Below are 56306 nucleotides of genomic sequence, written 5' to 3'. Positions count from 1 at the left end.
CTGTCCGGGCGTGGTGCCCCAGGTGACGACCGGCTCGAGTTCGTTCGCGTCGATCGTGACCACGTCGTCGTACTCGGCGTCCGCGTCGGAGCGGATCGACTCCCAGTACGGTTTGAGTTCGTCGAACTTCTCGGGATTGTCCCGGAAGTAGTCCGTCTCCTTCATCCACTCGTAGGTGGTCTCGTCCGGGTTGACGTAGCCCGCGCGAGCGCCGCCTTCGATGGACATGTTACAGATCGACATCCGGCCTTCCATGCCGAGGTTCTCGATGGCCTCGCCGGCGTACTCGTAGACGTAGCCGACGCCGCCTTCGGTGCCGAGTCGGCGAATGATCTCGAGGATGACGTCCTTCGCCTCGACGCCCTCGCCGAGTTCGCCGTCGACCTGGATCTTGCGAACCTTCTGTTTCTCGAACGCGAGCGTGCCCGTCGCGAGTACGTCTCGGATCTGGCTGGTGCCGATCCCGAACGCGAGCGCGCCGAACGCGCCGTGAGTCGAGGTGTGAGAGTCGCCACAGACGATCGTCTTCCCGGGCTGGGTGATCCCCTGCTCCGGACCGATGACGTGGACGATCCCCTGGTCGCCGGAGTTCGGATCCGAAAACTCGATGCCTGCCTCCCGGACGTTGTCCTCGAGTTCCGTCATCATCTCTTCGGCGGCGTCTTCCGCGTACGGTCGGGACTGGTCGGCGGTCGGCACGATGTGGTCGACCGTCGCGTGGGTCAGTTCCGGAAAGGCGACCTCGAGGTCGCGCTCGCGGAGCATCCCGAACGCCTGTGGACTCGTCACCTCGTGGATGAGGTGGAGGCCGACGAACAGCTGATCCTGTCCGGTGGGCAGCGTCGTGACCTTGTGTCGGTCCCAGACCTTGTCGTACAGTGTGCCCTCGCTCATTCCTCGTCCTCGGGCGTCACCGTGGCCTGTTCGTGTTCGCTGCCGCGCTCGAAGACGGCGTTTGCGTCCTCGGCCTGGTTCGGCGGCGTATGATCGACGGATTTCATCGATCCGTCCTCGCCGGGTCGGTCGGTCGAATCCGTCGTCGGCTCTTCGGACTCGGTATCGACATCGACATCGGCATCCCCGTCCGTCGTGGCTCGGGTCGTGCTATTCGGGTCGCCGCCGTCGGTCACGACGATCGGGCCGCGGCTGAACAGCTGTCCAGCCGTCTCCCCCGTGTAGGGGTTCGTGTGATCGATTTCGCCGATCGTTCGTCGGTCAGTGGTGCGGTTGGTGCGGTCGGTACGGTCGTTCGTCTCTTGTGTCATTGTTGGTCACCTCTCAGTCCGCTTGAACGCGGGTTTGTTCTTCGTCCTCGTCCTCCTGTTCCGTCTGGCCTTCCTCCCACGCGAACAGGTCGCGCAGGCGTTCGCCGACGTCCTCGATCTCGTGGTTCTTTTCGGCCTGGTTGAGCTGCGTGTAGACGGGTCGGTTCGCCTGGTTCTCGGCGATCCACTCGGTCGCGAACTCGCCGTTTTGGACCTGCTCGAGAACCTCTTCCATGTTCTCCCGGACCCGGTCGTCGACCACGTCGTCCCCGCGAGTGAGACCACCGTACTCGGCGGTATCCGAGACGGAATCCCACATCGCGCCCAGCCCGCCCTCGTACATGAGGTCGACGATGAGCTTCATCTCGTTCATACACTCGAAGTAGGCCATCTCGGGGCTGTAGCCCGCATCGACCAGCGTCTCGTAGCCGACTTTGATCAGTTCGGCGATGCCGCCACAGAGGACGGCCTGTTCGCCGAAGAGGTCCGTTTCGGTCTCCTCGCGGAACGTCGTTTCGACGACGCCGGCGCGCGTACAGCCGATGCCCTTCCCGTAGGCCAGCGCGCGTCCCTTCGCGTCGCCGGTGTAGTCCTGATAGATCGCCAGCAGTCCCGGCGTCCCCTGGTCGTTCTCGTAGTTCCGGCGGACCAGGTGGCCCGGGGACTTCGGTGCGATCATCGTCACGTCCACGTTCTCAGGGGGCTGGATCTGGTTGAAGTGGATGTTGAATCCATGGGCGAACTGCAGCGTGTCACCCTCCTCGAGTTCCGGTTTGATCTGCTCGAAGACGTCCGGCTGGACCGTATCCGGGACCAGCACGGAGATAACCTCGGCCCGGGCCGCCGCTTCGACCGGGGTCGCAACCTCGAGTCCGTCCTCTTTCGCCGCCGCGCGCGAAGATGAACTCTCCCGCAGACCGACGACCACGTCGACCCCGCTGTCGTGGAGATTGAGCGCGTGGGCGTGGCCCTGGCTGCCGTAGCCCAGGACGGCTACCGTCGTGTTCGCGAGGTACGATTCGTCTGCGTCGTCGTCGTAGTAGATTTCGGTGTTGAATTCGTCAGTCATCGTCTGTTGAGTGAGTGTATGTCTGCTGGTGGTTCGCCGTGTCGGCGGGCGGTTCCTCCGCGGCGGCCGGTGATCCGACCGAGTGAGACGCGGCCGTCTCATCCGTGCCGCGGGCGAGGGCCGTCGTCCCGGTCCGGGAAATCTCCCGAATGCCGAACTGGCTGAAAGTCTCGATCGCGGCCTCGATCTTCTGGCGAGCACCCGTCACCTCGATCGTCGCCGTCTCCGGGCACGAGTCGACGGTGTTCCCGTCGTACATCTCCGCGACGGCGGCGACCTGATCGGGTCGCTCGGCCTCGACTTTCACGAGCGCCAGCTCTCGGCGCATCGCGTCGGGCTCGAGTTCCCGAACCGAGATGACCGGCACCAGCTTCCGGAGCTGTTTCTTGATCTGGTCGATACCGGGGTCGGGCTCCTCGACGACGACGGTGATCCGGGCGCGGTCGTCGTCGTTCGTCGGTCCGACCGTCAGGCTCTCGATGTTGAACTGCCGTCTCGAGAACAGTCCCGAGACGTCCGAGAGCACGCCGGGTTCGTGTTCGACCAGCGCCGAGATGACGGTCCGTCGGGGTTCGTGGGTCGCTTCGACCTCGGGGTCGATGCGAATGCCCTGCTTGTTGCGCCGGCCCTGCGGGGTCGGTCGCTCCTCGGGGGCGGGACCGTCCAGCCCTCGTTTCATAGCTGGTCCTCCGCCAGCGCGAACTGGCCGTTGTCGCCGCCGCTTGGCACCATCGGATAGACGTTCGCCTCCGGATCGATGTGGACGTCGATCACGGACGGGCCGTCGTAGGCGATGGCGTCTTCGATCGTGTCGGCGACCTCGTCGTAGCCGTCGATGCGAAAGCCCCTCGCCCCGAAGGCCTCAGCGAGTTTGTCGAACTCGGGCATCCAGTTGTAGTTCGACGCGGAGTGACGCCCCTCGAAGAACGCGTCCTGCCACTGTCGAACCATCCCGATGTACTCGTTGTTGAGCACGGCGACGGTGATGTCTAAGTTCTCGCGGACGGCCACGGACAGCCCCTGTAGCGTCATCAGGAACGAGCCGTCGCCGTCGATACAGACGACGTCCTGGTCGTCGTCGGCCGCGAGTCGCGCGCCGATCGCCGCCGGGAGTCCGTACCCCATCGTCCCGAGACCGTGACTCGAGACCCACGTGCGGGGCTCGGTGTAGGTCCAGTACTGGCAGGCCCACATCTGGTGTTGGCCGACGCCGGTCGTGACGATGGTGTCGTCGGCGGTGGCCTCGTCTAACGCCTCGACGACGAACTCCGGCTGGACCGGCTCGTCCTCGGGCGCGTCGTAGGCCATCGAATAGTCGGACTTCCACTGCTGGCACTGTGCGCGCCACTTCTTGGCTTCCGGCGAGGCGTCGACCGCCTCGCGCAGTTGCTCGACGACCGTCTCGGCGTCGCCGACGAGCGGATAGTCCGCGTGGATGTTCTTGCTGATTTCCGCGGGGTCGATGTCGACGTGAATGACCTCCGCATCTGGCGCGAAGGTCTCGATCCCGCCGGTCAGGCGGTCGTCGAATCGGGTCCCGATCGCCAGCATGGTGTCGCAGTGGGTGATCGCCATGTTAGCGTAGCCGGTGCCGTGCATGCCGGCCATCTCCATCGAGAGCTCGTGATTCTCCGGGAACGACCCGATGCCCGGCATGGTCGTCACGACCGGAATCTCGTGTTCGATCGCGAACTCGCGACAAGCCTCGCTGGCCTCGCCCTTGATGACGCCGCCACCGAGCAGCATGACCGGTCGGTCGGCGTTCTCGATCCGCTCGGCCGCGGCGTCGACGATCGCCGGATCGGCCCGCTCCTGGACGGTGTAGGTGTCGGGCACGTTCGGCTCGTCGGGTTCGCGGTCCGTCTCGGATTTCGTGATGTCTTTCGGCAGGTCGACCAGGGTCGGTCCGGGTCGTCCCTCGCGGGCGAGCGCGAACGCCTCGCTGACGTCGCTGCCGACGCGGTCCGGATCGCTCGAGAAGGTATTATCCTTCGTGACCGGCGTCGTGACGCCGGTCGTGTCGGTCTCCTGGAACGCGTCGTTGCCGACGAACTCCGTCGGCACCTGGCCCGTCAGGGCGACGAGCGGATCCGAGTCCATGTCGGCGTCCGCGATGCCGGTGACGAGGTTGGTCGCGCCCGGTCCGGACGTGGCCAGGCAGATACCTGGCTCGCCCGAGACGATGCCGTAGGCGTCGGCCGCGTGGGCCGCGCCCTGCTCGTGGGCCATCGTCACGTGGTAGATATCGGAGTCGTACAGCGCGTCGTAGACGGGCATGATCGCGCCGCCTTGCACGCCGAAGGCGTACTCGACGCCGGCGTTCTCGAGGGCGCGAACGACGGCTTCGGCACCGTTCGTGACGGGCTCGGGCGTCGGTTCCGCCGTCGTATCGGCGTCGGTCTCAGCTTCGGTGGCCGCGTCCGGGACCGCGCTGTCCGCGATCTGGTCGTCGTCCTGTTCGTCCGATTCGGCCGGTGTAACCTTTGCTGCACGTTCGCTCATCGATTACCTCCCGCCGGAGTACGGCGTTCTGTTGGTGTACGGGGTGTTTGGTGTGGTGTCATCTGGTGGATTGCGTGTCGCTGTGGAAGCGATGCGACGAATTCGGGTCGATAATGAGAAGGTGCTGTGTGAGGGGCTAGTTGGCCCCTACAATACGAATCGGAGCGAACGCGCTGCTGTTGTCCGCGGCCGGCCGGGCCAACAGCGAAGCGCGGGTCGTCATTATTGATGACGTAGGCGCCTCGAGGGTCATAACCTTTGCGAGTCTTGCAAGTGATGCAATTCTTGCGAGTCGTGAGACTCGAGCGCCACAGCAGGGGCTCGCGGACGGAAGCAAACAGGGAGGACATCGCTTAGACGTGCACCTCCTCCTCTTCCTCGCGTTCGCGCTGGCGTTCGACGCCGGCCGCTTCGGCGAAGCGCTCTAGGACGTCGACCGTGACCCGGCGCTTCTCCGCGCCGTAGTCTTTGACGCGTCGGGTGACCGCCGACACCTGTTCGTCGGTCGGATCGTACCCGCGCTCGCGCAGGCGTTCCCGAACGGAGTGCGTGCCGGTGTGTTTCCCCATGACAAGTTGGCGCTCGGCGCCGACCATCTCCGGAGTCATGACGCCAGGTTCGAAGGTGTCGGAGTTTTCGATCACGCCGGCGGCGTGGATGCCGCTCTCGTGGGAGAAGGCGTTCGCACCGACGATGGGCTTGTTGCCCGGCGTCTCCATGGCGCTTTTCTCTTCGACGATTTCGGACAGTTCCGCGATCCGGGTCGTGTCGATCCCCGTGTCGGTCTGGTAGAGCGACTCGACGGCCATCACGTACTCCTCGTAGGCGGCGTTGCCGGCCCGCTCGCCGATGGAGTTGACCGAAACCTGGGCCTGATCGGCACCCGCTTCGATGCCGGCCAGCGCGTTCGCGGTGGCCAGTCCGAAGTCGTCGTGCGTGTGGACGTCGATCCGCGCGTCGGTGTGGGCACGAACCTTCTCGATCAGTGCCTTGAACCGGGTCGGTGTGGCGACGCCACAGGTGTCCGGAACGTTGATCCAGTCGACGCCTGCCTCGGTGACCGCTTCGATCACGTCGATCAGGAACTGCTCGTCGGTTCGCGTCGCGTCCATCGGCGAGAACATGCAGGTCGTTCCCGTCTCTTTGACGCGTTCGACCGAGTCGACTGCGCGCTGTACGACTTCGTCCCGCGTTGCATGCATGGAGTCCTCGATCTGGACGTCGCTGGTGCTGACGAAGGTGTGCACCATCTCGACACCGGAGTCCAGTGCGGCCTCGATGTCCGCATCGACGACGCGGGCTAACCCGCAGGTCGTCGTCTGAGTTGCCGATGCAATATCGCGAACGGCCTCGAACTCCGCGTCGGAGTTGACGGGGAACCCCGCCTCGATGACGTGAGTTCCCATCTCGTCCAGAATGGACGCGATCTGCCGTTTATCGTCGTAGGAGAACGAAGTCCCGGGCGACTGTTCGCCGTCCCGGAGGGTCGTATCGAAAACACGTGCTGACTCTATTTCGTCAGTGGAATCTAACGTGCCCTGGAAGAACTCGACCCCCCTGACTGTTGTCAGAGGACGGGTTGTCTGGTGAAGACATTGTATCTGCATCCGAGGCGCGACGTCGTATATAAACCTGACGCAGTCGTGACTAACTCCTGATATGTCACGAAGTCTCATACATTTGAGGCGGTCGGAAAACCGCACGACATCAACGTCCTAATATGCGTTCATAGTTCCTATTATCATACCGTTCTCGTTCCGAGACACGTGCGGGGTAGCGCTCGAGTTACCCCGATTCAGTGCTTGAGCGACCGGGTGGAGCGCTGGCGCGCGGTCCGAATGGACGTTTGGGCAGAATTTGACTTCGGATAGGACGGCATATTCCGGAACGTGTTCCAATCCCTCGATACGATGCCTATTTGTTTATCTTCGGTCGATGGGGTGCCGGCGCGCGGTCAGTCTACGGCGTCGGGCGTGGTGGGAAAGAAAGACGAGGCGGGCCAGTGCCCCGGAGGCAGAGGCAGAATTACGCAGTTACGCTTCGATCGGCATCGCGATCGCATCCCCGCTACTCGAGCGCCTCCCGATGCGACTCGTACTCGCTGATATACCGATCTTCACAGGACGGACAGCAGAACGTCTTCACCTCGCCGTCGACCGTCGCCGTAACGCCGTCGCCGGTAACCCGTTTCCCGCAGACGACACACTCGAGCGAGAATCCCTGGGCGGAGAGTCCGGCGGTGCGGTCGGACCGCGCGAGCAGCGTCACGTCGTACCTGGACAGCAATGCGAGGTCAAGTTCGGACTCCAGCCACGAGCGCGCACTCGCGTCGGGAAGCGTCGCGCGAACGATAACGCGGCCGTCCATCCCCTCGGCAACGGTGTCGACGCCCGGCAGGTCGGCGACGGTGGCGTACACCTCGTCGACCGCGTCCGGTCTCGGGTCGAGTTCGACCAGTACGGACACGTCACCCCGGAGTTTCTCCCGGTCGATGTCGACCGTAAACCCCTGAATGATCCCCTGTTCTTCGAGCCGGGAGATCCGATCCGAGACGGCGGGCGGCGTCAGGCCGACGTTGTCGGCGATCTCCTTGTACGGCCGTCGAGCGTCCTCGGTGAGCAACTCGAGGATCTCGAGGTCGGTGTCGTCGAGTTCGCGCATGGGTGGTGTTCGGCCGGGACCGACAAGAGTGTACGGCGTCGGTGCGTCGGACGCGCGTTCGCTCGCGCTGATAGCGCGGCCACCGGACGGGACGATGCGAGTACCGCCGGATCATGCACCCGCCTGTAACAGCGTTTTGCCACTCGAGGTAGTATCTCCCGGCATGACGACCGACGAGATCACCGACCTCCTCACCGAGGCCTACATCGACGAACTCGAGACCGTGATGAACTACCAGACCAACGCGATCGTCCTCGACGGCGTCCACGCCGAAGAGGTGAAAACGAGCCTCGAGGAAGACGTCCAGGAGGAACTCGAGCACGCGCGCATGCTCGGCGAGCGCCTGAAGCAACTCGACGAATCGCCACCGGGATCGGAGGCGTTCGAGGCCACGCAGTCGAGTCTCCAGCCGCCCGAGGACACGACGGACGTCCAGTCGGTCATCGAGGGCGTCCTCGAGGCCGAGGACGACGCGATCGAGACCTACCGGGCGCTCCACGAGGCCGCTTCGGAAGCGAACGATCCCGTCACCGAAGACGTCGCGGTGACGATCCTCGCGGACGAGGAGGCCCACCACACCGAGTTCCGCGGCTTTCAGAAGGAGTTCCCGCAGGACTAGTCGTTGCGCGGGTGGGATTCAGATGTAACGCCGCGAGCGAACGAAGTGAGCGAGCGGGCCGAGGAACCCTCGAGGCCGCGCCAACGGCGCGGCTGAGGGGGTGACGCAGGCTTTTCATCGAAGCTAAGCGGGAGCGTAGCTCCCGCGAGGTCCGAGAGAGCTTTGCTCTCTCGAGATTTTGCCGAGGGCCAGCTCTGCTGGCCCGCAGCGCAAAAGTTCGGAGCCGAACGTTTTTCTCGCCCCGGTTCGACCCACCCGGTATGAGCGATTTCGACCTCGACCTTCGAACCGTCGAGGAGCACATCGACGAAGAACTCGACATCGAGGGGAGCATCGTCCTCGGTGTTCTCGACGGAACGACGCCGGCCGACGAGTGGCTCGAATCGATCTCGAACGGAAACGTACTCGTCCTCAACGTCGACGGCGACGTCAACGAACTGGCCGCCGGCTTCGCCCGCGATATCAGAGAGTCCGGCGGGAATCTCGTCCACTTCCGCGGCTTCCTGCTCGTGACGCCGCCGGGCGTGGACGTGAGCACGGATCGTTTGTAGGTGATAGGTAGTCAGTAGTCGGTGACCGGTGGTCGCTTGGTGATCGGTTATAGCTGGCGACCACGTTGGAGACGGATCGCGTCACTCCGACGACCCGAACTCGAGTCGCCCCACAACTACTCGAGTTCGATGCGACTCGAGTGGCTACAGAATACCGATCGCCGCGCAGCTGCGAGGTGTGAACCCGTCAAATAACGCGGAGGCGGCGGACACTGCCTCGGTGTCGTGCTACCCCGAGGCTTCCAACTTGCCGTAGTCGAACGCTTCGCCCATCTCCGAGAGCGTGTCGAGTTCGTCCTGCTCTTCCCGAAGCGTCTCCTCTAACGTGTCGGCGGCGTCGTCCATCCCGAGCTGGTCGGCCATCGGAATGAGATTGCCGTAGGTGGCGATCTCGTAGTGTTCGGACTTCTGGCCGGCGGCGATGTTGAATCGGTCGCAGGCCTCGTCGCCGGGGTCTTTGCCCATGAACTCCTCGTGGGCCTCGATCATCCCCTCGACGACGGGGTTTTCCTCGGCTTCGGCGTCCGCGTCGAGATGCTCGAACACCTGCTCGATGCGGTCGATATGCACCTCGGTCTCCTCGCGGTGTTCGGCGAACCCCGACCGCAGTTCCTCGTTCGAGGAGGTTTGCTCGAGCTCCTCGAGCGCGTCGACGAGTCGCTGTTCGGTGTAGTAGGCGTGCTTGAGTCCGGATACAAAGAGGTCTTCAGTTGAGTCGATGCTCGTAGGTGACCGTCAGTGAGAACAGCGCAGGAGTGCATAAATAGCAAGCTTGCAGGTGAGCGGAACTGAGGTTCCCAACGGCGAGTTTACGCGGTGAAAATCAGGAGTTCACGCGGTAAACGTCAGGAAGTGACCATCCGGATCCCGGACGACCACTCGCTCGTCCGTTTCCTCCTCCACCGACCGAACGCGATCAGCTACCGCCTCGAGCGCCCGCCTTGGCTCCTCGACTTCGAATCCGATATCGACGTGAACACCACCGCGGGCGTCGGCGATGCCCAGGTGGGGCTCCCAAAGTTCGAGCGCCATCGGCCCGTTCATGCGGACGCGCTTGCGATCCTCGCCCGTATCGACCGTCTCGAACCCGAGGTCGGCGTAGAACGATTCGGCCGGCTCGAGGGCCTCGACCTCGAGGACGATCTCGAATATTCCGTCGATCCCCGGGCCCTCGACGTCCTGTTGACCGAGTTCGACGCAGTTGCCGTCGGGATCGTACAGGTAGAGCGATTTCACGGGGCCGAACTGTGCTTCCTCGAGGTCGTGGTCCTCGCTCAAGCGATCCCACCAGTCGTCGTACTCCTGGCTCGGAATCGAGAACGCGTAGTGGGTGTGAAGCCCGCCCCGGGGGAGGCTGTCCGGCCGACGCAGAACGAGATCGGTCTCGCCCGCTTCGAACACCAGTTCGCCGTCCCGCTGCTCGCTGACGGTCATCCCCAGTACCTCCTCGTAAAACGTCCGCGCGGAATCGAGATACTTGGCTTCGAGTGCGAGTCGGGACAGCCCAGTGAGCATGGCCGAACGTACTTGCGGAAGGGACATAGAAGCGTCGCCGACGCGAATCACAGTCGGCACTTCGTCGAACGGCGTGCACGCACGTTTATGGATGAAACGGCCGTAGTGTCCCGGTATGACCTTCCGCGTTGACGAGACCGCAACCGATTTTCTCGAGATCGACCGCTTCGACGGCGGCGTCGGCTGGATCGCTCACCCGGACGAACGGATGCAACGGGCGAGCCACGCCCTCGAAATCGACGGCGAGGTCTGGGTCTTCGACCCCGTCGACGCCGAGGGGCTCGACGAGCTACTCGCCGAATTCGGCGACGTCGCCGGCGTCGCCGTCCTGCTCGATCGGCACAAGCGCGACGCCGCCGCCGTTGCGAACCGACACAACGTTCCGGTCTACTTGCCGCGAATCTTCGAGGGCGTCACCGAAGAGATCGACGCCCCGGTCGCCCGCTTTACCGACGAACTCTCGGAAACCGGGCTACAGGCCTGGACCGTCGTCGACAACCGCTTCTGGAAGGAGGTCGCGCTATACAACCCCGCAGACGCCACCCTCATCGTGCCCGAATCGTTCGGGACGGCGCCGTACTTTCTCGCCGGAAACGAACGCCTCGGCGTCCATCCGATGCGGCGACCCGTGCCCCCGCGGGCGGTGTTCGGCGACTTCGCCCCCGAACGGATCCTCGTCGGCCACGGCCCCGGCGTCACGACCGACGCTGCGGCGGTCCTCGAGGAGACTCTCGCGAAATCGCGTCGACGCGCGCCGCGGCTGTACGCGGGGATGGTTCGGGAGCTACTTCCGGTCTAACGCCCGACGAGATGCAGACGGTGACAGCGTGGCATACAACTAACTACGTTCCGGCCGTAATCCACCGATAGTGGTCTACATCACGCGCGCGCTCGTCGATGTCCTGATCGATCTGGCCAGCGACGCCGACCCCGATCGCGTGACCACGGGCGTCTCGGTCACTCCCGCGGGCGAACTCGAGGGGGCCGCGGACGAACTTCCGTTCCAGACGCCGGTCTTTACGGACTTTTTCCTTCCCGACCCCGGCAACGCAGTCAACGCCGTCTTCGGCGTCGATCTCTCGACGCCCGCCCGGCAGGCCCAGGGGCAGTTCGTTTCTCACCCCGTCCGGGAACTCGAGGTGACGAAACGAGACGACCTCGCGGAAGTGATCTTCGTCGCCGTCCCGCCCTGGGAACTCGACGAGGAGTCGTTCGCCGCCTTCGACCGGCGGGGCGAGCGCCAGCCCCTCGAGGTTATCGACGCCAAACCGCCGGACCAGTCGTTGTCCGGGTGACCGGAGGATGAGCAGCGGGGAGACTGGAAGTCGGCAGACGTTCGGGTGAACGCCGTCGAACATCGGGAGTCGACACGACCGCTCGCGCGACCGAACCGGGAACCGGGATACCGGGCTCCGCGACTCGAGACCGGGAACCGGTCACCATGGTCGATACCCTCGAGGAGCGCCTGTGACTCCGGCCTCGTGCCCGCCGCCTCAGACGGCCCCCCGTAGTCTGCACCGGCGCACCCACAGCCGTCCGTGGTTGTACCGGTAACTCGGTACGGCGGTCCGTAGCAGGCTCTACTCGAGGTAGCCCAGTCCGCGAAGCTGTTCGGTGATCTCCTCGAACTCGGCTTCGGTGAGTTCGCCTCGCTTCTGGTGCTGGATGACGATGCTCCGAAGGAGGAACCGAGTGAGGTCGCTCGTGCTCTGGAAGCTGGTTCCTTCGATCGTGTCCTCGACGCGGTCGGCGAGATCCTTCGGTATCGAAACCGTCGTGTATTCGGTCATACGCGATACTCCGTCGCCGGCGTCAAAGGAGTGTCGACGGCGTGGGTTTGTCAGGGGATGACGGCGTGGCTTCGCCACGGGATGACGGCACGGTTCAAGAAAATGATGGATTTCCACTATCGCATCTCACCAGTACGAATCCCGGCCCGTCTTCGTAGCGGTTTTGCTATCGGACATCGTACTGATCGGTATGGGAGTCCGGCCACCCTCGAGCGGAGACGACGACGAACCCGAGAGTGTCGAATTCGGCATCGCCGCCGTCGACGCCCGTCTCAAGCACGCTGATCTCTCGTTTCCAGCGTCGAAAGACGACGTCGCGGCCGAACTCGGTCACGAACAGATACCCTACGACGTCCACGGGAACAACGTCGCACTCGGTGAGATGCTCGCAGAAATCGACGCGACGGAGTTTCGATCCCGCCAGGAACTGCTCAACGCACTGCACGAACCGTTCGAAGAGTACCGACGGAACAACTCCGGCGGCGTCTTCCAGCAAGTGCGATCGATGCTCCCGTTCTGATCCCCGATCCACTACGGGTCGTCGTCTCGGTCCTGCGTCTCGCGTGTGATCTGCTCGAGACGGCGTCGTTGCTCGCGGTGAAGCGTGACGAGCATATCCGAGAGGACGCCGAACATGAGCAACTGAACGCCCAACAGGATGGCGGCCGCGGAGGCCATCGCCATGATTTCGTGGCCCACACCGTGTTGGAACCACTGCCAGAGGACGTACGTCGCGATGACGCCTCCCGAGAGAATGCCGCCGATACCGAGGCTCCCGAAGTAAAACAGTGGGTTGTTGGTTTTGGCAAGTGAGTACAGCGCAAGGACGATCGTGCCGCCGTCTTTGAGCGGATGCAGGTTCGTCTCCGACTCGTCGGGTCGGGCGCGATAGCTGATCGGGACGACCGTGGTGTCGATCCCGTGTTTGACACACTCGACGGCGAGTTCGGTTTCGATCGTAAAGCCGTCCGAGTCGAGCGAAAACCGTTCGAACGAGTCGACGGTAAACGCTCGGTACCCCGAGAGAATATCGTCGTAGTCGGCACCGTGAATGAACCGGAACGACTTGTTGATCATTCGGTTACCGAAGCCGTTCAACGCCTTCATCGCGTCGTCGTCCATGTTCGCAAACCGGTTGCCGATCACGTGCTCGTACCCTCGTGAAAGGGGCTCGAGCATCCGGTCCGCGTCGGCCGGGTCGTAGGTGCCGTCGCCGTCGACCATCAACACGTAGGGGACGTTGATGTACTCGAGCGCTTCGCGGACGGCCTGTCCCTTTCCGCTGCCCGACTGGACGAGGACGTGTGCACCGCGCTCCCGGGCAACCTCGCACGTATCGTCGTCCGAGTCGCCGTCGACGACGAAAACGTTCGTATAGCCCGCTTCGTAAAAGCCGTCGATGACACTACCGATCGTCGCCCCCTCGTTGAGCGTCGGAATGAGGACACAGACCTCGTCGGCAGCAATCTCGCGCGTCTCACGGCTCATGGCGATAACCTCGCCGTCACCGACCGCAATATTCGAATCCGCGAGAACCGCGTCATCTTCCATCGGCAGGCATTCCCCGCCGTGAGCGCAAAAGACTACTGATTGACCAGTGGCCGATTTATGAGCCGATTTGCAGCCCGCGTGAACCGTCACGCGAACTTACCAGGTGAGCCCCTCGTAGACCTCCAGGTCGGCTTCGTCGACACTGATTCGGCGGCCGTCGACGACGATCCGTCGAGCCATCCCGTCGAACGCGAGATCGTCGAACTCGGGCCAGCCGGTTGCGACGACCGCACCGTCAGCTTCCTCGAGCGCCTCGGCCGCCGATTCGGCGTACTCAACCTCGAGGTCCGGGCGGCTCTCGCGGACGTTTTCGATCGCGACCGGATCGTAGGCGACGGGGTGTGCGCCGCGGGCCTCGAGGTGTTCGAGAACGTCGAGCGCACGCGACTTGCGGATGTCGTCGGTACCGGGCTTGAACGAAAGGCCGAGCACCGCAATGCGAGCCCCCTCGAGCGAGACGTGAGTTTCGAGCAGGTCGACCAGCCGGCGAGGCTGGGCGTCGTTGACCGCGACGACGGCGTCGAGTAGGGCGGGATCGTACCCCTGCTCTCGAGCCCCGGCGCGCAGCGCGTCGACGTCTTTCGGGAAACAGGAGCCGCCCCAGCCGAGGCCGGAGCGCATGAAGCGTTCGGAGATGCGGCCGTCGAGGCCGACGGCCTCGAGCACCTCGTAGGCGTCCGCGCCGTACTCCTTGGCGATGTTGCCCAGTTCGTTGACCAGCGAGACCTTCGACGCGAGGAAGGCGTTGTTGGCGTACTTGATGAGTTCGGCCTCGCGGATATCCGTCTCGACGAGGTCGGTGTCGTCCCGGTCGAGGATCGGGGCGTAGAGCTCGCGCAGGGTGCTCGCGGCACTCTCGTTCGTCGCGCCGACGACGACCTTGTCCGGCTCGAGGAAGTCCTCGACGGCGGTGCCCATCCGGAGGAACTCGGGGTTCATCGCGAGCGAGAGGTCCTCGCCGATCCGTTTGCCGGATTCGTCCTCGAGGATCGGCCCGACGACGTCTTCGGTGGTGCCGGGAAGGACCGTGCTCTTGACGACGACGAGGTGATCGCCGTCTTTGTCGGCGAGCGCCCGGCCGAGCGACTCGGCGCCCGCCTGCATGATCGCCAGATCGAGACTGCCGTCCTCGGACTGGGGGGTCGGGAGACAGAGAAGGGTGACGTCGGTGTCCCGAACCGCGGCGTAGTCGGTTGTCGCCCTGAGGGTCGTTCCGGCGTGTTCGGCGATGCGTTCCGCGAGCCCTGATTCGTGGATCGGGGCCTCTCCGGCGTTGATCGTCTCGACGATCCCCTCGTCGATTTCGACGTTGATCACGTCGTGGCCGAGATCCGCGAGGCAGGCGGCGATCGTGGTGCCGACGTAGCCGCTGCCGATGATAGAGACGTTCATACCCACTTTGACGCCCGGCGGTCGTTAGATAGTTTTGGGTTCGAGTCGGGACGTCGAGGGCCCCACGTGGCGACTGACTGCCAGCGACGGACAAACGACTGCAGACGCAGCGCCCGAGCGGCCGTAGAAGATTGAAGGCTGAAGACTGAAGACTTATTCCCCCGATGACAGTAGAACCAGTATGCGCCGCCGGGATCTCCTCGCGACGGCCGGGCTCGCGTCGCTCGCCGGCTGTACCGCCTCCCTTCCGACGCTGTGCTCTCGGCCCGCGTTTCGCACGGATCGGCTCGAGTTCGAGACGCGACGGTACTCGTCGGTAGGGCGGTGGTGGAGCTACCCAGGAACGATACTGGCGACGGAACCGGCCCACACCGAACGGTTCGACCCACCCGAGGAGTTTACGGCCCAGCGAGACGTCGAACTCGAGTCGGCCGAACGAGCGTTTATCGACGACACCGACTTCGACGAATCGGTCCTCGTCGGACTCGTCGTCGGCACCTCGAGCCAGTCCACGGCCGCCAGGGTCACCCACGTCGTCCGCGAGGACCATCGCGTCCACTGTTACGTCTGTATTCGACGACGTGGCAGAACCGACGATCTGGCGCCGCAGGGACGGTTGATCCGGACGGCCGAATCGTGGAATCCGGACGAAGTGCGCGTGACGGTTACCGACGGGAACGACGCGACCGAGACGTTCGACTCCGACGGGACAGGGAGGGATATCCTCGAGCGGTGACCGGATCGGTTGATCCGATCTCATCGCTCAACGCTCATCGCTCGAGCGCTCGCTGCAGATCCCCGACGGCGTCCTCGTGGGCCGCGTGAGCGCGATCGAGGTTCACCGGATCCGAGATCATCCCGAAGAAGCCGTGGATCATGTCGTCGTAGTTGCGGTACGTAACCGGAACGCCGTCGTCTTCGAGTCGCCTGGCGTAGGCGTAGCCGTCGTCCCGAAGCGGATCGAAACCGGCCGTCATGACCGTCGCCGGCGGCAGCCCTGAGAGGTCGTCCGCCAGTCGCGGCAGTGCGTAGATGTTTCCCCGATCGATCTCACGAGCGAAGTAGTGGTCCCGACACCAGGCCATGTCGGCGGTGGTCAGCAAGTAGTCTTCGTCGTTTTCGGCGTACGAGTCCGTCGCGGTCGCATCGCCCGTTTCAGGATAGATCAACAGCTGATAGGCGATTTCAGGACCGTTCCGATCGCGAGCGAGCAGCGCCGCCGCCGCCGCCAGATTTCCGCCGGCGCTGTCGCCCGCGACGACGAGTCGGTCGGAGTCTGCGTTCAGGGCGGGAGCCGCGTCCGCGGCCCACTCGATGGCGGCATAGCAGTCCTCTAGACCCGCCGGAAACGGGTGTTCGGGTGCGAGCCGGTAGTCGACGCTGACGACGGGATAGCCCGATCCGACGGCGAGTTTCCGGCAGGTATCGTCGTGCGTGTCGATGCTGCCGATGACCCAGCCGCCGCCGTGGAAGTAACAGAGCAGCGGCCGGTCGTCGCCGGCAGCGTCGGAACCGGGACCGGTGCCCGGCTCGTAGATCCGAATCGGAACGGCACCGTTCGGGCCGTCGATGGTCCGGTCCTGAACCGACTCGAGGTCGATCACGGGTTCGCCACCGGCATGCATCTGATCGAACAGTCGGCGGGCTTCCTCGGCCGAAACCTCGTCGAACGACGGGGTATCGAGCGAAGCGTATCGCTCGAGAAATCGCTTGACGCCGGGATGCGGCTCGGGTGCGCGAGATGGTGTCATATCTCACTACATTCATTGCAGAGAACAAAAGTGTACGTCCACCGATAGACACAAGAGAACGGCGTCCACCACCCATTTCCGGTGCCGTTATTCCGTTAGCGCTGGTTCGGGGACGCTGCCAACGTACTCGGTGTCGTCTCGTCACGTTTCACACCGCTTATTTCGGTCCGGGACGGCTCTTCGAGCATGACAACCGACGCGCTCATCGGCGCCCTTCGCGACGCGGAGGCCGTCGAGTTCGGCGAGTTCGAACTTTCCCACGGCGGCACCAGCGAGTACTACGTCGACAAGTACCTCTTCGAGACCGACCCGGACTGTCTCGAGACCATCGCCGGCGCCTTCGCCGAACGCGTCTCCCCGGGGGATAAACTCGGCGGCGTCGCCCTCGGCGGCGTCCCGCTGGCGGCCGCAACGAGCGTCGCGGCCGGCGTCCCCTACGTCATCGCGCGCAAACAGCGCAAGGACTACGGCACTTCGAACCTGGTCGAAGGACGACTCGAAGACGGCGAAGAAGTGGTCGTCCTCGAGGACATCGTCACCACGGGGACGAGCCTGGTCGACGCCATCGAGGCGCTCCGAGACGCCGGCGCGACCGTCGACCGTGCGCTGGTCGTCGTCGACCGCGAGGAGGGCGGCCGCGAGAACGTCGAAGACGCCGACGTGGAGATGGAGTCACTGGTGACGGCGAGCGAGTTGTTGGCAGATCGAGACTGACGACAGGCTCGACGGTCTACTGGTTCCGGCGTGCGATTCGCATCAGATTTACGTTTACGTTCAGTTTCACTTTCGCTGCGGTTGGCCGACGTAATTAAGAGGGTACTGTCTACTGATTATATGAACGATCGCATCAGGCGACACGCCGAAATTCTCGTCGACTACTGCACCGAGATCGGCCCCGAGGACAACGTGCTGATCCGAGCGCCGACCCCGGCCGAAGACCTCGTCGTCGCGCTGTACGAACGGATCGGCGAACGAGGGGCGCGGCCGACGACCGAGTGGGTACACCGGCGAGCCAACCGTGCGTACGCTCGTGAGATGGAGCATACGGACTATCGAACGAAAGACGACAGGCTCGCGGCGATGAAAGAGACGGACGTCGTTATCCTCATCAAGGCGGCCCGCAACCGGGCCGAAAGCAGCGACGTCGATCCGGCCAAAGGGCGCGCTGCGAGCCGTGCAAAGCAACCGATTCTCGAGGAGCGCCTCGAGACGCGCTGGGTCATCACCCAGCATCCCACGCCCGCCGGCGCCCAGCAAGCGGAGATGAGTACCGACGCGTGGGCCGAGTACGTCTACGATGCGATCGATCGCGACTGGAGCGCTCAACGCGAGTTCCAGCGGCAACTGGCGGACGTTCTCGACGCCGCCGATACCGTTCGGATCGTTTCGGGAGAGACCACCGACCTTCGGCTCTCCGTGACGGGCATGGGAGTGATTAACGACGCCGGAAAGAAGAACATGCCCGCCGGAGAGGTCGCCACGTCACCGGTCCCGGACTCGGTCGAGGGCGAGATCGCGTTCGACCAGCCGCTGTACCGAAACAGTCGGGAGATACGTGACGTTCGACTCGAGTTCGAGGACGGCGAGGTCGTCGATTACGCCGCCGGCCGAAACGAAGCCGTATTGGCGAGTTTGCTCGAAACCGACGCGGGCGCGCGCCGTGTCGGTGAGTTCGGTGTCGGAATGAACCGCGGTATCGACCGGGTTACCGACAATATCCTGTTCGACGAAAAGATGGGCGAGACCGTCCACATCGCGCTGGGGAACGCGATGGCGGAGTGCGTTCCCGACGACCGCCCGTTCAACGAGAGCGCAGTCCACGCGGACATGCTCGTGGATATGAGCGAGGCGTCGCGAATCGAGGTCGATGGCGAGATAATCCAGCGAAACGGGGTCTTCCGATTCGAGGACGAGTTCGACGAACCGTAATCTCGAGAGTCGGTTTCCGGCGTCTACTGTCCGTACGATTCGAACTGCTCGAGCACCGTCTCTAACTGCTCGTCCGACAGCGTTTCTGGCTCGAGTCCGGCCGCGGTGGTCTGCAGGTACAATCGCGCGAGGCTCTCGACGTGGTGGGTGTTCTCGAGGGCGGTCTCCAGATCGGGTGCGGTGACGACCAGTCCGTGGTTCTCGACGAACGTGGCGGTGGCGTCAGCCTCGTCCATCGAAGACACGATGTTCGCGGCCAGTTCGTCGGTGCCGTAGGGGGCGTACTCGGCGACCGGGACCGACTTCCCGACGGCGACGATCATGTAGTGGATCGGCGGCAAGGGCTGGTGAGCGACTGCCATGGCCGTCGACCACGGCGAGTGGGTGTGGACGATGGCGCCGACGTCCTCCCGCCGGTAGATCGCGGCGTGCATCGGGACCTCGCTGCTCGGGGCCATCTTCCCGTTGCGGCGCTCGCCGTCGACGCCGACGACCGGGACGTCCTCCGCGTCGAAACTGTCGTAGGGAACGCCGGTCGGCGTCACCGCAAACGCGTCGCCGGTAGTGCCCTCGCGGACGCTCAGATTGCCCGTCCGACCGGGCGTCAGCGCGGCGAGGTCCGGCGCGTGCTCGACCACCTGTCGTCGCTGGCTCTCGAGGATCACAGTACGATCCCCGTTAGATCGCCGAATGCATCTATTCTGTGGTCGGGCTTCCGCCGCCCCTCCAGCGGGGTATCGGGGTCGGCGTTCCAGAGCACCGTCTCGAGGCCCACCGCGTTCGCGCCGACGATGTCCGCCTCGACGTTGTCGCCGACCATCACCGCCTCCGACGGTCGCGACTCGAGCCGCGACAGCGCCAGCGTGAACATGACCGAGCCCGGCTTCTCCCGGCCCGTCTCCTCGGACGTGAGCAGCAGATCGATGTGGTCCTCGAGGCCGAGTTGGTCCACCTTCCGGAGCTGGATCCGCGTCGTGAGGTTCGTGACGATGCCGACCGCGACGTCGTTCTCTCGCAGCGTCTCGAGGGTCTCCGCGACGCCATCGAAAAGCTCCATCTCGTCGAGGTAGGCCTCCCAGAACGCCTCGCCGAGCGCCAGCACGTCCCCGACTCTGGGTTCGCCGATCCGCTCCTCGAGTGCGCGCTTGAAGTACAGAAAGCGCTCGTGGGTCGCGGCCGTTCCGGCGAGTTCGCGCTTGACTTCCCGGCGGCCCGACTGGTAGAACGCCTCGAACGCATCCCGATCGAGATCGTAGCCCAGATCGAGGGCGGTCGCTCGAGCCGCGTCGATCCCCGCCGCCTTGCACGGCGGGTACGGATAGAGCGTGTCGTCGAGATCGAACAGCACGACCCTCTCGGTCATACGGTATCGTGTTCGGTGTAACGCAAAACGAGTATCGGTAGCGACGGGCGCAACAACGGTTCGGGGCGCCGACGCGTTACCTCAACGGATCTCGCTTGGGACGATCCGCAGGGTCGAGAGCGATCGCCGTCGCACACCATCAGAAGGCTTTTATCCCGCTCGAGACAATTCGGAGCCACGATGGTAGGTGTCCGCTTTACAGGGGCTTTCGCCCGCTTCTAATCCACACCTACCGCTCGCTGTGCCGGCGCCGAACCACAGCCGAGCGGCCGAGGCGGACGCCCGACCGAACTTCTGTGTGAAGTTCACCGAACAGATGCAGCCACAGCTACACTCGCATCAATACCGATACCCACACCCACACCCATACCCATGTCAGAATCAGATCCCCAGTCACAGGAACAGCTAGTCGTCGTACTGCCGGACGGATCCGAACTCGAGGTCGCTCCCGACGCGACGGTCGAAGACTGCGCCTACGAGATCGGCCCCGGTCTCGGCCGCGACACGGTCGCTGGCAAACTCGACGGCGAACTCGTCGCCAAGGAACAGCCCGTCTACGACGGCGTCGGCCTCGAAATCGTCACCGACGGCAGCGACGAGTACCTCGAGGTCATGCGTCACTCGGCTTCCCACTGTCTCGCCCAGGCCGTCGAACGACTGTACGACGAGGACGAGGTCAAACTCGCCATCGGCCCGCCGACGGACGAGGGCTTCTACTACGACTTCGACAACCTCGATATCGACGAAGAGGATCTCGCCGACCTCGAGGAGGAGATCGAGGCCATCGTCGCCGAGGACTACGATATCGAGCGCGAGGACGTCTCCATCGAGGAGGCCGAGGAGCGGCTGTCCGACGAGCCGTACAAGCTCGAACTCCTCGAGGAGTTCGCGGACGAAACCGACACCGTGAGCTTCTACAAACAGGGTGAGTGGGAGGACCTCTGTGCCGGCCCACACGTCGATTCGACGGGTGAGATCGGTGCCGTCGAACTCCTGGAGATCGCCGGCGCCTACTGGCGCGGCGACGAAGAAAACACGATGCAGACGCGGATCTACGGCACCGCGTTCGAGGACGAGAGCGACCTCGAGGCGTTCTTAGAGCGCAAGCAGGAAGCCGAGAAGCGCGACCACCGCCGAATCGGGAACGAGATGAACCTGTTCTCGATTCAGGACGTCACCGGCCCCGGACTGCCGCTGTATCACCCGCCGGGGAAGACCGTCCTGAAGGAACTCGAGGACTTCGTCGAGGACCTCAATCAGGACGCGGGCTATGACTACGTCGAGACGCCCCACGTCTTCAAGACTGATCTCTGGCACCGCTCGGGTCACTACCAGAACTACGCCGACGACATGTTCATCTTCGACGTCGGCGACGACGAGTTCGGCCTGAAGCCGATGAACTGCCCCGGCCACGCAGCCATCTTTCAGGACCAGTCCTGGTCGTATCGTGATCTGCCGATTCGGTACGCCGAGAACGGCAAGGTGTACCGGAAAGAACAGCGCGGCGAACTCTCCGGCCTCTCGCGCGTCTGGGCCTTTACGATCGACGACGGCCACCTGTTCATCCGGCCCGACCAGATCGAACAGGAGGTCGAGGAGATCATGGACATGATCACGGACGTCTTGGAGACGTTCGACCTCGAGTACGAGATGGCCCTGGCCACGCGTCCCGAGAAATCGGTCGGGAGCGACGAGATCTGGGAGCACGCGGAGGAGCAACTCGAGAACGTCCTCGAGAAACGCAACCTCGAGTACGAGGTAGAGGAGGGCGACGGCGCCTTCTACGGGCCGAAGATCGACTTCGCGTTCGAGGACGCCATCGGTCGCTCGTGGGACGGCCCGACGGTCCAACTGGACTTCAACATGCCCGACCGCTTCGACCTGAGCTACGTGGGCGAAGACAACGAAGAGCACGAGCCGGTGATGATCCACCGTGCGCTCTACGGCAGCTACGAGCGGTTCTTCATGATGCTCATCGAGCACTACGAGGGTCGCTTCCCGCTGTGGCTCGCGCCCGAGCAGGTCCGCGTACTCCCGATTTCGGACAACAACCTCGGCTACGCCTACCAGGTTGCAAACGAGTTCGACGACTTCCGCGTCGAGGTCGACGACCGCGACTCCACGTTAGAGCGCAAGATCCGCGCGGCCCACGACGATCGGGTCCCCTACCAGATCATCGTCGGCGACAACGAGGAAGACGACGGGAATATCTCCGTGCGCGACCGCTTCGAGGACCAGGAGTACGACGTCGAGATCGAGGCGTTCCGTAACCACCTCGAGAACGAAGTCGAAGAGCAGCGCACCGAGCCGGACTTCCTCCAGGACTGATCGACGGCGGGCGACCGCCGACGGTCCGTTTTCTCTATCGACGACGCGCGCCGCTGGGCGGCGACCGCACTGATCGGCACCCCGAGGCCGGCGCGGCCGCGGCGGCGGCCGGCTACTTCAAAATCCCCTCGACCGGCCGATGTCCATACCGTCGCCAAGTTGGCCTACGCCTCGAGTACGATCGCGACGCTGCTCCAGAAGGCGCAGGCGCGAATCATGCGACGGTTGGTCGAGTGCTACGGACGTGAAAAGCGAACGGACAGATGGTAGGTTTCGTGTCGCGAGTCCGGGCTCTGATCGTGGCGAGCGAATCTGCCATGTTCGTGCAGATTCAGTGTAGATTTTCGATCGAAATACCCATGGTTACGGAATCGTGCATATCTGTATGAACCGAGCCGAGAAGGCGGCCCTCCAGTTGCGGGCCGTCGACGTGTTGCGAATGTTAAAAGAGACGCGAACCTACGACGAACTCGCCGAAACGACGGGCCTGCCGGCGGGCGACCTCAACCGCTACGTCAATGGGCACGTCCTTCCGGGAACCGACCGGGCGCGCGAAGTCGTCGAGGACCTCGGCCGAGAGGCGCTGGGAACGGAACTCGAGGCCCGCATTCGAGTCGACGACGAGGGGTACGTCGACAACAGTTCGGCCGTCTTCGATCAGCCGTTTCTCGACCTGGTCGCGCCGGTCGTGGCGAACGGGTTCGAGTTCGATCGGCCCGACGTGGTCCTTACCGCTGCCACGGACGGGATCACGCTCGCCGCGTCGCTCGCGAGTTACTACGGGACTCGGTGTGCCTACGCGAAAAAGCGCAAGGAGACCGCCGTCGAGGAGTTCATCGAAGCCCGAGAACGACTCCAGTCGGGGATCGAACTCACGTACTATCTGCCCGAGTCGGCCATCGACGAGGGTGAGTCCGTGCTCGTCGTCGACGACCTTATCCGGTCGGGCGAGACGCAGGAACTCCTGCTCGATATCGTGGAGACGGCCGACGCCGAGGTCGCGGGAGTCTTCGCGCTCATCGCCGCGGGCGAGGACGGCATCCAGCGCGCACGAGGGCGAACCGACGCGCCGATTGGCGCGCTTACGACAGTCTGACTGATCCGATTGCCCGATACACGGCCGTCTTGGGCGCGCATCGGCGTTTCTGTGGTTACGCGAGAGCTGCTGGCCGACGCGCTCACACTCACCGATAACGATCGGTTGACAACACTGACTGTCTCCAGGTCCCGAACGATCAGTAGCAGACCGCTCTTTGCGAATCTCCGAAAGTACGTCGTGAGCCGTTGATCTACCGGCGAACAGCCACTCAGTCCGCGATCGGCGACGAAGAGCCGAAACGAGCCCCGTGTGAACGGCTACCAAATGATTAATCATTAGGTTTATTGTGCTTCCCGCAGTTGGTGGTGGTACGACCATGACGAAGTCAGTCATCCTCGGCGTGATCGGGTCCGACGCCCATGTCGTCGGGATCACCATTCTGGAACAGGCGCTGGAGGAAGCCGGCTTCGACGTCGTCAATCTCGGAGTGCAGAGCTCCCAGGACGAGTTCGTCGACGCCGCAACCGCTCACGACGCCGAGGCCGTACTCGTTTCCTCGCTCTACGGTCACGCCAAACAGGACTGTCAGGGATTCCACCAGGCGGTTGCAGACGCCGACCTCGAGGACGTCACGACCTACATCGGCGGCAACCTCGCCGTCGGACAGGACGACTTCGAGGAAACCCGAAGGCACTTCCGCGAAATGGGCTTCGACCGCGTTTTCGACTCCGAAACGGACCCCGAGGACGCGATCGAAGCGCTCCGAGCCGATCTGGACGTTCGCTCGTCCGAATCCGAGCGAGACGGACAGACCGTGTCGGCCTAAGTCCCGGTTTTCGCCCACTTTTTGCCGGTACTGTCCCCAACGGACAGCGATATCTCGCGCCCTCGAGCTAACTCAGTCGGTCCGCTCCGCCTCGATTTCGTCGAACAGTGCCTCGACGCGCGCTTTTACGTCTTCCCGGATCTCGTGGACCGTCTCGAGGGCTTCCCCGTGCGGATCCGGAAGGTCCCAGTCTCGAACGTCGGTTTCAGCCTCGAGCTCCAGCGTCGAACACCCCATCGTCGCGACGTAGTCACTGGATTCGAGGGTTTCCGTGGCGATCGCTCGAGGCTCGCAATCGGAAAGATCGATCCCGACTTCGGCCATCGCCTCGCGGACGACGTCGTGGACGGCATCGGCGGGGTGAGTTCCGCCGGAGTGGATCACGACCACATCGGAGAGGTCGCGCGCCTCGCGTTCGCGCTCGGCGTAGGCGGTCGCCATCTGGCTTCGACCGGCGTTCTGGACACAGACGAGTGCGATACGGGTCTCGGAATCGCTCATAGCTGTCACGAGTGAGTGCCCCGACCTAACCGTTGGTATGTGTTCTCGTGTGTGCACTATAGACATCGCTACGGGTTTCGAGAAGCGAACCGTTTGTCGGAGTATCGGTACGAGAGCAGCGTCGTCGACCGTAGCCGATAGTTATCGAACGATCGTCACCGGAACGGGGGAGCGTCGGGCCACCGTTTCGGCGACGCTCCCGAGCAGAATGCGGCTTGCGCCCGTGCGGCCGTGGCTACCGATCGCGATGTGGTCGACGCCGTGCTCCTCTGCGTAGTTGACGATCGATCGCGAGATGCCGCCGACGACGTGTTCCGTCTCGATTTCGACCCCGTGCTCGGCGGCCCGTTCGCGCGCTTGTTTCAGGAGTTCTTCGGCTCGGTTTTCGTGGTGTTCCTGAATCTGATCGTAGTTCGCCATCGCCCCGCCTTCGATACCCGTTGCGGCGTAGAAATCGCCGGGATCAAGGACGTTCAACGCCGTAATACGAGCGTTCGGGTACTCCTTGCAAGCGAAGTCGAGTGCTTGCGTTGATCGATCCGAGTCGTCGACGGGAACGAGAACGTGTTCCGGCATAGTCGTGCCTACGACGGACGCTCAAATAAGCGTCCGGCCTCGTTCCCGCCGACATCGTACACGCTTGCTGACACTACCGCGGTCGAATCCGACGACTGCGTCCGTCTACCGGCTGCAGATACGTGCCGAATCCGGCCGAACCCGTTCCCGTCGCTGACGAGTGCTCGGTCTCGGGTTCAAAAAATCGAGTGTGAAATCGACCGCGAAGCGCGATTGCGCGACTGCGCGACCGTTACTTGGCTCGGCCTTGACCGCCGTTGTTCGACGGTCGGACCTTCTCCGCACCCTTGCCGCGGTTGTTGAGACCGCGGTTGGCCTTGCCAGCGTTGGTGAGGCCACGGAACGCGCGGTTCTGGTGTGCGCTGTCGCAGATCCAGTTGAGATCGTCGTCGTTCTGGATCGCCGGGTGGTTCGGATCTACCAGAATCACTTCGAACCACTTCTGCGAGCCGTCTTCACCGACCCAGTAACTGTTGAGCACCCGCAGGTTTGGGTACTTTCGGGAGACGCGCTCCTCGCCGATGCGCTGGATGTTCTTGCGCCGTCCGATGCGGTTGACACCCTGGCGCTTCGTTCGGCGGCCGGCCTTGTGTCGCTGCTTCCGGGCGGTCCCTTTACGGACCGAGACCCGGGTCACGATGATTCCCTGTTTGGCCTTGTAGCCGAGTTCGCGTGCCTTGTCGAGGCGGGTGGGGCGCTCGATGCGTTCGATTGCGCCCTGTTTTCGCCATTCCTGTTTTCGCTGCCACTGCAGCTCCCCGAGCTTACCGTCGTCGGGGTCTTTCCATGCGTCCTTGATGTGGGAATAGAAGCTTTTTGCCATTGTATTCACCCGCGGGCGTTTCCTGGTTCAATCCCGACCGGGGCTACGCCCCGCGGATCACATCCCGACCTGTGGTGGCAACGTGCCGAACAGGTGCCCGCTGTCGCCCGCGACGCAGCGAGTCTACCTGATCTATCCAACTCTCGAGTATAAGGGCTTCGAACTCCGGGTAAGCGTGGCCGCGCGAAAAGCGACGTTCGTGACGCAGACGACGTTCGCTCGATCACCGCTCGAACAGCCGTAGCGGGTCGTCGACTCGACGTAGTCGTCTTGCTGCTTTTCCCCTACACGGCAACTGTTATTAAAACTCAAAGTAGAAATAACAACTTTGATTATCTCTGGTTGTTTGGATAGCAATAGCTGTGACGACGAAGCTAACCCAACGCAGGGGCCATGAAAACGAGCGCGAGTCTGTGACGCGTCGTATCGCATTCGCCGGCGATCCGAACGTCGGCAAGACGACGGTCGCCGCGCTCGTCGCGGCTCGACTAGCAGAGCGAACACGTGTAGAGGTTACCGGAGAGGCGACGGAGCTGGTACCAAGCCGCGAGGCGAGTACCGACGACGCACTCGGGATCGAATGGGCGGTCGAAGACTGTCCGCCGGGTGTGGAAGCAATCGGGGCACGAGCCGAACGGCTGGATACGGTGTTCGTCGTCACAACGCCCGAAACCCTCGAGAGCGCCTTAAGATACGAGCGGTGCGCTAGTCAGCACGATGTCGAGTGTTTCCTCGTTGTAAACCGGTTCGACGAATTGGCGAGAGATCGCCTTCGAACGTTCGACGGACCGACCCTCGCGGAGTATTTCTACGAGAAGGAGCGTATCTCGACGGCGATTGGCAACGGATGCGTCCCCGAGCTTTCAGCGCGGGCCGTCGAAGCGATACTCATCGAAGCGCTCCAGTCGGAGCGACAGGAGCCGAAGCGAGCACTCGAGGCCCTCGAGCGCGGCAACCAGTCGATCGTCAACACCGAACTCGAGGACCGAGAGAAGGCGGATTCGCTCATCGATTCGTTCGGAGCGGCTGGCTACACGGCAGCCTATTTCGAGTGTAATTGCCACAATCACGACGGACACGTGCTGGCACGCCGGCAACTGCCCTGAATGGAAGATGACAGTCGTCTCCTCTCGAGGCGGATGCAGTTCCATCGCCGACGGATCCGCAGATGGTGATGACGGGGACGGATACTGACCCCCTGGTTACGATCGTCGGCGGCGGCGTCCACGGCGTTCATCTGGCCGTTCGCCTGCTTGAAAGTGGGCTGATCGATCTAGGTGAGTTGCGCATTGTCGATCCGGCTGGACTCCTCGAGTCGTTTCGCCGAACGTGTCGTCAGTGTGGGATGACCGAGTTCAGATCGCCGCTTGTCCACCACGTCGCTACCGACCCGTTCTCGCTCAGGGATTTCGCTCGAGAACGCGGGCGCGAGGACGAACTCCGTTCGACGACGGTCGGTGCAGCGCGACCGACGGTGTCGCTGTTCTTCGACCACGCGAAGTGGGTCTGCGATCGATACAGTCTCGAATCAGCCCACGTGGATGCTCGAGCCACCGAAATCAAAGAGTGTCGACACACCGTCGAGATCGAAACCACGCAAGATCGTCTCTCTACCCGGTGGTGTCTCCTCGCCGTCGGTCACGGCCGCTCTTTTACGTATCCGACGTGGGCGATCGAACTGGTCTCGACGGAGCCGGTAACTCACGTCTGGGAACCGGGGTTCGACCCCGACGCAATCGGCGAGACATCGTCCGTTGGCATCGTTGGCGGAGCCATCACCGCCGCCCAACTGGCCACGACCCTCGGCCAACTACCGGGGCGGGACGTGATGCTGTTTGCCAGAAGTCCGTTTCGCGTGGAGACACTCGAGGCGAGTACCGATTGGATGCATTTCGGAGGGGCCATCGAAACGCTCCACGCACACCCGCCGGCGTCGCGTGCTCGTGAGGAACTGGTGGCCGAAGCCCGATACGATGGCACCATGCCACCGTACGTGTTTCGCCGATTACAGCGGGCGCTCGAGAACGGCCACGTTGACCTCGAACGATCGGAGATCACGGTCGCGACCGAAGCTGGCGGCACGGTCGTCGTCACCTGTCGCGACGGGAGCGCGTTCTGTCTCGACAAACTCGTCTGTGCGACCGGCTTCGGGTCACCCTACGGCGGAGCCCTGTTTCGCCAACTCCACCAGCACTCGACCCTGCAGACCGGCTATCGTGGGGCACCGGTTCTGGACGACGATACCCTCCGGTGGCTGCGTCGGGATGGAACGCTCTCGCGCATCGCGGTTTCTGGCGTCGCCGCACAGCAGGTCCTCGGGCCGTTCGCCCGAAACGTAATCGGAGCCAGGAGAGCGGGAACGCTCATCGTCAGGTCCCTCGAGGCCGAACTCGGAGCCGCAACATCTGAACCGAAACCGTGACCGGGACCGCCACGTTCGTCGTCAGGTCACTGACGCGAGTCAATCGGACGCACCCGTTCCGGACACGGATTCCTCCGTCCCGTCGGCCTTGATACGACGACGGCGTTGCGTGATGGCGGCCGTAATCCGGTCACCGGCTCGTCTGGCACCCGGAATGTTGGGCGCGTACGGGCCGACCGTCTCGAGGGCGAGAGCCCCGGACACATACAGCGGAACGAACCGGCCGTCGTCGCGCTGCCAAGCGAGCGTGTCGTCATCGAGAACGGGCATCCCTCGATAGCCGCGGGTCAGTTCGAGTTCCTCCACGATTCGATCGACAAACGGATGGTCGAACACCGGTTCGAATCCCGTCGCGAGGACGACCCGGTCGCCGAGTAATTGTAACCCGTGCTCCAGAGAGAGTTGGACCGATCCGTCTTCGTTCGTCGCCGACTCGACCGCTCCCTGTGCGAGCGTGACTGTGCCTTCGTCGATCCGATCCTCGAGTTCGGGATAGAGGTACGGCGGAATTGTCGCGGTGTTTCTGGCCTCCGAAATCGTCTCGAATCGCTCGCTCGACCCCGATGGATAGCTGTGGAGGGTGTCTTCGACGTGCGACCAGTTGATCCACGGCGGATCCGCCTCGGACACCTCCCACTCGAACGGATGCCGTGAGAGCAGGCCCACCGACTGCGTTTCGCTCAACTCACACGCGAGTTGTGCGGCCGTAATGCCGCCGCCGACAACGATGGTTCGATCGACCGACGCGTCGGGATCGAAGCCGCCCCAGACGTGCTCGACGCCGTCGAGATCGCGTGCCCAGTCCGGCCGTCGGTAGCGACCGCCGTGACCGATCGCCAGAACGCAGTGGTCGGTATCGACGGGTCCAGCTGTCGTCTCGAGCCGAAACCCTGTCTCGTTGGGGAGTTCGTGAATGGCGTCGACAGCGGCCCGGCGATGCAGGGATTCGAGATCCTTCCGGTCGATTACGTACGCCGAATGGTCCAGAAAGAGATCGAGAGAGGGCCGATCGGGATAATCCACCGTCGGAACGAGTTCGTCCTCGCGACCGTTCGCTTCGGCGAAACTCTCGAGTCCGAACGGTTCGGTTCCAACATGGTGAACGAACGTGGATCGGAGCGCCTCCATACCGCAGGCCCTGGCCTTCTCACGAAACGATGCCAGCAATCGGTCGTGCGGATCGAGGATACAAACGTCAGATTTATCGAACGAAGCATCTTCGAACAGACGCTGAGCCAGGTACGTGCCGTGGATTCCGCCGCCAATGATAGTACAGCCGAATTGTTGGGTTGAATCGTGTGTCGTCATCGGAAACCATCCTGCCAGTGTTCGAAGACGACGCCGAGAGTTAATAAAAACTTTGGGGTAGATAATAACCTATATTACCTAGGGAGGCCAGGTTGGTAACACATGGAAGAGAAGACGATCCCCGTGACGGTACTTTCCGGGACGCTCGGTGCCGGGAAGACAACCACACTCAACCATCTGCTGCGCGAAAGCGGCGATCGAGATCTCGCCGTGCTCGTCAACGATATGGGCGAGGTGAACGTCGACGCGGACCTCGTCGCCGAATCGTCCGACATTTCTGCGGACGAGGAGGAGCTGGTCGAACTCTCGAACGGCTGTATCTGCTGTGAACTGCGCGGTGATCTGCTCGATGCAATTGGCGGACTCACCCAAGATCGGAAGTTCGACGCAATTGTCGTCGAGTCGACGGGCGTCGCCGAACCGCTCCCCGTCGCACAGACGCTCACGCTCGGGTTCGACCAATCGGATCTCGATCCCACCGAGTTCTACGAGGAGACGGGCATCGAGCCACTCGAGGGCTGTCATCTCGATACGACCGTGACGGTCGTCGACGCTCACCAGTTCAACGAGGCGATGCAGTCGGACGAGATTCTCGACGACGACGGGACGAAGAAACACCTCGGTGATCTACTCGTCGACCAGGTGGAGTTCTGCGACGTTCTCCTGTTGAACAAGTGTGACCTCGTCGACGAGGCGACGCTCGCCGAGATCGAAGCGACGCTCGAGACGCTACAACCGCGAGCCGAGATCGTTCGGACGACGCACGGCCGGATCGATCCTGACGACATCATCGACACCGGTCGGTTCGATTTCGAGGACGCGAGCCGATCGGCCGGCTGGATGCAAGAACTTCAGGAGCCCCACGAATCGGCCGAAGAAGAACACGGTGTCACATCGTTCGTGTTCAAGGCAAAACGTCCGTTCCACCCGGAGCGCTTTGCCGAACTGCTCGACGAGTTCCCGGAGAACGTCGTCCGATCGAAAGGCCACTTCTGGCTCGCTGGTCGGGAAGAGATGGCCCTCATGCTGAACGTTGCCGGGCGGTCGATCCGTGTCGCACCCGCCGGGAACTGGATCGCAGCCCTCCCGCCCGAGGAACGCAAGGAGCAGTTCGAGGCCTATCCGGAACTCGAGGAGGCCTGGGACGACGAGTGGGGTGATCGCGGAACGCGACTGGTCGTCATCGGAACCGAGATGGACCACGAGTCGATCCGAAATCACCTCGAACTCTGTCTGCTCACCGACGAGGAGATGGACGCCGACTGGGGGGCCTTCGACGACCGCTTCCCGACGTTCGAAGAGTTAGACGAGGTCGAAGAGGATGAGCCAGGAGAAACCGAACACGACGGTCAAGAAGAGATCGGAATCGCAGATTGACTCGCCAGGACTCGAACGACGACGTGACCGAGGCGGGATCACCGCCGGCCGTCAAGCAGCCGGCCCCGGAGTGTCTCGCGATCGTCGAACCGACCGATTCGGAGCCGGATCTCTGTACGATCTACTCGATCGCATCGGAGGATTCGCTGGTAACGGCGTGGATCTCGGCTCGAGAAGGTTCGTATTGTACGCTCGAAGACGCACGATAACCCATTAAACAATGTCAACAAAATTCCAAACAGCGGTCAAGAAGAACGTTTCACCAGCTCAACGCTACGAAGCGATCGATGCACTCGCCCGAGCGGGCGAGGCCACGAACCTCGGAGTTCTCGTCCAAATGGGCGGCCTCCGCGGCGAGTTCCGTCGGCACGCACTCAACGGGTTAGCCGACTGCAACGCCACCACCGTTCTCGAGGAACTCTCAGAGGACACGACGATCGAACCGTCACTGAGACGGCGGGCAAGAGAGTTGGCATGACCGGTGGCCCATCGACGGACTCCGCGGACGAAACAACCGACACGGCCATTCCGAACGACGGACGAACCGGAAACGAACGCGTCTGCAGAGACACTGGCCGAGAACAGGGGTTGATCGGGAAGTACGACATCTGGCTCTGTCGACAGTCGTTTCGGGAGATGGCCCGCGATATGGGTTTTCGGAAGTACGACTGACCGATTACTGACGGTTCGAACGCCGGGACGAGAGTAGGACGACCCTTGGTAGACTCTCACGCGCCGTTGAAAGAACGAATCTGCGGTACGACTCCTGGCACCAGTATTATTAAAGATTGGTCACTGCCAGTAGCAAGGTCCTAGTAACTGCTTTAATAGCAGAGTCCCTCAGTTGTTATTGCTATGGCATACTCCTGTTCCGACTGCGACGCGGAGTTCCAGTCAGCCGCCGGCGTTACGCAACACGTCGCACTGCACCACAACACTTGTGCGGAGTGTAACGACCAATTCGATGAAGTAGACGAACTTCGAGACCACATCCATCAAAACCACTGACGTGAAGCACCTCGGGGTCAAGCCCCGAGGCACTCGCCCTTCTCAACCTATAGATTTCGAAGAGTGACGCAATTCGATATATTCGCCCAAAGATGGTAACACAGCCGCGTGAATTGTGGATGAAACGAAATTTGACGCTGTTGTGCTGTGGATCGACTTGGTCATAAGGGTGCATCAAAACGTCGCTCGACATTGCCTCGAAATTTCCTCGAGGAACAGGGCTAACTCGGCGACAAGATAGTTCTGTACTGCGCTGCCATTTTATATTGTGATAATTCATTTATCACCACAACCAGCCAACGGTAGTTACGGATCCAAACCCAGCAGGCAGACCATCTCGCCGGTGTGATCGTCAGCAACATAGACACATGTAGCCGGTGCTACAGATATCTACTCGGAGCGCGTACTACCCCTATGGTCTTTCACATCATCGACGCAATGACTGACGGATTCGACCGCACTCGCGAGCGAAACGGGCTGCTCTTCGTCGCCGCGTTTGCCGTCCTCGCACTCCTGGGTGCCTTCGTTACACCCACCAACCTCGGCCCCACTACGGGGACGGCACCGACGCTCGGATTGATCGACGTCGTCACCGGACTCCTCTCGATCGCGATTTCGATTGCAACGCTCGTCGCCGCGATCGTCGCGCTCCGAACGTTCGCCTCCGACGAGCGAGAGACCATTCCCCGTGAGTTCCTGCGACACAACATCGGACTGGCCACCCTCAACGCCTTCGTGGGGAGCGTCGTCTTCGTCCTCCTCGTCGTCGCCGGAAGCGCTCTCTTGCTCGTTCCGGGTCTGTTCGTCCTCGTCACCCTCTACTACTGGAGCGTGTTCGTCGCGGTCGAAGACCAGAACTTCGTCGCGGCGTTCCGAAGTAGCTGGGAACTGACGAAGGGCAGTCGAATCCGACTGTTCGGACTCGGCGTCGCCGTCATCGCCATCGGCCTGGCCGTCACCGCCGTCGTCGGACTGCCGGCGCTCCTGATCGGCGGCGCTATCGGCGTCGCACTTACCCAGATCGGAACTGCGATCGTCACGGTCTACACCATCGCGACGACCGCCCGCGCGTACGATCAACTGACCGCGCTCGAGCACCCACCCGAAACGGAGCCACAACCGGGAGTTGCCGGAACGCCGGCGTGAGACGGCCGCTGTTGGCTGTCCCTCGAAACACTCGGAAGACTGTACCGTACCACCGACCACAAATTTTGACTGCCGACCCGTTTCTATACGGTATCGGTCACGGTCTCGAAGGAATTCGCGGCGATCGACTCCGCAACGTCGTCGCTCTCGATGTCGTCCGGGATGTGCTGGGGGTACTTGCGACGGAAGTAGCCGATGATGTTCGTCAGATCACGTCGGAGGAACTCGCTCGCGTTCTCGTGATCCGTCGGAACGGCCTGGGGCCAGTCGAAAATCTTGATTCCGTCTTCGCTGACGAAGACGTTGTACTCGCTCATGTCCGCGTGGACGTACCCGTGTTCGTACGCGCGTGCGATCTCGGAAACGAGCAGGTCGAGGACGCCCAGTATCTGTTCGTCCTCGAGTCTCGTCTGGGACAGTTCGACGCCGTCCATCTTTTCCATGACGATAGCGTGGCGGTTCTGTCCGATCGGGCGCGGTACCGAAACGTCCGGGTAGAGCTCCTCGAGGATCCCGTGTTCCCGTTCGGCGGCTTTCCGTGCGGTGTACATCCAGGAGACGTGGTCGTTGTCCGAGGTGTAATCGCGTTCCTTGTGGACCTCCCGGAAGTTCGTGTAGCCTTCGCGGTGGTACTTCAGCGCGAGCGGTTTGTAGGAACGAACCTCGTAGACGTCGCTCTCCTTGCCGACGCCAAGCGGCGAGCCGAACTCGCTGATCGTGTCCTGCTCGACGAGGGCTCGCAGGGCGAGGATATCGTACCCCTCGAACTGGAGGGTGTACCCCTCGTACTGGATCGTCTTCTTCTCGACCAACCCGCGCTTGAGACAGCGCTCGAGTCGGTAGTCGACCTCCTCTTCGGTGAGACTGGAGAACTTCGGGAGTTTCTCCCGCTGGACCCACTCCGAGAACCGCATCCCCTGTTCGACACCCGAGAGGAGATAGAAGTCTTCTTCCTCGAGTTCCGGCAGAAGACCGGCAACGTTCCGAACCATAGGCGGGATAGCCGGTGTGTACGTAAAAACGTCGTGACGTGCGAGTGCAGCCAGTGCAGTCCGAAACCGGAAACCGACGGTTTCTATCGTTTCAACTGCCGTAGCCAGTGATGCTCCGGAGACTACAAGCGCCAATCGCGTCACGAGTAAATCATATGTTGCGATAGTGAATCCCGATTCTGTCACTCGAGATACCCTACAATCAGACCGATACCGCCTTCGGATCGATTCGATTGGGTCCGGGATCGCTGTAAGTGGCGCCCACTCGACGCTGCTTTCGGCGAGTTTCGGTTTCTCGGACGCGGGGATCGAAGGTGTTCCCCGCTCGCGTTCGTAATACGTTGGTGCCCGCTCCCCCACCTCAGTCGATAGTCGACTGCTTCCCGACGCTCATCGTCGATCGAACCGATCCGATCCTCGCGACTCTCGGTCCACGGATGATCTGGGACCGATGTGCCGATGCATCTCAGGGCCCGTTGCGGCCCCACCCGAACAAACGGCAGCAGTCCCAACAACGGCCACCCGAAATCGCGGTCACCACGTATAGCCCGCCGTCGCAATCCCTAACACAGTGGCCGGCGATCGAACGGGTATGAGCGACCTCGCCGACCGCGAATGGCGGCTGATTCGGGACGACCCCCGCGACGGGGCGACACAGATGGCCATCGAAGAAATAGCCGCACGGACGGCTCTCGAGGACGACCTGCGAACCGTCCGCGTCTACTCGTGGGAGCCGAGCACGCTCTCGCTGGGGTATCGACAGGACGCCGAGACGGTCGACTGGGACTACTGCGACCGAGAGGGGATCGACGTCACGAGACGACAGACCGGCGGCGGCGGGATCTATCACGATCGGTACGCCGACATTTCGTATTCGATCGTCGCGCCGGCCGAGGAAGTCCCCGGCAATCTGATGGACTGCTACGAACTGTTCTGTCAGCCGATCCTCGAGGGACTCCGCCGGATGGGCGTCGACGCTGACTTCGCGAGCGTCGAACAGTCCTCGATCTACCAGCCCTCCTGCTACCTGCGCGATATCAATCCGGCCCACGACGTCGTCGCACCCGCGAGCGCCGGCGAGGACGCGAAGAAGATCAGCGGCAACGCCCAGTATCGCCAGCGCGACGTCGTCATCCAGCACGGCTCGATAAGCTACGATCTCGAGCCGGCCCACCACGTCGGCGTGTTCGACGCGAACCTCGAACGAGAGACGTTCACCGACCGGGTGACGAGCATCCGCGAGGAAGTCGGAATCGACCGTACAGAGGCCGTCGACGCGCTCGCAACGGCGTTAGGTGAGTGGTGTGACGCCGAGGAAGCGGCGTGGCGAGACGGGGAACTCGAGGCCGCCAGCGACCTCGCGGACCGGAAGTTCGGTACCGATGCGTGGGTCCGGGACCGAGAAGTGCTCGAGGCGAGCGGACAGTAGTCCCGAAGACGGCAGGGGAGGCGAATACAGGCGTGTTACGAGCGCTGTTACCGATCGGTACGTTCGATGAAAACGGTGAAAGCGAGATCGGTTTCTCGAGTCGCCCACGATCCGAAGCGATCGATGGTTGGTTGTCGGTCGTCCGTCGTCCGTCGTCTGAACGCTCCGACGCCGTCGGTCAGCCTACCGGTCGCTGTCCGCAATCGCCTTCCAGCTCCAGCCGGCGAGGATAATCAGGGCGACCGCGAGGGCGAAGAAGACGCCCCACTGCTGAGTTTCGGTCTCCGCGATCGGTGCGAAGACGTCCATGACGCCGGTGAACTGCATCATCGCGACGACGAGCAACAGGAGCGACAGTATCGAGACGACGGCGATCCCGATCCAGTTGCGGGCCATCCACTGCCCCTCCTCCTCGGCCTCCTGCTTCGAGGTTGTGGGCTTCTCCGTTGGCTCTCGATCCGGTTCGGACATATATCCCCTTTGAAGGGACGTGCGGGAAACGGTTCCACCTGCAGACTCCGGGTGTGGGCGTGGGACCGCGATCGTCAGTCTCGGCTCGAGAGGACGGACCGGGGAGAAGCGGACTCGAGATCAGCGGTATCCGTGCGATACGGGTTATTCGAGTTAGTCGCGTTATTCAAGCATTCCGTCTCGACGCCGCCGCAACGTGCCGCGAACGAACGGCGTCGCCGGGAAGATTCCGAAGTCGAGTCGGTCGATTTCGTCGACCGCCAGCGCCTCGTGGCCGACGAACCGCGGAACCGTCTCCCGCGTGAGCTGACACCCGCCCGCCGTACGCTTCCAGAGGGGGTTGAGCAGATCCTGTCCGGTCCCGCGCCACCCGTCCGCGTGAACGTGCTCGAGAAACCGAAACTCGCCGTCCGGCTTCAACACTCGGACGACTTCCTCGAGCGCGGCGTCGGGATCCTGAACGGTACAGAAGACGATTCCGGCGACGACGACGTCGAAGCTGTCGTCGGGATAGGGCAACGACTCGGCGCGAGCGTCTCGGATATCGACCTCGAGACCAGTCTCTCGAGCGGTTCGTGCGGCCCGTTTGCGCATGTTCGGATCCGGCTCGATAGCGTGATACTCGAGGTCCTCGCCGGCCCCGTCGACGACAAATGGGAACATGTCGCCGGTACCACAGCCGAGTTCGAGAACGCGTCCCGAGAGCGCGCGTGTGAGATACTCGCGATGGGGTGCGAACAGGAACGATTGCGGGAGTAGATCGTAAAGCGCGGCGAAGATAGGATGGTCGACGTCGTGCTCGTGGCCGTGCCGATTTCGGGCGGAGTCGCCGGTCGAGGCGGGCATGTGCTAGGCAGTGACGGGAACGCGATTGATACCGGTTTCCCCGGCGATATCGACTCGGCGTCGCCCTCGTGTCACGGTTGACGAACGGCGCTGCGACGGCGACTGCTACCGGATCGTATTCGGGATGCAGTCGATCACGTCGGTCGCGAGAACGCCCGGGCCGTACTCGGCCGTCGCCAGTTCGCCGCTCTTGCCGAGGATCCACGCACCCAGTTCGGCCGCTTCGTAGCGCTCCATCCCCTGACCGAGCAGCGACGCGATGATTCCGGCCATCGTATCGCCCGTTCCGGCGACCGTCAGCGCCGACGTTCCCGTCTCGTTCAGTTCCCGCTCGCCGTCGGCGACGATTTCGTCGACGTCACCGGTCAACGTAATGACCGCATCCGTTTCCGTCGTGAAGGTTTCGAGGGAGCCGTATTTCTCCTGAATCGCATCGTCCTCCTTGCTGCTCGGCGTGAGCACCGCGTTCGAGAGGTCGGCCTCGAGCGCCGGTTCGATTGCGAGCGCGTCGACGACGGTGGGGATCTCGACGGTATCGATCGCCTCGCGCACGGCGTCTTCATCGGCGTCGACGAGTCCGGGACCGATCACGAGGGCGTCGGCCCACTCGCTCATCTCGCGGGTGCGTTCGACGGCGCTCTCCTCGAACTGTTCGCCCGCGTAGCGGTCTACGAGCAAGTTCGGTTCGTGGCTCGCGACGATTTCGTAGATCGGATCGGCCACGAACGCCCGAACGTGATCCGAGCCGGTCCGGAGCGACGACCGGCCGACGAGTGCGGGCTGGTTCGGATACTCGATCGCGCCGGCGACGATGCCGACGCGGCCGTTGTCGGTGCCGGTTTCCTCCGAAATATTCGAGAGCGTCCGCTGAAGGCGTCCCATATCCCCTATCCCGAACGGCGACAAGTAGGCGTTCGGCAGGCGTGTCCCGGGAGGTTTTCGACGTCCGTACCGACCGGCATCCCACACCCATCGTCTGCCACGACAAGACATAGGGCCTGGCCGTCGTAGTTCGTTCGAGACCCATGTTCGACGACAGAACCGACGCCGGCGAACGGCTCGCTGCCGAACTCGAGCGACGGGATTTCGAGGCCGACCTCGTCCTCGGGATTCCTCGCGGTGCCTTACCCGTCGCACGCCCGGTCGCCGACGCGCTGGACGCCGACCTCGACGTCGTCGTCGCCCGGAAGATGGGCGCGCCGGAGAACCCCGAACTGGCCCTCGGCGCGGTCGCCAGCGACGGCAGTGCCTGGTACAACGAGGCATTGATCGATCGGCTCGACGTCGAGGATGACTACCTCGAGGCGGTCCGGGAGGACGAAGCCGAAAACGCCAGCGAGAAGGCCGATAGATACCGAGAGACGCCGGGCCTGCCGGATCTCGACGGCAAGCGCGTGGTGGTCGTCGACGACGGCGTCGCGACTGGCGCAACCGCGAGAGCCTGTCTCCGGCAGGTCCAGGCGGGCGGCGGGACGTTCGTCGCGCTCGCCGTTCCGGTCGGCTCGCCACGCGGTATCGACGACCTCGAGTCGGAAGCGGACGAGGTCATCGCCCTTCGAACGCCACAGTCGTTCCGTGCGGTCGGCCAGTTCTACCGGGCGTTCGGGCAGGTAACCGACGACGAGGCGATCGAGTACTTAGAGCGGTGACCGACAGGCGGTCGAGTGCTACCCGGAGACGGGGCCGAGGAGGGTTCCGATTCAGTCGATCGAACGGCCTTCGTGGACCTCGTCAGTCGATCGGAATGCGAGTGACGCTCCGGGACGACGATCGGATCGGCACGTCGACGGTTTCGTCGGCGGGACGGGACTCGAGGTCGTCGAGCGTCCGCTGAATACCGAGGTGGTGGCCCGCGCCGATGACCGCGACGACGTCGTGGCCCGCAGCGCGGAGCGCGTGGAGTCGCGCGGCCATGGCTCGGTCGCGGCGATCGATCATCACGTCGGTGAGTTCCGGAAGGAGCGACCGCATCTGTTCGATGACCGGCTGGACGTCCTCGCCGCTGGTGACGTCTTCGAACGGGAGCGTCATGAGCTCGAATTGGGCGGCCTGCTGCTCGGGCCCCATCCGCTGGGCGCGGGCGAACAGTTTCGGGATCAGTTCGGGGCCGACGCGGGATGCGAGCGCGTTGACGGTCTCCGCGATCGGATCGTCGATGAGCGCGATGTCGACGTTCAGTTCGGCCGCAGTCTCGACGGCCACCTCCATGTCGGTTTGGCTGGGGTCGAGCCCGTACAACCGGACGACCGTCCGCTGAATCGTCCGCAGGACGGTGTAGGCGGCTGCCGTCGCTGGCGGCAGCTCCCGAAGCAGTTCTGCGGGACTCTGTCTGCCGTGTTTCTCGATACGGTCGTACCGGCGCTCGTCCAATTCGACGGCGACGATATCCGGCTCCTCCTCGCGAATCGTCCGCCGGACGCGACGGCGGTGTGTCGGCGAGAAGTGCACGCTCGGAACGAAGGTGATGGATCCCTGGGCGGACATTCTCCCCGAGATTCGGGCTCGACGGTCTTCAAACGGTGGCCTGCGCTAGCTTCGGAAGCGGAAAAACGGAACCGAACGACGGCCGATCAGGGCCACAGGCCGCGAGCCTCGTGGGCCTCGCCGACTCGCGACAGCGCGACGATGTAGGCCGCGTCGCGCCAGCTTACGTTCCGTTCTTCGACCTCGTCTCGCAGGGCCGACCAGGCCTCGGTCATCTCGGTCTCGAGTTCCCCGTGGACGCGCTCGAGGCTCCACTTTCGGCGGTTGATATCCTGGAGCCACTCGAAGTAGCTCACGGTCACGCCGCCGGCGTTAGCGAGAATATCCGGAATGACGTGGATGCCGCGTTCATCGAGGATCGCATCGCCGGCGAACGTCGTCGGGCCGTTCGCCCCCTCGACCACGATGTCAGCCGCAATGGCGTCCGCGTTGTCTTCGGTGATGACGTTGCCGACCGCGGCCGGCACGAGGACGTCGACATCGAGTTCGAGCAACTCTGCGTTCGAGAGCTGCGTCCCGCCGGCGTTCTGGGTCACCGCTTCGGGTTCGGTGTCGTGGGAGGGGACCGAAGCGACGTCGATCCCGTCGGGATCGTAGACCGCGCCGTTGACGTCGCTGATCGCGACGACGGTGGCACCCCACTCCTCGAGCAGGCGGGCCGCGTTAGCGCCGACGCTGCCGAATCCCTGCACGGCGACGGTCGTCTCGGAAAGCGGGTAATCGTAGTAATCGCAGGTCTCGCGCGTGATGATGGCAACGCTTCGGCCAGGGGCTTCCTCGCGGCCGTAGCTGCCGCCGACGACGGGCGGTTTGCCGGTGACGACGCCGGGGATGGTCTCGCCTTCCTGCATGCTGTAGGCGTCCATGATCCAGGCCATCGTCGCCGGATCGGTACCCATGTCGGGCGCGGGGATGTCTTTGGTCGGACCGATCGCGTCGCGGATCTCCTGGGTAAACCGGCGGGTGAGTCGCTCTTTCTCGTCGTCAGTCAGTGACTTCGGATCGACGACGATACCCCCTTTCGCGCCGCCGAAGGGGAGGTCCATCACGGCGCACTTCCAGGTCATCCACATCGACAGGCCGACGCACTCGTCGCGCGTGACCTCGGGATGATAGCGGAGTCCGCCCTTGTAGGGTCCGCGGACGCTGTCGTGTTGGGCTCTGTATCCCGTAAAAACCTCGACCGTGCCGTCATCGCGTTCGAGCGGGACGGAGACCTCGTGGACTTTCGCCGGATGTTTGAGTCGCTCGAGCGCAGCGTCGTCGATATCGATATGGGTCGCAGCGCGGCTGAGTTGTCGTCGCGCGGTCTCGAGTGCGCTTTCGGGCTCCGAGTCCGCCGATTCCCGTTGCTCCGTCGTGGGTGCTGACCGGTGAGACGAAGCCATGTTATTCGATCGGTGTCTGGCGGTTTCGCATATTCGCTCCGCAGTCCGGACACGCGCCGGGGGCCGCCGCGCGTACGACAGTCCCGCAACCGAAGCACTCGTAGGTCGATTCTTCGTCGGGATCGAGTTGGACGTCTTTCATGGTAGTATCAGTATCGGGGATCGCGGCGCTCAGTGCATTTAGGAATAATAGGGATATTAGGTTGAAGGTATTCGCTAGATAGTCACCCCCGCAGAACGGGAGGGGTTCATTATTCAACCATCGGGGTCGTATTTGCCGGAACACCGAGCTCGTCGAACAGCAGCGAGAGGAGTTTTCGCTGTACCGTCCGGTTGTGCCGGTAGAAAGCGGCGGCCGAGATGCCGAGCGTCTCCGCGACCTCTTCGCCCGACCGCTCCCGGGGCGACTCGAAGTAGCCGCCGTAGTAGGCCAGTTGGACGACCTCGAGCTGGCGGTCGGTGAGGCGGTCGAGAAGCTCCGAACGGAGGTCCCGGGGCGTGGTCCGATCGACGCTTCGCTTCGACCGAAGCTCGACGTCCGAGAAGGTCGTCGAGACGACGTCTGCGCTCCCTCTGGCGTCGACGCTGCGCGGCACGTCGACGACGACGTCCGCCCCCTCCGGCGTCGCTTCGACGCTGCGCAGGATGACCCCGTGGTCGGCCAGCCGAAGCGCGAGAAACGGTCGCGAGAGCTCCAACAGTACCGTTCCGCCGGTGGTGCTCGCCTCGCCGTCGTCGCCGTCTGCGTTTCCATCCACGTCGTCGTTCCCTTCATCATCACCATCGCTTTCGCCCTCCTCGCCGCGGATGACCTGCACGTCCTCGACGGTGACGAGATCCGCAGCGGCCGTCGCGATGTCCGAGGGCGACGCTCCCTCGACCGTGGCGAACACCGACGCCCCGTCCTCGTGCTGGCGAACGCCACCGTCGAACGAGACGGCGCAGTCGGCTCGCCGGGCGAGCCGGGTAAAGACGAAGTTCTCGTCTCGCACGTCGAACTCGAGTCGCGTACTCGCGTCCGAGAGGAGCGCACTCTTGCGCTCGACGGCAGCGATCGCGGAGGCGATGGTCTCACCGAGTTCCTCGAGGACGGTCCGGGTGACCTCGTCGAACGCCTCGGGGCGGTCGGCGTAGACGGCCAACACGCCGTAGGTAAACTCGTCGTAGGAGAGCGGAACGCTGATGATTGACTGGTACTCGCGCGTCAGCGCCTCCTTGCGCCAGGACTGCTCGCGATCGTGAAGCCCGTCGACGACGTTGGGAACGACGGTCACCTCGCGGTCGATCGCCGTCCTGACCGCCGGCTCCGTCGCCGGGCCCTCGAGCGAGAGCGAGACGCCGTCGAGGTAGTCCTGTCCCCGATCCGCTCCGCCGTGAGCCCGAGATTCGAGGCGTTCGCCGCCGGTGTCGGCCGAGCCGATCCAGGCGAAAGAAAACCGGTCGGCGGTCGTGAGTCGCTCGCAGACCGCGCGCTCGATCTCCTCGCGTGTCTCGGCCTGAACCAGCGCCTGATCGATTTCGCGGATAATCTCGTTGATCCGATTGAGCCGAGTAAGCTGGCGGTTTCGGCGCTTGAGTTCGCGATCCCGTTCGCGGAGCGTCCGTTCGCGTTCGACGCGGTCGAGGGCTGCTTCGGCCGTGGCCGCAAGCAGGTCGGTCAGTTCTCGAGCGACCTCGTCGAACGCGTCTTCGTCCGCTGAGCCCGCCAGGAAGACGCCGTGGTCTCCCAGCGGAACGAACGCGGCGCTCCGGAGCCCAGTCGTCGGGTTCGAGAGCCTCGGCGAATCGCGGACGTTCGCGAAGAACCGACTCTCCCGCTCGACGAAGACGTCACCCGGAATGCTCCTCGTACCGGCCCGCTGGGGCGACAGCGGCCCGTGGAGTTCGGCCAGACCCGACGAGCGGGCGGCCGGCTGCAGTACGTTTTCGTCGGTGTCGAACAGGTAGGCCGCGGTCGCCTCGAGGTCGAGAACGTCTGTCGCGTCCTCGACGACAGCGTTTGCTATCTCGCGATCGGTCTCGGCGTACAGCAGCTCCCGAGCGGTCTGGTGGAGCGCCGTCAACGCCTCTTCCCGACGTTTCCGCTTCGTGATGTCCCGGCAGCTGTAGAGCGTCGTACCGCCCTGAATCGAGACCTCCCGGACGTTGACTAACAGCGTGTGTTCCCGCCCCGCCTTGTCCGTCGCCGTACATTCGATGTTGGTCAGCACGCCGTCTTCCGCGAGTTCCTCGCGGTCGAAGAGCCCCGGACCGAGCAGGTCCTCGATCGTCCCCATCTCGTGGATCTCGTCGTCGCTGTAGCCGAAGATGAAGTTGACGTTCGGACAGACGTAGGTGAACGCCCCGTCGTCGTCCGTGATGAGGACCGTGTCGGTCATGTTGTTGAGCGTCACCCGGTGGAGCGCCTCGGATTCGCGGAGCTCCGCCTCGAGTCGAGCCCGTTCGGTGACGTCGGTCGCCTGGGCGAGCAGGGAGACGACGGCACCGGACTCGTTACGAACCGGCCGGATCGTCACCTCGAGCGTCCGCGGTTCGGTCGCGCTTTCGTCGTCGCCGTCGGTCTGCCCCCGCACCAACTCCCTGTGGGCGACGTTGCCGTCCGCCGCCCGATCGATCGCGTCTCGGATCACCGACTCGCCGTCTTCGAACTGACTCCACCACGACAGCTCCGAGAGCGGGTGATCGCGGATCTCCGATTCGCCCGCAGCGATCGACTCGCGGGCGGTTTCGTTGGTCCGCCGGATGCGGCCGTCGGGCGTAGCCACCCACGAGTAGGTCTCCGGATCGTCGAAAATCGCGCTGAACTGGCGGGCCCGTTCTCGGCGTTCTCGGCGGTCTCGACGGTCTCGTCCCGTCTCGATCGCGCGCTCGAGCGCTGCTGTAAGCGAATCGTCGCTCCGCGCTCCGGGAACGTACTCCGTCACGCCCGCGGCGACGGCCTCGCCTGCGAGCGACTCGTCGCCGTCCTCGCCCGGCGCGAGCACCACGGGGCACTCCGACTCGCGCTCGCGAATCCGCTCGAGAAGATCGAGGCCGGTCAGGTCCGCGTCCGGCAGTCGGTGAGGCGTTAGTACGCAGTCGAATCGACGGTCCGCGAGGGTCTCGAGGGCTTCGGCTGCAGTCGACACCGTAACCGGTTCGTCGCCGACGGTCTCGCGAAGACTCGAGCGAAGCGTCCCCTCCACGGTCGGCCGCAACTCGTCGGGGGCGACGACGAGGAGACGGGTTTCGTCGTCGGTCCGTTCGGAAACCATTCGTCCCCTCTATGAGCCCACAGTGATAGAAAGCATCGCTTTTCCTCGCTTTCTGGAGTCCCCTCTATGAGCCCGTCGCGGGCCGGATTCGAGCGCGTCCACCGGAGGCGAAGAACGCCGAAACCGTTTGTCAGGCGTACTTCTTCCAGACCTCGCGCATCGGTACCCAGCCGTCCTCGGGATCGACGCGGCCCGCGAGGACGGCGTTCAACACCGCACCCAGCAGGAGACAGAGGCCGCCGAGATAGACCCAGGTGAGGATGATGAGGACGGCGCCGGCGATTCCGAACAGGGCGATGCTTTCGGACGTCGCGACGTAGATGCGAAAGCCGACGGCCAGTACGGTCCAGGAGAGCGCAGCGAACGCCGTTCCGGGGAGTACCTCCCCGACCGAGACGTCCGGCTGGGGAAAGAGGTAGTACATCGGAATGAAGACGGCCAGCAGGAGGCCGGCGAGGAGAACCGCGCTGGCGGCCGTGGCCCAGACGCCACCGACCAGCACCGAGAGGCTGATTCCGACCACGCTGACCAGTGCGACGCCGACTGCGACCGTCGCCGTCACGAGCACGACATCGACGGCCGTGACGAGCGTCACCGTCGCGGCCGTGTTGACGTACGACTCCTTCTTTCGCGAGCCGTAGACGTCCGTAAACGCACTATTAACCGCCTGAAAAAGGCGAACCGCACTCCACAGAAGGATGATCAATGCCAGCAAGGCGGCCCGCATTCGATCCGCACCGTTCCCGGCCAACTCCTCGAGTCCGCCGTCGGTCACCATCCCCTCGAGGCCGGTCGCCGACTCGAGGGCGGCCACCAGCGGCTCGAGGGCGTCGACGAGCGTGATACCGACGAGCGCGAGGATGACCAGGGGGACGAGCGTGTTGAAGCCGTGGTAGGCCAGGCCCGCGGACTTGACGCTGATCTGGCGCTCGCGAGCGACCGCGGCGACGTCACGAACGAGCGAGAGGCGGCTCTCGGCCATGTCCGGATATCGACGACGGGTCGGAAATCGCTTTGGCCGGCACGCAGCAGGTGACGGAGACGGCATCCGGCGATTCGCGGCGAAAAGAACGGAGCGTCGTATCGGTTCGATCGGACCGTGCGAGTGCGTTATTCGTCGCGGACGACCGACTGGACGTGACCGACGACGCCGTTTTTCAGTTCGACCTGCGGCCCCTCGGGTTCGTCGCCGTAGATCGTCGCGACCTCGCCAACGAGCGGCTCCTGATCTTCGGACTGGACGTCCTGATCGCCCTGGACGATTTCGACAGTGACTCCCTGTCGCAGTTCTTCGGCGGATGGTCGTTCGTTGGACATGGGCGATGGTGAGTCGGTTGCGTCGAAAAGGGTGGTGCCTGCACTCGCGTCGGTCGTTTCGATGCTATTCGTCGTCGAAATCCAGTGCCGCCGAATTGATACAGTAGCGTTGGCCCGTCGGTTCGGGGCCGTCCTCGAAGACGTGGCCGAGGTGGCCGCCGCAGTTTTCGCACACGACTTCGGTCCGCTGCATACCGTGGCTGTTGTCCTGTCGCGTCTCGACGCGGCCGTCGTCGACGTCGTAGAAACTGGGCCAGCCACAGCCGGAATCGAACTTCGTCTCGGAGTCGAACAGTTCGGCGCCACAGCCGGCACAGACGTAGCTGCCGTCGTCCTTGTGGTCGACGTACTCGCCGCTGAACGGCGGTTCGGTTCCGGCCTCGCGCAGGATCCGATACTCCTCGTCGCTCAGTTCCGACCGCCACTCGCTGTCGCTCGAGGGCAGTTCGCTGTCGGAATCGTCTTCGTGAACCTGATCGTCCGCTTCGTGTTCCATACGCCGTACTAGAGCGGAGAGCCCCAAGAGTCTGTCTGCGGGCAACCGATGCTATCGACTGGTGATCACGTCCGTGCTGTTGCAGTCGGGGCACTGGGTCATGCGGCCCAGTTTCGGGACGTCGATCCGGAGCCAGGCGTCGTCGCCGCCGGGGGCTTCGAATCCGCAGTTGCGACACCGCGATTGGCCGAGGCTGACTGATTCGCTCACCATAGTAGTTTGTGTGTTAGCCTATCTCATAGGTGTTGTTCACGTCGTTCCTGACAGTCACGAATGCCGATCGGTGTCCCGAGTCGGATGGCTACCGATTTCACGGCCAGTACAGGCAAGGGAGGGTGTACCAACCCCGATCGACCGCAGAGAGCGAACGGGTCGACGACCCACCCGTAGGGAGGGGGAGGAGTGTTTTCCGTTTCACTTTCACTCGAGAGGATCACGCTGGACGGTGCGGGGGATCCCCGTGTGATGGGCATCTTCGTATTTCTGGGGTTTGAAAAAACGGAGTGCGAGATCCAGAGCGTCCGTTCTTACGTCGTAAGCGGGAACTTGAGTTCGGCCCGCGTTCCGCCAAGTTCGGGGGAATCGGTCAGGCTGAACGAGCCGCCGGATTTGAGGGCGGCCATATCGACTAACCAGAGACCCACGCCAGAGCCGTGTGTGAGAGTCGTTTCTGAGCGACTGTTCAAAGGCTTTATTTCACCTAATTCGATACCCGGGCCGTCGTCTTCGACCCACAAGATGCCGTGTTTTTCGTTGGCTTCGATGCACACCCGGAGCTGAATGTTCTCTCTGTCGTGGTGTCTGAGTGCGTTGTCAAACAGCTCACCCACTGCCTCGCCGACGAGCGGGTGACACTGCACGAGCACGCCGTCTTCGAGATCGGTCGTCACCGTTGCCGACTCGTCTGCGTCAATCGCCTGGGTGTACTCACCAACGAGTTCCGCCAGATCAAATTGCTCCAGTTCGGATGCAGAATCGATCAGCTTACTCAGCTCGGTTGCCTTCTCACTGTGTGCAAGCAGTTGAGCGCTGTCTTTCTTGATGCGCGTCAGTTCCTCGTCGTACTTGTTGGCCTCGTCTCGGTTCTCGATCACGCTCGCGTATCCGTCGATAGTCGTGAGGCGATTCCGGATATTGTGTCTGAACACCCGAGAAAAAATTTCTTTCAGTAGCTCGAGTTCCCGTTCGCGTTCACGAAGTTCGGTAACCTCTCGAAAGACGAGCACCGATCCGTTCGTCAAGCTACCGAGTTTGATTTGGCGCACGTCGAGGAGAAAGTGACGTTCCCCATCCTCCGTTCCGAACGTTAGTTCGGTCTGGTGTTGAAGACCCGTCTGGTGGGTGGACAGTGCGGGAAACCGTTCACAAATATCGTCGAACGGCCTCCCAACTATGTCGCCGCCGGTCCCTAACAGCTGCTGTGCCGGGGGGTTCGCGTCGACAACTATCCCGCTGCTGTCGACACTCACGACCGGGTCAGACATCGTTTCGATAATCGTCTGGCGACTCACGGGGACGAGACTGAACAACTGATACCGATACAGGGCGAGTCCCCATAGAAGCGACGTGATAAGAAAGGTGACTGGCGTCAAGTCGACGTATAGCGGAATCGTCTCAATGTTTCGAAGCAGATGCGTCTGTAACGCGCCCGGGACACCGACGACCCATCCAGCAAGCAACAGCAGAATCTGATTGCGATGTTGACCGTGTGCCCCTCGGAAATCTGCGAGCAACAACCCGACCGGTAACATCACCAGAAGGATAGCAAAACAGACGTGGACAAAATACCACGGTCCGAGGACGAACTCGCTGATTCCAACAGGATTGTCCGGCGTTTCAGGAAGGATGACGAGATGATGTGCCGGATTGGTCACCGCCAGCGCAAGTGTAACCGCGGGGACGATCATGGTCACCGCGATCAAGAATGGGGAGAGACGAATGCTGTCACGCTGAATATACTCCCACACGAGAAGCGCCCATCCGAACGCGACGATTAACTGGAAAAAGAATCGTCCCCCGAGATTGAGATGCACCGGCAGTACCGGAGACGGCCACGTCACGAAAATAAGCATTATGGACCAACCGATCATGCCGATCAAACAGAGCAAAAAACCACGAGCACCGGGTTTGTTCCGATTACGAAGTGCGTAGCCCGCAACGCCGATGATGGGAACAACAGAGATGAACATCAAAAGCACCATCGACTGAGCGAGCTGACCCATTCGTTTGGAGATATGGATACTACAATATAATAGTACATGCTACGATTGTCTTATAACCGACCGCGAAATGAGGATATTTTACCAACATCGACTCTATCCTGACTGAATGATGTGATCGAAAAGGTCGACCCGCCGGGTCGAGTTTCGGACCTCCTCAATTTTGAGACGGAGTCTTTCCCATTTTGACACAGCGCTACTTTCGACGAGCGACTTCACGTCTCTATCGCTTATAACCATTTCCTCGTATCCGCTGGCTAGGCGTTTCGTATCTTGCGCGCCGCGAAGAATATCTATCGACTCCGATAGGATCGCTGCGGTTCGATAAGCAGGACCGGTTACGAGTTGTCCGTGTTAGATACGACCTTGTCTTTGCTGAAACTGTATCGCGAGTACCGGTCGTCGCGGCAATTCGACGACGAACTCACGGCCGCGACCGTCAATCGGAACGGGACGGCGACGGTTCGATCGAGACCCGACTAAAATTCGTCATCCGATTCGAGGGACGGTCAGCTACATCATCGGGCTGGTCCTCCTCATCGACGGTGAACGTTGTTTCCTCGGAATCGCCGACGAGCGCGTCGATACGGTCCGAAACGTCGGTCGTCCCCTCGCCGTGATGACACGGCGCGACGTGGAGGAGGTCGTCGTTTTCGTCGAACTCCGCGAGCGCGACCGTCGGCAGCCGCCAGACGTCGTGACACTCGCCGGTAATCGACGATTCGATGTGCGTGTTCCGGAAGAACGGCTCAAGTCGTCGTCCGGTGCGAGCCGCCCACGACTCGAACGCCTCGAGTCGGGTTTCGATCCGTTGTAGCTGTGGAATTCGCGTTGTGCGGTCCGTTCGTTCGACTTCTTTCCCCCAGACGCCGACCTCGACCGACTCGATTTGCGCGTTCGACTCGAGGTCGTCGAGGCGCTCGAGGGCGCGTTCTTGGGTTGGGCCTGCGCTCGCGGGTGCGAACGAGCGGATCCATAGCTCGACCGTCTTCGGTGTAGTAGTGTGTTCCGACACGCCTGATCTCCGTCGAGGCTGTCGACGGACGTGTACAAAAGTGTTGACGCAACCATCGTTCCCACTGAACAGTCTTCTCAAGCGTTCTGTGGCGGATTGTCGGTCGTCGAGACGTCGGGGCGATGAATGAGGAACGGCAATTGGTTACGGTGGCGAGTGATCGTAGTCACCGGTTGCGAGATACGGGTCACCGATGGTCGGCGTCGCCGATTTCAAGCTGTGGATCGTTGATGATCGAGCGGTCGACAGTCTCGATAGCAGCCACAACGCACGAACGAAATCGACGGGGTCCAGAACGCACACATTCACGGTCCCCGGTCGCCAATCGGTGACCAATGACAGTTTCGCGAACCGTCGAACTCGAGGGCCACATTATCGACTCGGGGACGATGGGCATGTGTTTCGGGGTCGTGATGGACATGGGCGGCGAGTTCGAAGTCGAGGAGTTCGAGGTCGGTCGCCACAAGCACGCCGAGACCTACTGTCGGATGCGGGTGATGGCAGACACCGAGGAGGAACTGCGGGCGATCCTGCACGAACTCAACCAGCAGGGAGCGACCGTCGCCGATCCTCGCGACGCGACGCTGGAGGCGGCACCCGAAGACGGGGTCGTGCCCGTGGACTTCTACTCGACGACGAATCACCCGACCTACGTCCGCGTCGACGGCGAGTACGTCGAGGTCGAGGACGTGGAGATGGACTGTGCGCTGATCGTCGAACGAGCGGGTCAGGAGGACCCGCAGCGAGTCGGCGACGCCGACGAGAACGAGGACGGTGACAGCACCCGTGTGTACACGAAGGTCCTCAACGCCGTCGAGAAGGGCGACCTCGTCGTCACCGGCGAAACCGGGATCAGAGTCGAACCGCCCGAACGGCCGCGAAACGGCGGCGGCTCCTTCGGGTTCATGCAGGGCGGCGTCTCGAGCGAGCGACCCTCGGCGTCGCTGATCGAGGAAATCGCCGACGAGATGCGCGAGGTTCGCGAGAACGACGGCAACGTGCTCGTCGTCTGCGGACCGGCGATCGTCCACTCCGGCGGGCGGGACGCGCTCGCGGACCTCGTCCGTACGGGCTACATTGACGGGCTGAGCGCCGGCAATGGGTTCGCCGTCCACGACCTCGAGCGAGACCTCTACGGCACCTCGCTGGGCGTCGATACGGAGAGCCTCGAGCACCCTCGGAAGGGCCACAAACACCACATCTACACGATCAGCGAGATCGTTCGCGTCGGCGGGATTCCGGCGGCCGTCGACGAGGGGATCGTCGATGAGGGCGTGATGTACGAATGCGTTGAAAACGACGTTCCCTACGTGCTGGCGGGCTCGATCCGCGACGACGGCCCGCTGCCGGACACGATCACCGACTCGATCGAGGCCCAGAGCGCGATCCGCGAGCAGGCCCAGGAGGCCGACCTCGTCCTGATGCTCTCGACGCTGTTGCACTCCGTCGCCGTCGGGAACTGCCTGCCCTCGACCACCAAGACTGTCTGCGTCGACATCAACCCCGCCACGGTCACCCAGTTGCTCGATCGCGGCAGTGCACAGGCCATCGGCATGGTCACCGACATCGGGACGTTCATTCCGATGTTGGCCGAGGAGTTACTCGAGGAGTAGGCTTCGCGATCGCTGTTCCCGAAGTCCGCGCGAGTCACCGGGACTGATCGTGATACCATCGACGAGAGGATGCCAGTTTCGTTATGAGGCTCAAGCGCGAAGCAGTAGCCGATGGCAACCGGGACCGCACTCGCGGAGGCAACGCTCGAGACGCTTCCGATTACCGTCGCCGTACTCGACGGCGACGGCGAAATCTTATTGACCAACCGGTCGTGGCGCGAGTTCGGCCCGGACGACCACCGCGAAGACCACCTCGGCGTCAACTACATCGCGACCGCCGAGATGGACGAAGACGACGACGAACACGCCAGCCGCGCTATCGAGGGCATCGAGGCCGTCATCGCGGACGAGCAGGAGACGTTTGCGATGGAGTACCCGTGTCACTCGCCCGAGCGAAAGCAGTGGTTCCTGATGCGAGCGAGTCGGTTCACCGTCGACGGCGAGGTTCGCGTCTCCGTCATCCACCTCGAGATCACGGAGCGAAAGGTAGCCGAAATCGCCGTGGAGGAAACCGCCGCGGAACTTCGCGAGGAACACCGCGCACTCGAGCACGTCCTCGATCGGATCGACGGTCTCATCCGGGACGTTACCGACGCCGTCGTCAGCGCGACGACGCGCGACGAGATCGAACGGCGCGTTTGTGCGCGTCTCGCCGAGACCGAGCCTTACGTCCTCGCCGGTATCGGCCGGGCCGACGTTACCACCCGCCGACTCTCGTCAGTAGAGTGGGCCAGTGGCGGTGGTCTGCCCCTCGAGAACGACGATAACGATATCGTGCTCGACTCGGACGATAGCCACCCCGTCGCTCACACACTCGAGACGGGCGAGCCACAGGTCGTACAGGACCTCGACACGTCCGATCAGGCCGACGACTGGTTGCCGACGGACGCTTCCGAGACGTTCCGGTCCGTTGCGGCGTTGCCGCTGGTCTACGGCGACGTTACGTACGGCGTGCTCATCCTGTTCGCGGAGACGGCGGACGCCTTTACCGACCGGGAACTGACTGTCCTCGAGTCGCTCGCCGGAACGATCGCGACCGCGATGAACGCGATCGAGGCCAGACGGATGCTCACGGCCGACGGCGTCGTCGAACTCGAGGTGGCGATCCAGGACTCGTCGCTGTTCGTCGCCGCGCTGGCGGCCGAACTCGAGGCGACGCTGACGTACAGAGGGCTGACACACCGCAGCGACGGCACGCCGCTCGCGTTTTTCCACGCCGATCGCGTCGTCGAGGACGGTCCGTCGACGGACGATCTCGACGGGGTGACGGAGACCACGATCCTGTCGACGTACGACGAGGGGACGCTCCTCGAGGTCGCCGTCGCAGACGATGTTTTGACCGCGCTCTCCGAGCACGGGGGCGCGATTCGCCGGTTCGACGCCGGCGTCGGAGGGGCGGAAGCCGATCGCCGATCGGCGCTCACCGACGCTACCGTCGATCTCACCGTCGACCTTCCGAACGGCCAGTCCGCACGGTCGGTGTACAACCTCCTCGAGGAGCGATACGACGTCGTCGAACTGCTCAGCTATCACGAGACCGAACAGCCGATGCGAACCCGACAGGATATCGCGGCGCAACTGGAGTCGACGCTCACCGATCGCCAACTCACGGCGCTCCGGAAGGCCTACTACGCCGACTACTTCGAGTGGCCGCGCAACGTCTCCGGCGACGATCTCGCCGAGTCGATGGATATCTCTCGATCGACGTTCCACCAGCACCTCCGGACCGCAGAGCGGAAACTTCTCGACGAATTATTCGACGGGGACCCGCCTAGTAAGGGATAGCTATTTTATACGCACTTGTCGTATTCGTAACATCCCCCCATCGGTACAGGGTACGAGAAAGAGAATGCAACAGGAACACATCGACGCAGGCAAGGCCATCCAGAAGCGAACCGGTAAGACGTTCTATCTCGCGACCAAATTCCTCCCGGAACGCGTTCGCCACGCGACACACGTCCTCTACGCGTTCTTCCGGATCGCCGACGAGGTCGTCGACGATGCCGACGGTGTTCCTCCCGACGAACAGCGGGCCGAACTCGAGGCGCTTCGCGCACGGGCCCTCGGCGAAACCGAACCCGACGGGCCGGTCCTCGAGGCGTTCGACGAACTCCGTCGAGAGTACGATATCGCCGACGCCGAAATCGACTCGTTCGTCGACGCCATGCAGTCCGATATCGACACCTCCCGCTACGAGACGTACTCGGATCTCGAGACCTACATGCGCGGCTCGGCGGCCGCGGTCGGCGTGATGATGACCGCGATCATGGATCCCGACGATCGGGAGGCGGCGCTTCCGCACGCGGTCAAACTCGGGGAGGCCTTCCAGATGACGAACTTCCTTCGCGACGTTCGCGAAGACGTTCTCGAGCGCGATCGGATCTACCTGCCGCGGAAGACGCTCCGCGCACACGGCGTCTCGGCCGAACAGATCGAACGCCTCGAGTACTCGGAGTCGTTCGCGACGGCTATGGCTTCGGAACTCAAGCGAACGGAAGCGCTCTACCGGGAGGGCGTCGCCGGGATTCGGTACCTGCCAAAGGACTGCCAGCTGCCCGTTCTGCTCGCAGCCGTTCTCTACGCGGAACACCACACCGTCATTCGCGACCAAGAGTACGACGTGTTAACCCGGGAGCCGTCGCTCTCGCCGACGCGGAAACTGTGGTGTCTCGCGAAGACCCGCTGGCACTGGCACTGGAACCGCGACCCCGAAGCCGTCTTCCAGCGCGTCTCCGCCGTTCCCGCGCTCGAGACGGATCATCTCGGTCCCGGTCACGGCGGCCGCGTGCCGACGCAGTAGCGTGAATCGACCGAGATCCATATCAGCGTCGATGATACATCTCGACCCGGCGAAAATGCACTGAGACGCTATGTCGCGGCTTCTGACCGGTATTCGACCGGCGTCTTTATCCCTCTGTATCCGATCTTACGGGATACCGACGAAGGGGCAGCCGGCTGCGGGTACACCGTCGCCGTGACGGCTTTCCGGGTGCAATTTACACCGATTTATTTCGAGTTATACCGCGGCTCCGATCCGGAGAGCCGCCGACTGCCCTCTCGAAAACCCTATGAGTCAACTGATACACCCCACCGAAGCGGACGTGCTCGGGCTCGAAACCGGCCTCGAAGCGCTTCGGACGAGTTCTGAGTTTCCCGGCCCCGTCGAAGGAGTAGCCGACCACGAATCCTACGACCACCTCGCGCTCATCTACGAGAGTCAGGCCGAACAGTTCGCGACGGCGATTCCGTACATCAGAAAGGGGCTCGAACGCGGGGAGCGATGCGTCTATATCGCCGACGAAAACGATACGGAAGAGATACTCGAGGCGCTGCGAGACGGAGACGTCGACGTGGACGAGGCGCTCGAGTCCGGTGCGCTCGTCATGTACACCGCACAGGATTCTTACCTCCGTAACGGGGATTTCGACCCCGACGACATGATCGCGTTCCTCGCGGATATCATCGACGAGGCGGCGGCGGAGTACGAGGGACTCCGAATTACCGGCGAGATGACGTGGGTGTTCGGCGACGATCCGCCCCTCGAGGAACTCATCGAGTACGAGGGCAAACTCAACCAACTCCTCCCGAACGCGAACGGAATCGCGCTCTGTCAGTACAACCGCGAGCAGTTCTCCGCGGAGATCCTTCGAGATATCATTAAGACCCACCCGCATCTGGTCTACGACAACACGGTTTGCCAGAACTTCTACTACACGCCGCCCGAGGAGTTCTTCGGTCCCGACCAGCCGGACCGCGAAATCGACCGGATGATGGGGACGCTGCTGGACCGCACCGAAGCCCGTACCGAACTGCAAGAACACCGCGAGCATCTCCAGCGGCAGAACGAAATCACGGGCGATCCCGACAGTTCCTTCGAAGAGAAACTGGACGACCTCTTCGAACTGGGTTGTGAACGGTTCGGTCTCGAACTCGGCGCGATGGCGCGCGTCGATCCCGACGAGGACTGGTTCGAAATCGAGTACGTCAGCGACGACCACGATCATTTTACGCCCGGTGTCGAGCTCCCGCTCTCGGAGACCTACTGCACTGCTGCCACCGAGATCAAGGCGACCGAAAGCGTTTCCGATCCTCGAAAGGACGGGTACGACGATATCACCATCTACAGCGAGTACGGGATACGAACGTATCTCGGCACCTACATGGAGATCGACGGCGGAACCGATCGGACGTTCTTCTTCGTCTCGTCAGAACAACGGGACGAGCCGTTCACGGACGAAGAACGGACGTTCCACCGCCTGATGGGCCAATGGGTTACCTATCAGCTCGAGCAGGACAAACAGGAACACCACCAGCAAACGCTGTATACGATCGCAGCAGACCCCGATCGATCGTTCGAGGAAAAGCTACAGGCGATGTTCGACCTGGGCTGTGAGCGGCTCGATCTCGAACTGGGTGGCCTGGCCCGGATCGATCCGGCGACCGACTCGTTCGAAGTGGAGGCCGTAAGCGACGACCACGAACACCTCGCGCCCGGTGCACAGGCCCCGCTCTCGGAGACGTACTGTCGGTCGGTCGTCGACGGCGAGCCGACGGCCGGCATCACTGCACCCGAACGCGACGGGTTCGGGAACAGCGTCGCCTACGAGGAGTTCGGCGTCGAAACGTATCTGGGCACGCGAATCGAACTCGAGAACGAGCCCGATCGGACGTTCTTTTTCGTCTCGTCGGACTCGCGAGACCGGGAGTTCTCGGACGCCGAACGAACCTTCCATCACCTGATGTCTCAGTGGGTCACGTACGAACTCGAGCGAGAACAGCGCGAACGAGCGCTCGAGGCGTCGAACGAGCGGTTAGAGCAGTTCGCCTACGCGGCCTCCCACGACCTCCAGGAACCGCTGCGAATGGTCACGAGCTACCTCAAACTGCTGGAGGATCGGTACGACGACACCCTCGATTCGGACGGCGAGGAGTTCCTCGCATACGCCGTCGACGGCGCCGATCGGATGCGCGAGATGATCGACGGCCTGCTGGAGTACTCCAGAGTCGAAACCCGAGGCGATCCGTTCGAGCCGATGGAACTCGAGACGGTCTTCGAGGACGTGCTGGCGGATCTACAGCTCCAGATCGACGAGAGCGAGGCCGAAATCACGGTCGCGGAGCTCCCCCGCATTCAGGGTGACGCCAGTCAGTTGCGGCAGGTGTTCCAGAACTTGCTCTCGAACGCGATCACCTACAGCGGCGACGAACCACCCCGGGTTTACGTCGACGCGACGAAGCGGGGCCGGGAGTGGGTGATTTCGGTCCGCGACGACGGTATCGGGATCGATCCCGAGGATCAAGACCGCGTGTTCACGGTCTTCGATCGGCTCCACAGCCGCGAGGAGTACGACGGGACCGGGATCGGGCTCGCGCTCTGTGAGCGGATCGTCGAGCGCCACGGCGGCGAGATCTGGGTCGAAAGCGAACCGGGCGAGGGGGCGACGTTCTCGTTGACGCTCCCCGTTGCGGC

The 56306-nt window shown here is 63.1% G+C and carries 58 protein-coding genes (1 of these 58 cut by a window edge); 25 read left to right on the top strand and 33 right to left on the bottom strand.

The window, feature by feature from the left end; all coding sequences use genetic code 11:
* The 7 genes from leuC to GS429_RS08165 all read right to left on the bottom strand — a co-directional run.
* Positions 1-894, bottom strand: the 5' portion of a protein-coding gene (leuC, locus tag GS429_RS08195; RefSeq protein WP_160064441.1) for a 3-isopropylmalate dehydratase large subunit. 528 nt of this gene lie to the left of the window's left edge; the window shows 894 of its 1422 coding nt (coding positions 1-894); it begins with the start codon at positions 892-894; the stop codon falls past the left edge of the window.
* Complete coding sequence (locus GS429_RS08190) at positions 891-1265, bottom strand: DUF7989 family protein (protein ID WP_160064439.1); 375 nt, start codon at positions 1263-1265, stop codon at positions 891-893. The genes leuC and GS429_RS08190 overlap by 4 nt, the downstream gene beginning before the upstream one ends.
* Before the next feature lie 13 nt (positions 1266-1278).
* Positions 1279-2334, bottom strand: a complete 1056-nt coding sequence (ilvC, locus tag GS429_RS08185; RefSeq protein ID WP_160064437.1) for a ketol-acid reductoisomerase — start codon at positions 2332-2334, stop codon at positions 1279-1281.
* The gene (ilvN, locus tag GS429_RS08180; protein WP_160064435.1) at positions 2327-3013 is read right to left on the bottom strand and encodes an acetolactate synthase small subunit; all 687 of its coding nucleotides are present in this window, start codon (positions 3011-3013) and stop codon (positions 2327-2329) included. Before ilvN ends, ilvC begins: the two co-directional genes overlap by 8 nt.
* Positions 3010-4836: a biosynthetic-type acetolactate synthase large subunit gene (ilvB, locus tag GS429_RS08175; protein ID WP_160064433.1), complete on the bottom strand. Its 1827-nt coding sequence runs from the start codon at positions 4834-4836 to the stop codon at positions 3010-3012. The genes ilvN and ilvB overlap by 4 nt, the downstream gene beginning before the upstream one ends.
* Positions 4837-5189: 353 nt before the next feature.
* Positions 5190-6443, bottom strand: a complete 1254-nt coding sequence (locus GS429_RS08170; RefSeq protein WP_160064431.1) for a LeuA family protein — start codon at positions 6441-6443, stop codon at positions 5190-5192.
* A gap of 460 nt (positions 6444-6903) precedes the next feature.
* Positions 6904-7497, bottom strand: a complete 594-nt coding sequence (locus tag GS429_RS08165) for a winged helix-turn-helix transcriptional regulator (protein WP_160064429.1) — start codon at positions 7495-7497, stop codon at positions 6904-6906.
* A 163-nt stretch (positions 7498-7660) separates the two neighbouring features.
* Between GS429_RS08165 and GS429_RS08160 the strand changes: the two genes are divergently transcribed.
* Both GS429_RS08160 and GS429_RS08155 read left to right on the top strand, forming a co-directional pair.
* The gene (locus tag GS429_RS08160) at positions 7661-8116 is read left to right on the top strand and encodes a ferritin-like domain-containing protein (protein WP_160064427.1); all 456 of its coding nucleotides are present in this window, start codon (positions 7661-7663) and stop codon (positions 8114-8116) included.
* Between the two features lie 260 nt (positions 8117-8376).
* On the top strand, positions 8377-8667 hold the full coding sequence (locus tag GS429_RS08155) for a DUF5779 family protein (protein WP_160064425.1): 291 nt from the start codon (positions 8377-8379) through the stop codon (positions 8665-8667).
* Positions 8668-8895: 228 nt separating this feature from the next.
* Here the strand turns inward: GS429_RS08155 and GS429_RS08150 are convergent, their stop codons facing one another.
* Positions 8896-9387, bottom strand: a complete 492-nt coding sequence (locus tag GS429_RS08150; RefSeq protein ID WP_328821308.1) for a YciE/YciF ferroxidase family protein — start codon at positions 9385-9387, stop codon at positions 8896-8898.
* Between the two features lie 111 nt (positions 9388-9498).
* Positions 9499-10182 (bottom strand): VOC family protein, encoded by a 684-nt coding sequence (locus tag GS429_RS08145; RefSeq protein WP_160064423.1) that lies wholly within the window; start codon positions 10180-10182, stop codon positions 9499-9501.
* Positions 10183-10297: 115 nt separating this feature from the next.
* Here GS429_RS08145 and GS429_RS08140 point away from each other — a divergent pair, with 115 nt between their 5' ends.
* Together GS429_RS08140 and GS429_RS08135 are read left to right on the top strand one after the other, a co-directional pair.
* Entirely contained in the window at positions 10298-10981 is a 684-nt protein-coding gene (locus tag GS429_RS08140) for a hypothetical protein (protein WP_160064421.1), read from the top strand.
* A 70-nt stretch (positions 10982-11051) separates the two neighbouring features.
* Complete coding sequence (locus GS429_RS08135; protein WP_328821300.1) at positions 11052-11477, top strand: JAB/MPN domain protein-containing protein; 426 nt, start codon at positions 11052-11054, stop codon at positions 11475-11477.
* Positions 11478-11762: 285 nt separating this feature from the next.
* Here GS429_RS08135 and GS429_RS08130 read toward each other — a convergent pair whose 3' ends face one another.
* Positions 11763-11972 (bottom strand): ribbon-helix-helix domain-containing protein, encoded by a 210-nt coding sequence (locus GS429_RS08130; RefSeq protein ID WP_160064419.1) that lies wholly within the window; start codon positions 11970-11972, stop codon positions 11763-11765.
* A gap of 190 nt (positions 11973-12162) precedes the next feature.
* On the opposite strand from GS429_RS08130, the gene GS429_RS08125 reads away from it, so the two are divergent.
* The gene (locus tag GS429_RS08125) at positions 12163-12492 is read left to right on the top strand and encodes a DUF5789 family protein (protein ID WP_160064417.1); all 330 of its coding nucleotides are present in this window, start codon (positions 12163-12165) and stop codon (positions 12490-12492) included.
* Between the two features lie 11 nt (positions 12493-12503).
* Here GS429_RS08125 and aglJ read toward each other — a convergent pair whose 3' ends face one another.
* Together aglJ and aglM are read right to left on the bottom strand one after the other, a co-directional pair.
* A complete protein-coding gene (gene aglJ / locus GS429_RS08120) occupies positions 12504-13523 on the bottom strand; it encodes an S-layer glycoprotein N-glycosyltransferase AglJ (RefSeq protein ID WP_160064415.1) in 1020 nt (339 codons plus the stop codon).
* Between the two features lie 96 nt (positions 13524-13619).
* On the bottom strand, positions 13620-14915 hold the full coding sequence (gene aglM / locus GS429_RS08115) for a UDP-glucose 6-dehydrogenase AglM (RefSeq protein WP_160064413.1): 1296 nt from the start codon (positions 14913-14915) through the stop codon (positions 13620-13622).
* A gap of 181 nt (positions 14916-15096) precedes the next feature.
* On the opposite strand from aglM, the gene GS429_RS08110 reads away from it, so the two are divergent.
* Entirely contained in the window at positions 15097-15651 is a 555-nt protein-coding gene (locus GS429_RS08110) for a hypothetical protein (RefSeq protein WP_160064411.1), read from the top strand.
* A 34-nt stretch (positions 15652-15685) separates the two neighbouring features.
* On the opposite strand, the gene GS429_RS08105 is transcribed toward GS429_RS08110, so the two are convergent.
* Positions 15686-16666: an alpha/beta hydrolase gene (locus tag GS429_RS08105; RefSeq protein WP_160064409.1), complete on the bottom strand. Its 981-nt coding sequence runs from the start codon at positions 16664-16666 to the stop codon at positions 15686-15688.
* A gap of 186 nt (positions 16667-16852) precedes the next feature.
* On the opposite strand from GS429_RS08105, the gene pyrE reads away from it, so the two are divergent.
* On the top strand, positions 16853-17380 hold the full coding sequence (gene pyrE / locus GS429_RS08100; protein ID WP_160064407.1) for an orotate phosphoribosyltransferase: 528 nt from the start codon (positions 16853-16855) through the stop codon (positions 17378-17380).
* 120 nt (positions 17381-17500) lie between these two features.
* Positions 17501-18595: an aminopeptidase gene (locus tag GS429_RS08095; RefSeq protein WP_160064405.1), complete on the top strand. Its 1095-nt coding sequence runs from the start codon at positions 17501-17503 to the stop codon at positions 18593-18595.
* A gap of 23 nt (positions 18596-18618) precedes the next feature.
* Here the strand turns inward: GS429_RS08095 and GS429_RS08090 are convergent, their stop codons facing one another.
* Entirely contained in the window at positions 18619-19260 is a 642-nt protein-coding gene (locus tag GS429_RS08090) for a ribulose-1-phosphate aldolase (RefSeq protein ID WP_328821299.1), read from the bottom strand.
* Positions 19257-19958 (bottom strand): ribulose-1,5-bisphosphate 5-phosphatase, encoded by a 702-nt coding sequence (locus tag GS429_RS08085; protein ID WP_160064403.1) that lies wholly within the window; start codon positions 19956-19958, stop codon positions 19257-19259. Before GS429_RS08085 ends, GS429_RS08090 begins: the two co-directional genes overlap by 4 nt.
* Before the next feature lie 372 nt (positions 19959-20330).
* Here GS429_RS08085 and thrS point away from each other — a divergent pair, with 372 nt between their 5' ends.
* From thrS to glmS, 3 genes are all read left to right on the top strand, one after another.
* Positions 20331-22286, top strand: a complete 1956-nt coding sequence (gene thrS, locus GS429_RS08080) for a threonine--tRNA ligase (protein ID WP_160064401.1) — start codon at positions 20331-20333, stop codon at positions 22284-22286.
* 385 nt (positions 22287-22671) lie between these two features.
* Positions 22672-23382 (top strand): phosphoribosyltransferase family protein, encoded by a 711-nt coding sequence (locus tag GS429_RS08075; protein ID WP_160064399.1) that lies wholly within the window; start codon positions 22672-22674, stop codon positions 23380-23382.
* A 319-nt stretch (positions 23383-23701) separates the two neighbouring features.
* Positions 23702-24151 (top strand): methylaspartate mutase subunit S, encoded by a 450-nt coding sequence (gene glmS / locus GS429_RS08070; protein ID WP_160064397.1) that lies wholly within the window; start codon positions 23702-23704, stop codon positions 24149-24151.
* Between the two features lie 72 nt (positions 24152-24223).
* Here the strand turns inward: glmS and GS429_RS08065 are convergent, their stop codons facing one another.
* From GS429_RS08065 to GS429_RS08055, 3 genes are all read right to left on the bottom strand, one after another.
* Positions 24224-24652 (bottom strand): arsenate-mycothiol transferase ArsC, encoded by a 429-nt coding sequence (locus GS429_RS08065; RefSeq protein WP_160064395.1) that lies wholly within the window; start codon positions 24650-24652, stop codon positions 24224-24226.
* A gap of 141 nt (positions 24653-24793) precedes the next feature.
* On the bottom strand, positions 24794-25228 hold the full coding sequence (locus GS429_RS08060) for a universal stress protein (RefSeq protein ID WP_160064393.1): 435 nt from the start codon (positions 25226-25228) through the stop codon (positions 24794-24796).
* 232 nt (positions 25229-25460) lie between these two features.
* Complete coding sequence (locus GS429_RS08055; protein WP_160064391.1) at positions 25461-26051, bottom strand: 50S ribosomal protein L15e; 591 nt, start codon at positions 26049-26051, stop codon at positions 25461-25463.
* 362 nt (positions 26052-26413) lie between these two features.
* Here GS429_RS08055 and GS429_RS08050 point away from each other — a divergent pair, with 362 nt between their 5' ends.
* Together GS429_RS08050 and GS429_RS08045 are read left to right on the top strand one after the other, a co-directional pair.
* A complete protein-coding gene (locus GS429_RS08050; RefSeq protein WP_235920771.1) occupies positions 26414-27157 on the top strand; it encodes an ATP-binding protein in 744 nt (247 codons plus the stop codon).
* A gap of 62 nt (positions 27158-27219) precedes the next feature.
* Entirely contained in the window at positions 27220-28473 is a 1254-nt protein-coding gene (locus GS429_RS08045) for an FAD/NAD(P)-binding protein (protein ID WP_160064389.1), read from the top strand.
* Positions 28474-28512: 39 nt separating this feature from the next.
* On the opposite strand, the gene GS429_RS08040 is transcribed toward GS429_RS08045, so the two are convergent.
* Complete coding sequence (locus tag GS429_RS08040) at positions 28513-29781, bottom strand: FAD/NAD(P)-binding protein (RefSeq protein ID WP_160064387.1); 1269 nt, start codon at positions 29779-29781, stop codon at positions 28513-28515.
* Between the two features lie 102 nt (positions 29782-29883).
* On the opposite strand from GS429_RS08040, the gene GS429_RS08035 reads away from it, so the two are divergent.
* The 6 genes from GS429_RS08035 (at position 29884) to GS429_RS08015 (ending at position 33312) form a co-directional block, all read left to right on the top strand.
* Complete coding sequence (locus tag GS429_RS08035) at positions 29884-31158, top strand: GTP-binding protein (protein WP_160064385.1); 1275 nt, start codon at positions 29884-29886, stop codon at positions 31156-31158.
* The gene (locus GS429_RS08030) at positions 31155-31367 is read left to right on the top strand and encodes a DUF7511 domain-containing protein (protein ID WP_160064383.1); all 213 of its coding nucleotides are present in this window, start codon (positions 31155-31157) and stop codon (positions 31365-31367) included. Before GS429_RS08035 ends, GS429_RS08030 begins: the two co-directional genes overlap by 4 nt.
* Positions 31368-31378: 11 nt before the next feature.
* The gene (locus tag GS429_RS08025; RefSeq protein ID WP_160064381.1) at positions 31379-31636 is read left to right on the top strand and encodes a hypothetical protein; all 258 of its coding nucleotides are present in this window, start codon (positions 31379-31381) and stop codon (positions 31634-31636) included.
* Entirely contained in the window at positions 31633-31830 is a 198-nt protein-coding gene (locus GS429_RS08020) for a 30S ribosomal protein S14 (protein WP_160064379.1), read from the top strand. The genes GS429_RS08025 and GS429_RS08020 overlap by 4 nt, the downstream gene beginning before the upstream one ends.
* A 183-nt stretch (positions 31831-32013) precedes the next feature.
* Complete coding sequence (locus GS429_RS22760) at positions 32014-32166, top strand: C2H2-type zinc finger protein (protein WP_483870092.1); 153 nt, start codon at positions 32014-32016, stop codon at positions 32164-32166.
* A 414-nt stretch (positions 32167-32580) separates the two neighbouring features.
* A complete protein-coding gene (locus tag GS429_RS08015; RefSeq protein WP_160064377.1) occupies positions 32581-33312 on the top strand; it encodes a DUF7847 domain-containing protein in 732 nt (243 codons plus the stop codon).
* Between the two features lie 83 nt (positions 33313-33395).
* On the opposite strand, the gene GS429_RS08010 is transcribed toward GS429_RS08015, so the two are convergent.
* Positions 33396-34304 (bottom strand): serine/threonine-protein kinase RIO2, encoded by a 909-nt coding sequence (locus GS429_RS08010; protein WP_160064375.1) that lies wholly within the window; start codon positions 34302-34304, stop codon positions 33396-33398.
* 592 nt (positions 34305-34896) lie between these two features.
* Between GS429_RS08010 and GS429_RS08005 the strand changes: the two genes are divergently transcribed.
* Positions 34897-35733 carry a lipoate--protein ligase family protein gene (locus GS429_RS08005; protein ID WP_160064373.1) on the top strand — a complete coding sequence of 279 codons (837 nt, stop codon included), beginning with the start codon at positions 34897-34899 and terminating at the stop codon, positions 35731-35733.
* A gap of 183 nt (positions 35734-35916) precedes the next feature.
* Here GS429_RS08005 and GS429_RS08000 read toward each other — a convergent pair whose 3' ends face one another.
* The 3 genes from GS429_RS08000 to GS429_RS07990 form a co-directional block, all read right to left on the bottom strand.
* Positions 35917-36204: a hypothetical protein gene (locus GS429_RS08000; RefSeq protein ID WP_160064371.1), complete on the bottom strand. Its 288-nt coding sequence runs from the start codon at positions 36202-36204 to the stop codon at positions 35917-35919.
* Between the two features lie 162 nt (positions 36205-36366).
* Positions 36367-37050: a class I SAM-dependent methyltransferase gene (locus GS429_RS07995; protein ID WP_160064369.1), complete on the bottom strand. Its 684-nt coding sequence runs from the start codon at positions 37048-37050 to the stop codon at positions 36367-36369.
* Positions 37051-37155: 105 nt separating this feature from the next.
* Positions 37156-37932, bottom strand: coding sequence for an NAD(P)H-hydrate dehydratase (locus GS429_RS07990; RefSeq protein WP_160064367.1), 777 nt, complete (start codon positions 37930-37932; stop codon positions 37156-37158).
* Between the two features lie 143 nt (positions 37933-38075).
* Between GS429_RS07990 and GS429_RS07985 the strand changes: the two genes are divergently transcribed.
* Positions 38076-38699, top strand: coding sequence for a phosphoribosyltransferase (locus GS429_RS07985; protein WP_160064365.1), 624 nt, complete (start codon positions 38076-38078; stop codon positions 38697-38699).
* A gap of 82 nt (positions 38700-38781) precedes the next feature.
* On the opposite strand, the gene GS429_RS07980 is transcribed toward GS429_RS07985, so the two are convergent.
* The 10 genes from GS429_RS07980 to GS429_RS07940 all read right to left on the bottom strand — a co-directional run bounded on the left by GS429_RS07980 (position 38782) and on the right by GS429_RS07940 (position 49223).
* Positions 38782-39534, bottom strand: a complete 753-nt coding sequence (locus tag GS429_RS07980; protein WP_160064363.1) for a TraB domain-containing protein — start codon at positions 39532-39534, stop codon at positions 38782-38784.
* Between the two features lie 86 nt (positions 39535-39620).
* On the bottom strand, positions 39621-40922 hold the full coding sequence (gene gdhB, locus GS429_RS07975; RefSeq protein ID WP_160064361.1) for a glutamate dehydrogenase GdhB: 1302 nt from the start codon (positions 40920-40922) through the stop codon (positions 39621-39623).
* A gap of 1 nt (position 40923) precedes the next feature.
* Positions 40924-41064 carry a rubrerythrin-like domain-containing protein gene (locus GS429_RS07970; RefSeq protein WP_160064359.1) on the bottom strand — a complete coding sequence of 47 codons (141 nt, stop codon included), beginning with the start codon at positions 41062-41064 and terminating at the stop codon, positions 40924-40926.
* Between the two features lie 109 nt (positions 41065-41173).
* Positions 41174-44176, bottom strand: coding sequence for a bacterio-opsin activator domain-containing protein (locus GS429_RS07965; RefSeq protein WP_160064357.1), 3003 nt, complete (start codon positions 44174-44176; stop codon positions 41174-41176).
* A 130-nt stretch (positions 44177-44306) separates the two neighbouring features.
* Positions 44307-45158 (bottom strand): YihY/virulence factor BrkB family protein, encoded by an 852-nt coding sequence (locus GS429_RS07960; RefSeq protein WP_160064355.1) that lies wholly within the window; start codon positions 45156-45158, stop codon positions 44307-44309.
* Positions 45159-45286: 128 nt separating this feature from the next.
* Positions 45287-45493 (bottom strand): DUF2196 domain-containing protein, encoded by a 207-nt coding sequence (locus GS429_RS07955; RefSeq protein ID WP_160064353.1) that lies wholly within the window; start codon positions 45491-45493, stop codon positions 45287-45289.
* Positions 45494-45557: 64 nt separating this feature from the next.
* A complete protein-coding gene (gene msrB, locus GS429_RS07950; protein WP_160064351.1) occupies positions 45558-45989 on the bottom strand; it encodes a peptide-methionine (R)-S-oxide reductase MsrB in 432 nt (143 codons plus the stop codon).
* A gap of 51 nt (positions 45990-46040) precedes the next feature.
* On the bottom strand, positions 46041-46202 hold the full coding sequence (locus tag GS429_RS21795; RefSeq protein WP_201293985.1) for a hypothetical protein: 162 nt from the start codon (positions 46200-46202) through the stop codon (positions 46041-46043).
* 314 nt (positions 46203-46516) lie between these two features.
* Positions 46517-48211, bottom strand: a complete 1695-nt coding sequence (locus GS429_RS07945; RefSeq protein WP_160064349.1) for a histidine kinase N-terminal 7TM domain-containing protein — start codon at positions 48209-48211, stop codon at positions 46517-46519.
* Positions 48212-48647: 436 nt separating this feature from the next.
* Entirely contained in the window at positions 48648-49223 is a 576-nt protein-coding gene (locus GS429_RS07940) for an HTH domain-containing protein (RefSeq protein ID WP_328821298.1), read from the bottom strand.
* A gap of 335 nt (positions 49224-49558) precedes the next feature.
* Between GS429_RS07940 and GS429_RS07935 the strand changes: the two genes are divergently transcribed.
* From GS429_RS07935 to GS429_RS07920, 4 genes are all read left to right on the top strand, one after another.
* Entirely contained in the window at positions 49559-50836 is a 1278-nt protein-coding gene (locus tag GS429_RS07935; RefSeq protein WP_160064347.1) for an ornithine cyclodeaminase, nickel-pincer nucleotide-dependent, read from the top strand.
* Positions 50837-50947: 111 nt separating this feature from the next.
* A complete protein-coding gene (locus GS429_RS07930) occupies positions 50948-52621 on the top strand; it encodes a bacterio-opsin activator domain-containing protein (protein ID WP_160064345.1) in 1674 nt (557 codons plus the stop codon).
* Positions 52622-52685: 64 nt separating this feature from the next.
* Positions 52686-53636, top strand: coding sequence for a phytoene/squalene synthase family protein (locus tag GS429_RS07925; protein WP_160064343.1), 951 nt, complete (start codon positions 52686-52688; stop codon positions 53634-53636).
* Between the two features lie 268 nt (positions 53637-53904).
* A partial coding sequence (locus GS429_RS07920; RefSeq protein ID WP_160064667.1) for an MEDS domain-containing protein occupies positions 53905-56306 on the top strand: 2402 nt, incomplete at its 3' end.

It is taken from the genome of Natronorubrum halalkaliphilum, assembly GCF_009834785.1.
GTDB lineage: Archaea > Halobacteriota > Halobacteria > Halobacteriales > Natrialbaceae > Natronorubrum > Natronorubrum halalkaliphilum.
This window is presented reverse-complemented; position numbering and strand designations above follow the sequence as displayed.

Excerpts from the sequence above, each read along its gene's own strand:
- GS429_RS08190 (WP_160064439.1), bottom strand. The coding sequence starts at position 1,265 with ATGACACAAGAGACGAACGACCGTACCGACCGCACCAACCGCACCACT.
- ilvC (WP_160064437.1), bottom strand. The coding sequence starts at position 2,334 with ATGACTGACGAATTCAACACCGAAATCTACTACGACGACGACGCAGAC.
- ilvN (WP_160064435.1), bottom strand. The coding sequence starts at position 3,013 with ATGAAACGAGGGCTGGACGGTCCCGCCCCCGAGGAGCGACCGACCCCG.
- ilvB (WP_160064433.1), bottom strand. The coding sequence starts at position 4,836 with ATGAGCGAACGTGCAGCAAAGGTTACACCGGCCGAATCGGACGAACAG.
- GS429_RS08170 (WP_160064431.1), bottom strand. The coding sequence starts at position 6,443 with ATGCAGATACAATGTCTTCACCAGACAACCCGTCCTCTGACAACAGTC.
- GS429_RS08165 (WP_160064429.1), bottom strand. The coding sequence starts at position 7,497 with ATGCGCGAACTCGACGACACCGACCTCGAGATCCTCGAGTTGCTCACC.
- GS429_RS08160 (WP_160064427.1), top strand. The coding sequence starts at position 7,661 with ATGACGACCGACGAGATCACCGACCTCCTCACCGAGGCCTACATCGAC.
- GS429_RS08155 (WP_160064425.1), top strand. The coding sequence starts at position 8,377 with ATGAGCGATTTCGACCTCGACCTTCGAACCGTCGAGGAGCACATCGAC.
- GS429_RS08145 (WP_160064423.1), bottom strand. The coding sequence starts at position 10,182 with ATGCTCACTGGGCTGTCCCGACTCGCACTCGAAGCCAAGTATCTCGAT.
- GS429_RS08140 (WP_160064421.1), top strand. The coding sequence starts at position 10,298 with ATGACCTTCCGCGTTGACGAGACCGCAACCGATTTTCTCGAGATCGAC.
- GS429_RS08130 (WP_160064419.1), bottom strand. The coding sequence starts at position 11,972 with ATGACCGAATACACGACGGTTTCGATACCGAAGGATCTCGCCGACCGC.
- GS429_RS08125 (WP_160064417.1), top strand. The coding sequence starts at position 12,163 with ATGGGAGTCCGGCCACCCTCGAGCGGAGACGACGACGAACCCGAGAGT.
- aglJ (WP_160064415.1), bottom strand. The coding sequence starts at position 13,523 with ATGGAAGATGACGCGGTTCTCGCGGATTCGAATATTGCGGTCGGTGAC.
- aglM (WP_160064413.1), bottom strand. The coding sequence starts at position 14,915 with ATGAACGTCTCTATCATCGGCAGCGGCTACGTCGGCACCACGATCGCC.
- GS429_RS08110 (WP_160064411.1), top strand. The coding sequence starts at position 15,097 with ATGCGCCGCCGGGATCTCCTCGCGACGGCCGGGCTCGCGTCGCTCGCC.
- GS429_RS08105 (WP_160064409.1), bottom strand. The coding sequence starts at position 16,666 with ATGACACCATCTCGCGCACCCGAGCCGCATCCCGGCGTCAAGCGATTT.
- pyrE (WP_160064407.1), top strand. The coding sequence starts at position 16,853 with ATGACAACCGACGCGCTCATCGGCGCCCTTCGCGACGCGGAGGCCGTC.
- GS429_RS08095 (WP_160064405.1), top strand. The coding sequence starts at position 17,501 with ATGAACGATCGCATCAGGCGACACGCCGAAATTCTCGTCGACTACTGC.
- GS429_RS08085 (WP_160064403.1), bottom strand. The coding sequence starts at position 19,958 with ATGACCGAGAGGGTCGTGCTGTTCGATCTCGACGACACGCTCTATCCG.
- thrS (WP_160064401.1), top strand. The coding sequence starts at position 20,331 with ATGTCAGAATCAGATCCCCAGTCACAGGAACAGCTAGTCGTCGTACTG.
- GS429_RS08075 (WP_160064399.1), top strand. The coding sequence starts at position 22,672 with ATGAACCGAGCCGAGAAGGCGGCCCTCCAGTTGCGGGCCGTCGACGTG.
- glmS (WP_160064397.1), top strand. The coding sequence starts at position 23,702 with ATGACGAAGTCAGTCATCCTCGGCGTGATCGGGTCCGACGCCCATGTC.
- GS429_RS08065 (WP_160064395.1), bottom strand. The coding sequence starts at position 24,652 with ATGAGCGATTCCGAGACCCGTATCGCACTCGTCTGTGTCCAGAACGCC.
- GS429_RS08060 (WP_160064393.1), bottom strand. The coding sequence starts at position 25,228 with ATGCCGGAACACGTTCTCGTTCCCGTCGACGACTCGGATCGATCAACG.
- GS429_RS08055 (WP_160064391.1), bottom strand. The coding sequence starts at position 26,051 with ATGGCAAAAAGCTTCTATTCCCACATCAAGGACGCATGGAAAGACCCC.
- GS429_RS08045 (WP_160064389.1), top strand. The coding sequence starts at position 27,220 with ATGGTGATGACGGGGACGGATACTGACCCCCTGGTTACGATCGTCGGC.
- GS429_RS08040 (WP_160064387.1), bottom strand. The coding sequence starts at position 29,781 with ATGACGACACACGATTCAACCCAACAATTCGGCTGTACTATCATTGGC.
- GS429_RS08035 (WP_160064385.1), top strand. The coding sequence starts at position 29,884 with ATGGAAGAGAAGACGATCCCCGTGACGGTACTTTCCGGGACGCTCGGT.
- GS429_RS08025 (WP_160064381.1), top strand. The coding sequence starts at position 31,379 with ATGTCAACAAAATTCCAAACAGCGGTCAAGAAGAACGTTTCACCAGCT.
- GS429_RS08020 (WP_160064379.1), top strand. The coding sequence starts at position 31,633 with ATGACCGGTGGCCCATCGACGGACTCCGCGGACGAAACAACCGACACG.
- GS429_RS22760 (WP_483870092.1), top strand. The coding sequence starts at position 32,014 with ATGGCATACTCCTGTTCCGACTGCGACGCGGAGTTCCAGTCAGCCGCC.
- GS429_RS08015 (WP_160064377.1), top strand. The coding sequence starts at position 32,581 with ATGGTCTTTCACATCATCGACGCAATGACTGACGGATTCGACCGCACT.
- GS429_RS08010 (WP_160064375.1), bottom strand. The coding sequence starts at position 34,304 with ATGGTTCGGAACGTTGCCGGTCTTCTGCCGGAACTCGAGGAAGAAGAC.
- GS429_RS08005 (WP_160064373.1), top strand. The coding sequence starts at position 34,897 with ATGAGCGACCTCGCCGACCGCGAATGGCGGCTGATTCGGGACGACCCC.
- GS429_RS08000 (WP_160064371.1), bottom strand. The coding sequence starts at position 36,204 with ATGTCCGAACCGGATCGAGAGCCAACGGAGAAGCCCACAACCTCGAAG.
- GS429_RS07995 (WP_160064369.1), bottom strand. The coding sequence starts at position 37,050 with ATGCCCGCCTCGACCGGCGACTCCGCCCGAAATCGGCACGGCCACGAG.
- GS429_RS07990 (WP_160064367.1), bottom strand. The coding sequence starts at position 37,932 with ATGGGACGCCTTCAGCGGACGCTCTCGAATATTTCGGAGGAAACCGGC.
- GS429_RS07985 (WP_160064365.1), top strand. The coding sequence starts at position 38,076 with ATGTTCGACGACAGAACCGACGCCGGCGAACGGCTCGCTGCCGAACTC.
- GS429_RS07980 (WP_160064363.1), bottom strand. The coding sequence starts at position 39,534 with ATGTCCGCCCAGGGATCCATCACCTTCGTTCCGAGCGTGCACTTCTCG.
- gdhB (WP_160064361.1), bottom strand. The coding sequence starts at position 40,922 with ATGGCTTCGTCTCACCGGTCAGCACCCACGACGGAGCAACGGGAATCG.
- GS429_RS07970 (WP_160064359.1), bottom strand. The coding sequence starts at position 41,064 with ATGAAAGACGTCCAACTCGATCCCGACGAAGAATCGACCTACGAGTGC.
- GS429_RS07965 (WP_160064357.1), bottom strand. The coding sequence starts at position 44,176 with ATGGTTTCCGAACGGACCGACGACGAAACCCGTCTCCTCGTCGTCGCC.
- GS429_RS07960 (WP_160064355.1), bottom strand. The coding sequence starts at position 45,158 with ATGGCCGAGAGCCGCCTCTCGCTCGTTCGTGACGTCGCCGCGGTCGCT.
- GS429_RS07955 (WP_160064353.1), bottom strand. The coding sequence starts at position 45,493 with ATGTCCAACGAACGACCATCCGCCGAAGAACTGCGACAGGGAGTCACT.
- msrB (WP_160064351.1), bottom strand. The coding sequence starts at position 45,989 with ATGGAACACGAAGCGGACGATCAGGTTCACGAAGACGATTCCGACAGC.
- GS429_RS21795 (WP_201293985.1), bottom strand. The coding sequence starts at position 46,202 with ATGGTGAGCGAATCAGTCAGCCTCGGCCAATCGCGGTGTCGCAACTGC.
- GS429_RS07945 (WP_160064349.1), bottom strand. The coding sequence starts at position 48,211 with ATGGGTCAGCTCGCTCAGTCGATGGTGCTTTTGATGTTCATCTCTGTT.
- GS429_RS07935 (WP_160064347.1), top strand. The coding sequence starts at position 49,559 with ATGACAGTTTCGCGAACCGTCGAACTCGAGGGCCACATTATCGACTCG.
- GS429_RS07930 (WP_160064345.1), top strand. The coding sequence starts at position 50,948 with ATGGCAACCGGGACCGCACTCGCGGAGGCAACGCTCGAGACGCTTCCG.
- GS429_RS07925 (WP_160064343.1), top strand. The coding sequence starts at position 52,686 with ATGCAACAGGAACACATCGACGCAGGCAAGGCCATCCAGAAGCGAACC.